This is a genomic window from Acinetobacter sp. Ac_3412, from assembly GCF_013072675.1.
GTDB lineage: Bacteria > Pseudomonadota > Gammaproteobacteria > Pseudomonadales > Moraxellaceae > Acinetobacter > Acinetobacter higginsii.
On the sequence record NZ_LXUJ01000007.1, the window covers coordinates 115,344 to 173,014 of the forward strand.

Here is a 57,671-nt window from a genome sequence, read left to right on the forward strand (position 1 = left end):
AGGGTGTTGGAAAATCAACAGTGCTTCAACAGAGAGAAGAGGATGTGTTTTTATAAATATCAATATAAAACAATTGCTTGGTATTTGGCATGCTGCTTGCAAAGATCAAAGTATATAAATCAAAGATTGATTTTATGCAGGCTGAGGAGCACAGGATGAAGATGTTGCGTTGTTGTATGGAAAGTTAATTTCTCTCTCATTTTTTAATTCATTTAGTTCGAATCTTTTTCGGTGTGATTGCTTATTCAGTCACACACAGGATTTTTTTACTCAAATTTTATGGTTTTAGTTTTAGGGGTTTTATTGGTGAAAAAACATTATCTCTCTTTATCGATTGCTTTGGGCATTGCAACACTGTTGGGAAGCGGCACAGCTCAGGCAGCAGAAGATATTGATACATCATTAGCGCAATTACAGGCGCAATTGACTGCTCTACAGCAGCAGGTCAATGCATTAAAGCAAAAGAAGCAAGCTTCAACGGAGCTGAGTGAGACAACGCAACTTGCAGCCCAAGACGATGCATTGGCAGAGGCTCAGGAGGAAAATACGGAACATAGTTTTGCGACTCAAAGTGAGCTGGCAGGTTTCCGAAGTGATTTAGAAAACTATAAATATGATCAATCCCGCCAATATGAGCGTACTTCGGTGAAATCAACCCGAGATACAACCTTGTATGGCACGGTACAAGTTCGCGCACAAACACAAAGTCGAGATACCTCTGCTGGGAACCCTGCGCCTGTTACACCACGTCGTAATACGTTTGATATCCCTACGGCTTTATTTGGCGTACGAGGAAATTTATATCGAGATTATAAGGAAGGCAAAAACTTAGATTACCAATTGTCTTTTAGTTACGGCAAGCGTACGGGTACAGCAGGCAGTGCCAGTGACCTGAATTTGGCAGATGCTTTTTTACGCTATAACTTTACTTCAACCAATGGGGGACCAGAAGTCCCACGCTTAAACGTGACGCTGGGGCAACAACTGATTCCCTTTGGCTTAGACCCACAATCTCCAGAGGATTTACGACCGACCATTAATGTTGCAACAGGGTTGGCGCAATTGGGTCTATTCAATCGCCAGACAGGCCTGATTGTGCGTGGTGATGTAAAACCATTTGTTGATTATTCATCAAACTATCGAGCACCGTTATTTGAATATGCTTTGGGTGTGGTCAATGGCAATGGCACCAATAAAGTCGATGACAATGACAAGAAAGATTATATCGGACGGGTGGCTTTTACCTTACCCGTTGATTATGCCAGTTGGTTCCGTGAGTTGAAATTTGGTGCTTCGTATCTCAAAGGCAGTAAAAACGTCATCGCAGGTAGTAATGTTCTCGATGGTAACGGTCGCAATGATCGTTTGGGTTTCGATATTTACTACAACCATGCACCGTTTGGCGTGACTTATGAATATGTCAAAGGACTTAGTGATTATGCAACTGCGACAGGTTCAACCTCAGAAGTAAAGTCTGAAGGGCATACCGCAACGCTGTTTTATACCTTTGGCGATCAATTTTATAACAGCGTGAAATCCGTCGCGAAGTTTGATGATTTCTGGCCGAAATCAATTCAGAGCTTCTATCGCTATGACAGCTATAACCCGAACAAAGGCGCAGATGTCGTTGGGATTGCAGGTCATGGCTTAGGCAAAGTCGATATTCATACCTTGGGCCTAAATTTCTTCTTCGCACAAACCACCAAATTCCAATTAGGGCTGAATCGCTGGAGCTATGACCACGAGACAGCTGCGCAGAAAGACTTCTCGGAAGTACAAGCGCAATTCCAATACACCTTTTAATTTTCCAATATGAGTAATGACACAATGAAATTTTTGACGAAACATTTATTTATTGGTGCAGCGGCAGGTTTGCTGGTTGCCACCAGTTTCTCAGTTTTTGCTGAAACCAATCCCACAGAAATCCGACTGGGAGTTCCAGGTGCAGGCGTAGGCGGAAAACCTAAAGTCGGAGGAAGTGCTTATGCAAGTGCCAATCTACGCGGCATTTTGGAAAAAGAATTTGCCAAAGATGGCATCAAGGTGAAATGGTCATTTTTTCCGGGTGCAGGACCCGCACTAAATGAAGCTTTAGCCAATAAAAAGGTCGATTTTGGTATCGGGCATGGCGATCTACCTTCGATTGTCGGACGTTCAACGGGTTTGAAATCCAAACTTTTATTTGTGACGGGACGTTTTGGACCTGTGTATTTTGCAGTGCCATCAGATTCAGGTGCGAAAAGTCTGGCGGATTTAAAAGGCAAAACCATTTCTGTGTTTAAAGGCACCAATCAACAGCTAATCCTCGGTCGTTTATTACGGAAATATGGTTTCACTGAAAAAGATTTCCGTGTGATCAGTCAGGACTTTTATTCAGCTCAAACCTCGCTTTCCACGGGTGATATTGATGGTTTGATTACCAGTCCTTGGACATTAGAAGCACGTGGTGTGGCAAAGCGTATTTTAGAAGTACGTAAAGATCCAAATCTGAATGGCCCATTGGTGGCATGGGTGAGTGAGGATTTTGAGAAGAAATACCCACAAATTGTACAGCGTGTGGTGACCACATTTATTAAAGATAACGTGTGGAGCTCCGATGAAAAGAACCGTGATACCCAATATAAGCTCTGGGCGCAAAGTGGCGTGCCTTACCTAGACTATAAAAAAGACTGGGATGATTACTCGCTCAAAGATCGTAACTCACCATATTTTGATGATTATGCAGTGAATTCTTTAAAGAAATCGGTTCAACAATCGATTGATTATAAACTGATTCGCCGTCCAGTGGATGTGGATTCTTGGATTGAACCGAAGTATCTCAATACAGCGATTCAAGAACTCAAACTAGAAAATTTCTGGCCAAAATTTGATGTAAATGGCAACCGTAAAAAGTAATTGTGATTTGGGTTAGACCAAGGGTGTGTATGCCTTTGGCTAGCCAGTTTATTTGTTCACCATTTTAGGAATGACCTATGCGTCAGGAATCGGTTGCTCAACTTGAATTGGGTCAATTGCGCTTTGTATTCGGCTTTATTGGCTTAGCCTTATGTGCAGGTTTGGGGATTGGAATTGCAAAAATTGTGACCTCTTTATATGCAGTGCAGTTAGCCGCAAATGAATTTGAAATGGGACTGATTGCCGCAGTACAGAGTTTAGGTATTTTGCTGATCGGATTGCCAATTGGCCTGTTAGTTCAACGCTATGGACCTAAGACAATGTTTGTATTAGGAAGTTTTTTTGCAGCGCTGGTGTATGTCATGGTGCCATTTTATCCAGCGGTTTGGTATCTGATTTTAGCTACTTTCTTGGTTGGGTTATGCATGCCGATGCGGTTTGTTTCACTGAATACAGTCTATATGCAGCATTTAAAAAGCATAGGTGCTGCTCGGGCGGGATGGTTTAGAGGCACGCATATGATGGGATTCTTTCTGGTTGGCCCTTTACTGGCGGTGAGCTTAGTAAGTGCGGTGGGATTCTCAGGTGCGTTTTGGTGGATTGCTGGACTTTTTCTTTTACCGATATTGTTTGCACCCTTGGCCTTTGGCGCAAGCCCAACAGGAATTAGTCAGGCAGAGCAAGATGAGGCATTTAGCCTTGCTGTAATTGCCAAACAATTGGTTTTATTGAAGCAAGATCAAGCTTTACGCCGCACCAGTTTGATTGAAATGGCGAGCAATGCGGTGATGGCGTACTACGGTTTTTTCATTATTGTTATTGCAATCAAGGATTTTGGTTTGAGTGAAACAATTGCTGCCAGTTTGGTGACGCTACAGGGAGCTGTGTTTGTCGTAGCCTTATTTACGACGGGAGCTTTGCTGACACGATGGGGAGTAAAACGCTTTTATCAAACGGGTTTTGCTTTTGTTGCGGTGGCATCTGTGATGTTGGGCATACCTAAAATTTCCGTGCTGCTTTGGGTGGGTGCTGTGATTCTGGGCTTGGGTCTCGCGATGCTGCATATCGTCAATTTCACCATGTTTGCCAATGTGGGTGAACGCTTGGGAATGGCAAAGGTTTCAGGATTAACCGCGATGGCAGGACCAGCGGGTGCGTTATTGGGAAGTATTGTGGGAGGCTGGTTGGGTCATTACTGGGGCTTACAGTCGATGTTTCTTATTTCAGCGGCTTTATTTGGCGGATTGATCGGTTTTTCTCAGCAACTTACACAAGTTTTTATAGCACCGCCGCTAGAGATTGAAATGTATTCAGAAATAGAGGGTCAATAAAATGAGTAGTATCGAAACTCAATTAGAAAATGAACACACTTGGCAGCGAATCAATTTAGCCCCTTATTTCAAGCAAATCGGCATATGGGCAGTTCGTATTGTATTGGCTTTGGTTTTACCTGCGATTGCATTGGCGGTTTGGCATTATGCCTTTCAGAAGCAATGGTTACCTGAACAAATTTTGCCTAGCCCAGCCTTAGTTTGGCAAACCACGTTGGAGCTGATTGATACGCATGAGTTACAGGATAATTTATGGATCAGCTTAAAACGGGTTGCTTGGAGTGTCTTGGTCGGGGGCAGCGTCGGGTTGTTCTTAGGTTTCCTGATTGGATTATCACGTATCGCACACAAGTTTATTTACCCCACTTTTAATCTGATTGCGCAATTTCCAGTGATTGGCTGGATTCCATTATTGATGATTTTTCTGGGGATTGATGAAAGCCTAAAAATTGCAGCAATTTCACTGGCGGTATTTGTTCCTGTGCTCGTTGCGACCTATCGCAGTGTTTTGAATGTACCTCTGCATTTATTAGAAGTCTCGCAGGTGTATCGCTTTAGTGCGTGGCAGCGATTTCGCCGTGTCATTTTGCCTTCTGCTTTGCCAAATATTGTTAGTGGTTTACGCCAAGGGATTATGCAAGCGTGGCTGTCACTGGTTTTTGTCGAACTGTTAGCCAGTAGTGAAGGAATTGGTTACCTGATTGTTTGGGGACGGCAGTTGATCCAACCTGACATTATTTTTATGGCTGTCATTGTGATCGGGATTGTTGGTTTTGTTTTAGATCATATCTTGGGCTGGGTTGAACGCTGGTTTAGCCATTGGCAACGCAGTGCATTTTAAAGGGGGATTAAATATGTCTATTAGGTCTACATCAAAACCAAGATTTAATTTTAATTATTTAAACGTTTACGGCTTGGTGCTCCCGATTGCGTTCATTGTATTGTGGGCGATCGCATCCAAGTTGAATTGGGTCAATCCTAAACTCATTCCAGCACCATTTGAGGTGGTGCAGATTGCAAGTCATCAATTTCAGCAGCAAGAGTTTTGGACAGGTCTCGGTGCAAGCTTGTTCCGTGATCTGACGGGTTTTGTCTTGGGCAGCATTCTAGCCATTACTTTTGGCATTGTCGTGGGGGTCTCACGCTGGGCCAATTATTTATTTTTACCTAGTTTTAATGTATTACGGCAGATTTCTTTGTTTGCTTGGTTACCGTTAATCACCACTTTTTTGGATTATGGCAATAGCGCAAAAATCTTATTTATCGTACTTTCCGTCTTTTATCCTGTGGCCTTACATACCATCGATGGGGTAAGGCAAATTCCATTGCATCAATACGAAGTTGCCAAAGTCTATCAATTCAATGCTTGGCAGACCTTGAGCAAACTGATTTTACCTGCGGCAGCCAGCCAAATCTTTTTGGGCTTACAACTCGGTTTAATTTTTGCTTGGGTGGCAACTATCGGGGCAGAGTTTCTGTTGGCTAACTATGGTGTTGGACTAGGAAATATTGTGATTCGTGGGCGGGCTGCTTTAGATGTTGGTCTGATTGTATTTGGCTTAATTGTGATTGGTTTTATCGGTGTGGCGTGGAATAGCTTCGCCAATTTAGCTGAGCGTCGTATTTTGGTTTGGCGACGTTAGGAGAATAATAAAATGAAACAACAGAATTTTCGGCAGTTTTTCAAACGTCGTTTTAAATCGCTTGGGCAGCTCAGTGTTTTAAGTTTAATGGCGCTCAGTCTTATTGCATGCAGTAAACAATCTGACACTCCAGCCAATCAGGTACATGAACTCCGCTATCAATCCTTAACCAGTGTGGTGTCATTGCCTGAGTTGGCTGAAGACTTGGGTTATTTAGGTGATTTAAAGTTGAAATATGTGGGGAGTGTGCAAGGTGGGCCACAGGACTTACAAGCATTAACCACGGGCGATGTAGATGTGGCAACTGCTTTTGATGGTGCAATCATTAAGCTTGCTGCGGCAGGGATTAAGATCAAAGCAGTGGTTGCCTCTTATGGCAGTGATGACAAAAGTTGGGTTGGTTATTACGTCCCGAATAATAGTCAGATTCATTCAACGCGTGATTTGATCGGCAAAAAAGTGGCAGTAAACACTTTGGGTGCACATTACGAATTTGTCTTAAAAGACTATTTGGCACGCCAAGGTTTAAGTAATGATGAAATCAATCAGGTTGAATTCGTGGTATTGCCACCAACCAATACCGAACAAGCCTTACGTGCAGGACAGGTGGATGCTGCCGCGTTGGTTTCTATTTTCCAAGACAAGGCCTTGGAACGCGGTGGTCTAAGAAAACTGGTCTCAGATACGGATCTGTATGGCAGCTTTACCGCAGGCAGTTATGTTTTTACTGAAAAATTCATACAACAGCATCCTGAAGTGGTCAAGCAATATGTAACAGGTGTTGCTAAGGCGGTGGAATGGACCAAGGAAACGCCACGTGAGCAAGTCTTGGCCCGCTTTAAAAGCATTATTGAAAAAAGAAAACGCAATGAAAGCGATGTATTGATGCAGTACTGGCGCAGCTATGGCGTAGTGAGCCAAGGTGGATTGTTAAACGCAGCACAATATCAACGTTGGATTGACCTATTTGAGAAACGTGGTGAGTTCAAACCCAATCAGGTCAAGGCAGATGCTTTATTCACCAACCAATTTAATCCCTATGCCAGTGAAAACAAAAATGTAGCTGACGATCAGCGCAGTAAGGAGCATACCCAATGAGCACAAAATTAAAAATTGAAAATGTTTATAAGTCTTTTGCCGCCAAAAAAGTCAAAGGAGCAAAAGTCCAAGCAGAAGATTTTGTAGCGGTTGAAAATCTGTCTTTAGATGTCAAGGCGGGTGAGTTTGTTGCCATTGTTGGTCCGAGTGGATGCGGCAAATCAACTTTGCTGGATCTTCTGGCAGGCTTAACCACACCAAGTTCAGGTCAAATCACTATTGATGGGCAAGCGATTAAAAAACCGGGGTTGGATCGCGGTATCGTCTTTCAGCAATACGCTTTATTTCCGTGGTTAACGGCCCTAGAAAATATTGAGTTTGGCTTGGATGCAAAAGGTGTTGATAAACAACAGCGTTATCAAACGGCAAAGTACTTCTTAAATTTAGTGGGGCTTGCAGAGTTTGAACATCATTATCCCAATGAACTTTCAGGTGGTATGAAACAGCGAGTCGCAATTGCACGTAGTCTGGCCTATGACCCAGACATTCTATTGATGGATGAACCTTTTGCCGCACTTGATGCGCAGACCCGTGAAACCTTACAGGCTGAATTGGTCAAAATCTGGCAACAGACTCAGAAGACCATCATTTTTATCACCCATAGTATTGATGAAGCCATTTATTTGGGGCAGCGCATTGCCATCATGACCTCACGTCCAGGGCGAATCAAACAGGTGATTGAAGTTCCTGCTGAGCTACGAAGCGATCAGGAGGATGTACGTTCCAGTCCAGAGTTCAGCCAACTGCGCCATCAGATCTGGAGCTTATTACGTGAAGAAGTATTAAAAGCCCAAGAGCAGGAAAAACAGAAGCAGTTGGTTGCTTAAGCACAATGTATTTTAAAGATTAACAAGAAGTAGAGGTGATTATGTCGAGTACAAAAGAGACATTAACGTTTCCAAAAACAATTCAGTCTAGTTCAATTTCTTCTCCGCCCAAGGTGAGTTCCTTTAGGTCCGATCTCAATCTAAGCTGGTTTTCCACAAGTTTTAAACGATCAGCTGCGATTTTACTCTTTTTAGCCATCTGGGAAATCGTACCGCGTATTGGTTTGGTCGATTCCGCTTTCTTGCCAGCATTTTCTACCGTGTTGCTCAGTGGTTGGGGCTTGATTCAAAATGGCCAACTTTTGACGCATTTGCAAGCCAGTTTAATCCGTTCTCTCAGCGGTTTTATTTTTGCGATCATTGTCGCGATTCCTTTGGGACTGGCAATTGGTTGGTACACACGCTTTTCCGAATTTCTGAGTCCTTTATTGGAAGTGTTCCGCAACACGGCTGCATTAGCTTTATTGCCCGTGTTTATTCTTTTTCTTGGGATTGGTGAAAGTTCGAAAATTGCATTGGTGACCTATGCCTGCACATGGCCAATTTTGCTGAACACGATTAGTGGTGTTCGTAATGTTGATCCATTGTTGATCAAGTCTGCACGAACCATGGGGCTGAGTTCGATTCAGTTATTCCGTAAAGTGATTTTACCCGCAGCGATTCCAACGATTTTTGTGGGGGTACGCTTGGCTGGTTCATTCTCGGTGCTGATGTTGATTGCGGCTGAGATGGTTGGGGCAAAGGCCGGTCTTGGTTATTTGATTAACTATGCACAATATAACTTCCAGATTCCTGAAATGTTCTTTGGCATCATTAGTATTACCACCATTGGCTTGCTGTTTAACTACAGTCTGCTTGCGATCGAAAAGCGTTTAACCGCTTGGAAAATTGAACGTTAGTCAGGAGAAGATGATGCATCAGCCAGACTGGAAAAAATATTTAGGCAGAATAAGTTCGGTGATTGCGATGTCTTTGCTCCTGTGGGGATGTAGTAAATCAGAGCCGAAAGTATCACGAAGTGATGGTCTTGAATCTTTAGAATTTAAATATCTCGGTTCGCCAGGCATCGTTACTCCCTTAGAGCTGGCTGAAGATTTGGGTTATCTTGCACCAATTAAATTAAGCTATCAGGGTGTTTCTACAGGCGGGCCACAAGGTATTCAATCTGCATTATCAGGAGATAGTGATATTAGCAGTCCAAGTTTTGCAGGCTCCTCCGTGAAAATGGTGGCCAGTGGCGTACCCGGCACTGTGGTGATCGCCGCCTATGGTACTTTCGATGATCCTTTTGCTGGCTATTATGTCCTTGAAAATAGCCCAATTCATTCAGCCAGAGACCTAATTGGTAAAAAGGTCGGCACCAATATTTTGGGTGCACAAGTGGAATATATGCTCAAGACATATTTAAAAAAAGGAGGACTTAGCTCTGAGGAAATCAATCAGGTTACGCTTGTGGTCTTGCCACCAGGTTCTTCGGAGCAAGCACTAAGAAATGGTCATGTGGATTTAGCACCATTGACAGGCCCATCAATCGAACGGGGTGGTGTCCGTCGTCTTTATCGTGATTATGATCTCGTTGGCGATCTGACAACTGGAACTTATGTTATGGCAAATCGCTATATAGCTGAGCATCCGAATACTACCCGTAAAGTGGTCACAGGCATTGCCAAATCGATTGAGTGGTCTAGGCAACAACCGAGGGATCAGGTGATTGCACGCTTCGAGCAGATTTTAGCAAAGCGTAAACGTCCTGAAAATAATGCCATGTTAAAATATTGGACACAGTGGGGAATTCCAAGTACTGCTGGAAAATTTAAAAATGATGATTTTAAAATATGGGTGGATAATTTAATTGAAGAAGGTCAGTTAAAACAAAATCAGATTGATTATAAAAAAATATATAGCAATCAATATAATGAATATAGCCAAAATTAAATCCTCTTTGTAGTTTGATTAATTGGCGTTTATTTCTATTTTAATAAATGGAAATAACAAAGGTGAATTACTGATTTCTATTTAAGCAAATAGTCATGCAAGATAACTTCTCTTTTAGAACAATAGGGAAGTAAATGCATGTCATTCATTACTTATCCACAAAACCAGACTTTAACGCGAACTGAGCGTGCCACAGCAATGGTTTTTGAAGATCAAAAATCAAGAGATTTGCTGGATCGTATCGAACAGATTGCGCCAAGTGAGGCCAGCGTCCTGATTATTGGCAATACTGGGACAGGGAAAGAATTGGTTGCCCGTCAGGTACATATGATGAGCCAGCGTAGTCGTGGTCCTTTTGTGGCAGTAAATTGTGGTGCATTTACAGAATCATTGGCGGAAAGTGAACTTTTCGGACATGAAAAAGGTGCATTTACTGGTGCAATCAATAGTAAGGCGGGTTGGTTTGAAGCGGCCAATCACGGTACTTTATTTTTGGATGAAGTCGGTGATTTATCTCCTGCGATGCAGGTGAAATTGTTACGGGTCTTGCAAGAGCGTGAAATTGTTCGCGTCGGTTCACTCAAGCCAATTAAGCTGAATGTTCGTGTCATTGCCGCAACCAATGTCCATCTGGATGAGGCAGTTCAAGCTGGTAAGTTTCGTGAAGATTTATTCTATCGTCTGAATGTGGCATTGCTGAAAGTGTCACCCTTGGCAGAACGTCCAGGGGACATTCTGCCGTTGGCTAATTTTTTTGTTGCCCAATATTGTAAGCGTTTGGGTTATCCCATTGCGACACTGAGTCCAAGCGCAGTTCAGAAACTATTGACCTATGGCTATCCCGGTAATATTCGAGAATTGGAAAATGCCATTCATCATGCCTTACTGGTCTGCAAGAACCATCAAATCCAACCTACAGATTTTTGCTTTGCATCCTTATCCAGTAGCCTAAATTTACGACAAATTTCTGACTTGGAAAAAAGTACGCAAACCATTCCACGAACAGATTTATTGCCTAAACAAATGTTGCAGCATGCACTTCTGAATTTATTTGAGTCCTCCCATGCCTTGAAAAATGAAAATCTTGATCGCTTGATTGAGGAAGCCACGATTCGTATTGCTTATGAATATTGCCATCGTAATCAGGTGCAAACGGCAAAGCTTTTGGGGATTAGTCGCAATATCGTACGTGCACGATTGGTCAAATATGGCTTAGTGGGAAACGATAAAGTAGTCAATATTATGTTGGAGGAATTATTGGGTTAGTTATATTAAATAATCAGGTGACAGATGTTCACCTTTTTATTGATCGGAAATTACTTTGCTAAAAAAATAATAATCAATGATTGAAAATAAATATAATTTTTTAATCAAAAAATATTCAAAAATAATAGTTCTAAATATTTATGCTTCGCCTAATATGGTAGTACATAATTTAATAAACAGATGCAAAGTGGTGAAAGATGAGTATTCCTCAAATTAATGTGCGTAATCAATTTCGTGGTGTGGTTAAAGAGATTATTGAAGGAAGTGTAGTTTCTGAGGTGGATGTAGAAACACCTGCGGGAGTTTTTACTTCAGTGATTACGACACGATCAGTGAAAAATCTAAATTTAGAATTAGGTAGTGAAGTCATTGTTTTAATTAAGTCTACAGAAGTTGCTTTGGCAAAACTATAGAAAGTCATATCGAAAATATAATAAAGATTGATCTTATTATATTTTTGATTTCTATTTTAGGGGGCTAAAATGACATCATTAAATGTTGGTTCAGTAAAAATTAATCATCTCAATAAATCATATGGACAGTACCAAGAACATGCCTTAACCGTATTGGATGATATTTCTTTAGAGATTAAAGCGGGGGAATTTGTCAGTATCGTTGGCAGTAGTGGTTGTGGAAAATCAACTTTATTACGGTTACTCGTCGGCTTGGATGATCAATTTGAAGGTAAGATTTTAGTCGATGGACAACCGATTCAAGGCACCAGTCTAGAGCGAGGTATCGTCTTTCAAGATCATCGATTATTTCCTTGGTTGAATGTACAAGATAACATTCGGGTTGCATTGTTAAATCGTAAATTAACGGTTGCTGAACAGAATCAGTTGATTGATGAGCATATTGAATTGGTTGGTTTGACTAAGTTTAAAGATGCTTATCCAGCACAGCTTTCAGGGGGCATGAGTCAACGTGTTGCGATTGCGAGAAGCCTGATTAATCGACCTAAAATATTGTTGTTAGACGAACCCTTTGGCGCACTAGATGCACTGACACGCGCCAATCTACAAAAGGAATTACAACGGATCTGGCAAACCGAAAAAATTACCATGATTATCGTGACGCATGATGTGGAAGAGGCGGTTTTCCTCGGTGATCGTGTTGTGGTGATGCAACCGAATCCAGGTCGAATCAAACGAATTGTTCCTGTTCATTTACCACACCCACGTGTTCGTGAAGATGTCCGACTTGCTGCGATTAGAAATGATATTTTGACTGATTTTAGTCATGCAGTCGAAGATCATTTAGTTATTCCTGTTGTTAATGATTTTAATCAGTTTCAGTTTGCTTGGTAATCCCAGGTAAGCTGAATTTTATAATCATAAAAATAAATAAATTAATATAAAAATATTGGTTCTTATATTTCACGGTTTGCATATATTTAACTGAATCACTATTTTTTGTGATTGGGGAATCATGAATAAAGCTCGATGCTTTGAAAAATATAATGAATGATCTATAGGAAAGAAAATGACCGTACTCACACAGCTTTCAGCCGCGATCGAAAATGCACCGCGTTGGCATGAATACAAGAAACATAGTTTAGATACCGTGCAAATCACACCAATCGAAGGCGCATTGGGAGCGATTGTAACTGGATTAGATGCCAGCAAACCACAAAGCGGGGAAGTGATTCTCAAGCTGAAAAAGGCATTACATGAACATTTAATTCTGGTTTTCAAGGCGCAAGACTTGCAAGACAATGACTTACTTGCTTTTGCCAGTTACTTTGGCGGAATTTTCCGTCCACCAACAGATGTACCTGTATTGGCAACGCGCAACGATACCAATGCACCACCTGATATAGTGCCTGTATCCAATGCGGTTGGAGAAGGTGATTATACCGGTCATGGCGAACTCACCCCGCATAGTGACCATCACTGGACACCGCAGCCTTCTAGTGGATCCTTGCTTTACGCAATTGAACTTCCAAAAGATGGCGGCGCGACCAGTTGGTATAATACTGTTCAGGCCTATGAAGACCTAGATCAGGAAACCAAAGATGAAATCGAAGGGCTGCAACTGATTACGTATAATCCATTTTTACGCTTAAAGGATAAAAGCCCAATTCCAAAATATCGCTTTTCTGATCAACCGATATTAGGTGCTGCATTCCCGCATCCATTGGTTCGTACCCATTCTGAAAGTGGTCGTCGTGGTATCTATCTGGATGCGCAAACCGAAGTTGAAGTTGTAGGCTATGACGATCAAAAGGGTGCTGCATTGATCGAACGCTTAAGAGCCCATATTGTGCAACCTCAATATCGTTATGAACATCAGTGGGAAATTGGGGATATTGTCTATTGGGATAACCAACTGACCTTACATTCGCGCACAGCCTTTCCAGCCGAGCAACGTCGTTTATTGAAACGTGTTAGCTTGGCGGGTGCCAGACCATTCTAAAGTTATGCTGAGCCAGCGAAAGCTGGCTTTTAATTTCCTGCTTTTGCCAATTCTGCTTCGATATAACTAATAATCATGGTACTTAAACCTTTAACCATTTCATCAAAGCTAATCTGTGGATTGGGTAAGATTAAATGACGAGCCACATTGAAAATACTACTATTAATACTGATATATGCTGTCACGCTAAGATTATTGACCTTTAGGTAACGAGGATGGCGAATCATATACTTCATCAAGACTTCCATCAGTGCCATCTCAATTTGACCTATATATTTTTCATATTTGAGTTCTGTCGCATAGCGTAGGCAGATCAGATAGCGATCATCATCGCGTGTCAGCAGATCACGGAAGGTATAGAAGATCATTTCAAATAAAGGTTCGAGTTCCTGCTCAATCATGATCGGTGTGAGTTCTTTCACCATATCCAAAACTTCTTTGACAAAAGTTCTGGCCATCGCATCATAAATTTCTTCTTTATTCTTAAAATATTCGTACAACGAGCCAACGCTGACTCCTGCAATATCAGCAATATGCCGCGTGGTGGTGCCGCTGGTACCATTGGTTGCTACCGCAATAAAGCCTGCTTCAATAATGGTGTCTACGGTGACTTTAGAACGTGACTGACGTGGTTTACGAGTTGCCATAAAATCTTATTATTAAAATCCGAACATAACTTCAGATTAACATGCGGTTGAAAGCAGGGGAAGTCAGAGTAAATTAATCCGAACAAATAAAATTACATGCTTTTTAATATTTATGTTTTATCTGTAATAAAATCTGGTTTCTGAAAGACAGATACAGATTTACATCAATAATCTTTGTTTTTAATTTTAATTATCTATTTGATAATAAATGTAAAAATTAAAATTAAGTTTTGCTTATTTCTATTTTTAAAAATGAAGAATGAACAACTTTTATGAAAAATCTATCTGTTAAAACCTCGATAATTACCCGAATTGAATCCGAACATAAGATCGGTTTAAAGTAATTTCATATCAGGATCAGGTTCAAAAAAATCTCCCGAATATTTTTTCAGACTTCTCAAATGAAAAGAAGGATGAAAAGAGATGAACCCGATGCAACGCATGTCAAAGGGCAAATGACGCTCAAGTGAAGTAGGTAGGTGTAGCCATGATTAGCAGCACATTAAAGAAAGGTTTAAATTTATTTAAATCTAACCCAATAACTGAGCAAATTGATTTTGCGAGTAAAAAAAGTATTCCAATTCGTCACTTGGCCATCGGATTTGAAGGGAAACAAGTTGATCTCTCATTCTATATGAATAATCAATTCGCTACGATTTTCTTCGCGACGCTTTCAGTATTTTTGACTTATGGCGAAGACTTGGTAATTGAAACAGCACGTCATCACCGTGATCAACTAAAAGATCCAATCTTAAGACAGCGTGTGACCTCATTGATTGGTCAGGAAGCAATCCACTCCAAACTTCATAATGAGTTTAATGATGCAATTGTTGAACTCGATTATCCAGTAAGACTCTATCGTTTCTTGGGCGAACAATTTTTTGATCATATTTTCTTGAAATTCCCACAGCCTTTGAAGCTGTCATTGATGGCTGGGATTGAGCATTTTACTGCTGTATTGGCAGAGTACATGATGGCACATGAGCAGAACTTCTATTTCTCTGAGGATGCGAAAACCCGTGCACTATGGATGTGGCATATGCTTGAAGAATCAGAGCATAAAGATGTTGCCTATGATGTCTATCAAACACTGAATGGTAACTATGCCTTACGGATCTCAGGTTTCTTGCTTGCTTATTTCACCATTCTTGGATTGATCCCATTTTCGGCAACCATGGTACCTATCTTACGTAAGCCACAAGAAATGTTGACTTCGAAATTCTGGAAAGATGCACGACGTGGTGTCAAGCTGATCTTTAGTCCGAAGGATGGCGTTTTTGGAAGTACTCAGGGTCGTATTTTTGATTATTTACGCACTGATTTTCATCCAAATGATCATGATGCGACAGCTTATTTTGAATACTACGAAAAGAAACTTTTATCCGAGGGCGGTGCATTGCATCCATTCTTTGTGAAAGAGTTTACGCCTAAGGTACAAGCGGCTTAATTGTTGAATCATAGGTAAGCAATATGTTGTGAAATAAAGGTAATAAGTTGGCAAAAAAGCTCAATGTCTTATGAGCAGTTTGGTTCTTGTTGCCGTTATTTTGCTCATGCACTATGCAAATAACCATTCTCAGCTGACCCGTGTATGGGGGCATCCCAACTTAAAGTTGAAGAATTGAAGTTGTTAAAGTTGCAGAAATAATCTTATAGACAACTTTACGATTTTTGATGGATGCATTGCTGTCTGATTTTATTTTTACTCTCTCTATGGGAATTAAGACATGGTCGCTCAAGTTCTTCGAAATGTCTTCTCAGACAAACTCAGTACCAAATATCAGGGCATTATTCAAAATTTTGCGAATAAGTCACCGATTCCAATTCGCCATTTTGATTTCAAATTCAACCCAGCAGAATTGGATGAAAGATTCTTTTTAAATAAAGAGCTTGCCACCTCTTATTTTCATGCTTTATCTATCTTTCTCACTTTTGGTGAAGATGTAGTAATTGATACTGCACGTCATCATCGTGACTTTATTGAAGATCCGATTTTAAAACAACGACTCACATCTCTGATTGGACAAGAAGCGATTCATTCAAAAATCCACAATCAGTTTAATGATGAAGTCTTGAAAGAAAATGGTTATCCAGTTGAGCTACTTCGCGCAATTGCAGGAAAAGTTTTCGAATATGGCATCTATAAACTTCCACAATCGTTACAACTTTCATTGATGGCAGGCATTGAACATTATACCGCTGTACTTGCCGAATTCATGATGCAGCACGAAGAATACCTGTTAGGTTCTCAAGACGAAAGACAGCGTGCCATGTGGATGTGGCACATGTTGGAAGAGTCTGAGCATAAAGATATTGCGTACGATGTCTTTCTTGAGTTATCTGGTAATTATTGGCTCAGAATTACAGGTTTCTTGTTGGCAAGCTTAACTATTTTAGGGGGCGTGTCATTGGGTGGTTATCTAATGCCTTTTGTACGTAAGCCAAGCAACCTGATTAATCCTCGTTATATGAAAGATATTGTGGAAAGCACAGCTTTACTGTTCGGTAGCGAGCGTGGGGTATTTGGAAGTAGCTTTATGCATATTCTTGAATATTTACGTCCAAGTTTTCATCCCAACGACCATGATACCACTGCGTATATGGCGTATTACAAAGAACGTTTATTAAACCCTGAAACAGGTTTATTAAGTCCTTATTTCCTTAAAGAGTTTGTACCACCTGTACGTGCAGCAACTGCATAACTTGGTCCATATCCATACGAAAAGATTGGAAAACAAAGATGAAATTATTCGGGAAAAAATCCAAGCCAAGCCAAAAAGCATTTGCTGTGGTGACTGGTGCAGGAAGCGGGATTGGTCGTAGTTTTGCACTTGAACTGGCAAAACGTGGCGGCACAGTGGTGTGTTCGGATATTAACCTTGATGCAGCAAAAGAAACGGTCAGTTTAGTTGAGGCCCTTGGAGCCAAAGCCTTTGCTGTGCAATGTGATGTGGCCAAAGAAGAGCAAGTCAATCAGTTGGCAGAACAGGCTCAACAATTGATGCAGAATCCAGTCACATTGGTGATTAATAATGCAGGGATTGGGCTAGGAGGCAAGTTTGATGAAATGTCTTCTGAAGATTGGCATTGGTGCATGAATATTAATTTATGGGGTGTGATCCACGGCTGCCGTGCTTTTGTACCGAAGTTTAAACAACTTGGACATGGTGCAATTATTAATGTGGCTTCCGCTGCATCTTATACTGCAGCACCAGAAATGACCGTCTATAACGTCTCTAAAGCAGGTGTTCGTGCCTTGTCAGAAACACTTTCGGCTGAACTGCGAAAATCGAATATCAAGGTCAATGTGCTTTGTCCAACCTTAGTACCGACCAATATCATTAAAAATGGCAAAGTCCCGCATAAAGGGCTTTTAGATTATGCCTTAACCAATTTGGCTTTTACCACCAGTGACAAGGTGGCCAAACTGACCTTGGATCGTTTGGATAAAGGTGAGCTTTATACCATTCCACAAATCGATGCCAAGTTGTTTTGGCTAATGAAACGTACTGCACCAAATTTATATGCAAAATTCTTAGGCACATCCTACCGATTTATGAAGTAATTGCCTCGGATAAAAGATTTTAAATACTAAGATAAGACGAGACTCGATTAGCGACAGGCTTATTTCAGTTGTATGAATAAAGGATATTTTTAAATGACAGCTCAAGCAAAAAAATTAAACTCAGCTGAAGGAAGGGCTTTACCACAACACATCTATGATAGTTTTATCGTAGGCGCGGGAATTTCTGGTATTGCAACTGCAATTCGTCTTGATCAAGTGGGTTATAGCAACTACAAGATCATTGAAAAAGCGACACGCGTAGGGGGAACTTGGCGCGAAAATACCTATCCAGGTTGTGGCTGTGATGTACCATCGGCGTTGTATTCATATTCATTTGCTCCAAGTGCAAAATGGAGTCATTTGTTCGCTCGTCAGCCAGAGATTCTGAGCTATTTAGAAGAAGTGAGCGAAAACTTTAATGTCAGCTCAAAAATTGAATTTGGTACAGAGCTATTGAATGCAGCATGGGATAAAGAGCGCAATTTATGGGTGATTGATACCAATAAAGGTCAAAACTTATCAAGAACTGTGGTTTTTGCAACGGGTCCAATTACCGAGGCGCAAATTCCAAAACTTGAAGGCTTGGAAACCTTTAAAGGTGAAATGTTCCATTCTGCGAAATGGAATCATGATTACGATCTAACTGGCAAGCGTATTGCTGTGATTGGAACTGGTGCTTCTGCGATTCAGTTTGTTCCTCAGATTCAGCCTTTGGCGAAAGAGCTGTATGTCTATCAACGTACAGCTCCTTGGGTGGTACCAAAGCCAGACACTGATTTAGGTGATGTCAGCAAAGCCCTGATTGAAAAATTCCCATTGATTCAAAAGACATGGCGTCAAACGGTTGCTCAGTCTTTAAATGCGATCAATTTTGGTTTACGTAACCCAGCAGTGCTCAAGCCTGTAGGCGAATTGGCGAAATTGATTTTACGTTTCCAAATTGAAGATCCTGAATTACGTAAAAACGTAACCCCGAACTTTACTATCGGCTGTAAACGTCTGTTGTTCGCCAACAATTACTATCCGGCATTACAACAACCGAATACCAAACTGATTCCACATGGATTGGTAAAAGTAGAAGGTAATACTGTGGTGTCTGCGAATGGTGAGCGTCATGAAGTGGATGTGATTATTTGGGGAACAGGCTTCGAAGTATCACATCCTCCTATTGGTAAACGTGTGTCAAATGAGAAAGGTGAATGCCTGAATGATCTATGGAAGAGTACTTCACCAGAAGCTTATTTGGGCACCAGTATTGAGAATGTCCCGAATGCTTTCTTGGTTTTAGGACCAAATGTCTTGGTGTATGACTCATTCATTGGTTTGGCTGAAGCACAACTTGATTATATCGTTGATGGTTTACTGAAAATCAAAGAAAAAGGTATCGCTAAGCTAAACATCAAGCCTGAAGTGATCAAGCATCATAATGAGCTCGTGCAAAAACATCTTAAAACTACCGTGTTTAATGCGGGTGGATGTAAGAGTTACTACTTGGATGCCAATGGCCGAAATTTTGCTGCATGGCCGTGGTCATTGAAAAAGTTAAAGCAACGTTTGAAACGTATGGACTTAAATGATTATCAAGTGACCTATCAAACTGAAAAAACTAAATAATTTTTAATTTAGTCATTAATAAGCAGTAAATTTTGTCTAGCGATGGAATTTGCTGCTTATTTTTTGCAAGATAGAAAGAAATAATGGGGAATCAAAATGAAAGAAGGACAATCGAGTCGCACAGCAGAAGCAGCCGCAGCATTACGTGCCAATCATTTTCAAAATGCTGAAAATCCAGTCTTTTCTGACCCTTTTGCATTTGAATTAACCAGTAAGGGCTGGAAGAAATTGTTAACCACTTCGGTAACTGTGAAAGTAATGAATTCCGTTGTGTTTAACCGTACTTTTGGTTTATTGACTGGACAAGTGGTTGGGCGTTCAAGATATGCGGAAGATTTACTTGAGCAAGCAATGGCGCAGGGGATTCAACAATATGTGCTCGTAGGAGCAGGCCTAGATTCTTTTACCCTGCGACAGGCCCAGAAATACCCACAGTTAAAAATATTTGAAGTAGATCATCCAGATACCCAAGCAGCAAAACAAAGCAAACTACGCCAATATGGTGCACTTCCAGAGAATGTTGAATTTGTTGCGATTGATTTTGAAAAAGAATCGATTGCAGATGCTTTAGCACGAAGTTCTTTTCAGCAAGATCAGGTGGCTTTTTTTTCATGGTTGGGGACAACCCATTATCTAGAACCAGCAACGACCTTAAATACTTTGGCAAGTATTGCACAGATTGCCACACAGGGGAGCGAGGTGGTCTTGGACTACTCGGTTGACTATCGTGAGTTGGAGGGCATAGAGCGTTTAGGCACCTTGTTTGTGTCGCAATTTACTCGGTTTTTAAAAGAACCCTTAAAAGGGCAATTTAGACCAAAGACACTGCATCAGGCAGTAGAACAAATGGGGTATATCGTTACTGAGGATTTATCAGGTGATGGTTTAAGTGAGCGTTATTTTCATGCTCGACCTGATCATATCCGTCATACCATCGCAACGCATATGTTGCACTTGCAATTAATGTGAGCTTGATTCAGTAATAAATGAGTTGATACGAAAAACCCCTTAAATCCGAACTTAAGAATTTAAGGGGCTGTTGATTAACGGCGTTGGTTATAAACAGCCAAAGCAGCTGGTAAGTTTTTACGCATATCACCAATACGTTGAGTATTTGATGGGTGAGTTGATAAGAATGAACCGCCACCAGCGCCATCTAAACGATTCATTTTTTCCCATAGACTGATTGCTGCATTTGGGTTATAGCCTGCTTTCGCCATGAGCATTAAACCACCATAATCGGCACGGCTCTCTAAATTACGTGAGTATGGTAAGCCGATCCCCACTTGACTGCCTAAATCGATTGCTGCGCTGCCTAGATCACCTATGCTGCTACCTGCATACGATTTACCAATGCCAATCGCAAGATTTGTTAAAGCTTGAGCACCAATTTTACTTTTGGCATGTTCTTCGAGCGCATGGGTCATTTCATGGCCCATTACCGCAGCAATTTCATCATTGGTTAAATTAAGCTTGTTCACAATCCCTGTATAGAAAACAACTTTACCACCTGGTGCTACATAGGCATTAACAGTATCCGATTTGAGTACTGCAAGTTGCCATTGAAAACGTTGACCAGTCTGGTTCATTTGATCTGCATACGGTTTTAAGCGATTAAATACAGTATTGATACGCTGATAAGTACTTGAACTACTATCCAGTTGGTTCTTAGCACGTGCTTCTTGCGTCATTTTTGCGAAGCTCTGTGCAGATTGAGCATTTAAAGTTGCGCTATCTGCGCCAGCCATGTCTGCGAAAGATGCGCAGCCAGAAATTGTCATTACGGTCATGGCACAAAGGCTTAAAGCTAATTTCTTCATACTTATTCTCTCCAAATCAGTATCTTATGAATATAGTCTTGATTAGGGTGGATTATAGAAAATGTTGGCAGCAGTTAATATTCTGAATATCTCTATAATCATTGTAATTATGTAATCAGTAAGGCTTATTCTTTGTTAAAAAATGAAAGCCAGTGACGAGCACTGGCTTTGTTTAAGAGTTAATTCGATCTTAGATCAAATTAGTCTTCGTCATCGTATTCTTCTTCTGTAAAATTATTTTCTTCTAAAGAAGCATCAAAAATTAAGATTGCTTTACCATCAGTTTGAATCATACCTTGATCTTCAAGTGTCTTGAGGACACGTCCAACCATTTCGCGAGAGCAACCCACGATACGACCAATCTCTTGGCGGGTGATACGAATCTGACGACCATTTGGCAAAATCATAGCTTCAGGTTGAGCCGATAAGTCAATTAAACAACGCGCAATACGACCTGATACATCAATGAAGGCTAGATCAGTGACTTTACGTGTTGTATTTTTAAGACGACGGACCAGTTGAGCAAACACAGCGTAACTTAGATCTGGGTATTGTTTACTTAACTCGTGGAAATTGTCGTAAGAGATTTCTGCAATTTCACAGACATCTCGTGTACGTACTTCTGCAGTACGTTGAGGGTTCTTTTCAAAAAGCCCCATTTCACCAAAAAAATCGCCTGGGTTTAGGTAGGCAACTACAATTTCACGTTCGTCATCTTCACGTAAGATAATTGACACTGAACCTTTTAATATTAAATACAGTGATTTTGATTCCGTTCCAGCGTCAACAATCGTGGTGCGTTTAGGGTATCTATTAATATGAGCACGTTTTAGCAAAGCTTTAACTGATTCAGGTAGTTGACCTGGAGATAAAGCATCAGTGCTAAGTTGTGAAAAATTTGAAGTCATGCTTAAAATTTCCGAATTTGGATAAAACCGATCGCACAGGCCCTTGGTAGAGCCTTTTCTACACAGAAGAGATGAAATTCCTTATCAACTCATTTTATGTTAGTGTACAAGAACAGAGTAAATTTATAACGTTTTTCGGGTAGTTGCAATGCAAACAAGTGTACATTGGTTAGAGAATGTTGCTTTTGAGGCAAAATCAGAAAGTGGCCACACTTTGGTGATGGATGGTTCTGCTGAATATGGGGGTGAAAACCGTGGTCCACGTCCTATGGAATTGATTTTAATGGGACTTGGTGGGTGTGCTTCGTTTGATATTGTGACCATTTTAAAGAAATCTCGCCAAGATGTGACGGATGTTGTATGTCAGCTCAAAGCTGAAAGAGCAGACTCCATTCCTGCAGTGTTCACTAAAATCCATTTGCATTTCGTAGTGACAGGTAAAGCAGTGAAAACCAAGCAAGTTGAAAAAGCTGTTGAACTCTCTGCAGAAAAATATTGTTCAGCCAGTAAAATGCTTTCAGATGGCGGTGTTGAAATTACTCATGATTTTGAAATTATTGAAGCTGCTTAAACAATAAATTATTAAGTTTTTCTAAAAAGTGATCTATTTTTATAGATCACTTTTCTTTATAAGCTTTTCTTTTTATTTTAGAAATAATTGTGGGTCTACTCGCGCATTATTCAGGCTCATTCCCCAGTGTAAATGTGGTCCAGTGACTCGACCGGTTTTACCAACCAATCCCAGTGTTTCACCCTGATGAATCTGCTGTCCCTTTACGACATGAATTTTACTCAAATGACAGAACATACTGATTAAGCCTTGGCCATGATCAATCAGTACAGTATTGCCATTAAAGAAATAGTCTCCTGTTTGTACGACGATCCCATCAGCAGGTGCTACTACTTTTTGTCCAACAGGCGCAGGAATGTCTAAACCAGAGTGGGGAGCTCGTTCTTCGCCATTGAAAAAGCGTTTTCTGCCAAATGAATTACTAAATTTACCTGCCGTAGGTCGAATAAAGTTAGGAAACTGGGTCCAGTGACTTTGGGAAAAAGAGCTATAAATATCATTTTGCTCTTTCGCTTCTTGAGCATAACGGTCGAGTTGATCTTGACTGGGATTGACATAGTCTTGGTTTTTAACCTTTAAACGCTGTTCGGCATATTGATAAGGCTTTACTTCGATTTGAATTGGTGTGGTATTGCTTGTTAAGGTCAAGCCACCTAAGGGAGCCGAAAGTGGAATGCCAAACACGGCATAGCGTTGAGTCCCTTGTTGTGTAATCAAGACAGGTTTTTGTTCATAAAAAACTTGTGTGGTGCTTGTTGGAAGCGGGATCACAGCAACACCACCAGCACGTCTTGAGTCCTGTGGCAGTTGTGCAAAAGCAGCATGAAGTGGAAGCAGGGAAGCAACACTGAGCAAAATTGTTTTTAGAGACATGATGAGCATTTTTAATTGAAGCAAAGGGTTAAACTAAAAGGTTCACCTTAAAATCACAATAAGGATTTTGTGCAAAACCGAATAGACAGAAAAATTATACAAAATATACTTGAAATGGATCGTTTATACACCCATATTAATACTGAGTTTTATTTCTTTAAATTTTTATAAAATATTGAAAAATATATAAATTTTATTTGAAATTTTAAAAAGCGTTCCCATCTAAGTGATAAGTTAAGAATTTGTTGTGAGGAATAACAAGAATGCGATTTGAAAAATTTACAAACCGTTTACAGCAAGCACTCTCAGACGCACAATCATTGGCAATGGGTCAGGATCATACTGCGATTGCAGGGATTCATATTCTGTCGACTCTTTTGAAAGAACCTGCCAATCTGAGTTTATTGCAACAAGCGGGCGCACGTTTACCAGAGTTAAAGCAAAAACTTGAACAAGCGTTAGAGAATGCACCAACGTTGGCGAATCCTACGGGTGATATCAATTTGAATCCTGAAGCGGTAAAGGCACTGAATTTAGCTGACCGCTATGCACAAAAAGCAGGTGATGAATTTTTATCAACCGATTGGGTGTTGTTGGGGCTGACAGAAACAGGTGAAACCAAAAGCATTTTAAATAGTGTTGGTGTAACACCAGAAAGCTTACGCAAAGTAATTGAAAATATTCGAGGAAATGACAAAGTTATGAGCAATAATCACGAAGATCAACGTGACTCACTCAATAAATATACCATTGACCTAACTGAGCGTGCTTTAGCGGGCAAGCTCGATCCTGTGATTGGTCGTGATGATGAAATTCGTCGTACCATTCAGGTTTTATCTCGTCGAACCAAAAATAACCCGGTATTGATTGGTGAACCAGGGGTGGGTAAAACAGCAATTGTAGAAGGTTTAGCACAACGTATCGTCAATGGTGAAGTGCCTGAAGGCTTGAAGAATAAGCGTGTACTGTCATTAGACTTAGGCTCATTGCTTGCAGGTGCAAAATATCGTGGTGAGTTTGAAGAGCGTTTAAAAGCGGTTCTCAAAGACTTGGCTAAACATGAAGGTGAGATCATCCTGTTTATTGATGAGTTACATACTCTCGTCGGTGCTGGTAAGGGTGATGGCGCAATGGATGCAGGTAATATGTTGAAACCTGCTTTAGCGCGTGGTGAATTGCGCTGTGTGGGTGCAACAACATTGGATGAATATCGTCAATACATCGAGAAAGATGCTGCACTTGAACGCCGTTTCCAAAAAGTGCTCGTTGATGAGCCGAGTGTAGAAGATACTATTGCGATCTTACGTGGTCTAAAAGAAAAATATGCAACCCATCATGGGGTGCAAATTTTAGACTCAGCCATTATTGCTGCGGCGAAAATGTCACATCGTTATATCACGGATCGTCAATTACCTGATAAGGCTATTGATCTGATTGATGAAGCGGCATCGCGGATCAAAATGGAAATCGACTCGAAGCCTGAAGCTTTGGATAAACTTGATCGTCGATTAATCCAATTGAAAATGCAATTGGAAGCGGTGAAAAAAGATGAAGATGCTGGCAGTAAAGCCGAGGTCAATCATCTTGAACATCAAATTGCTGAAAAGCAAAAAGAGTACAACGATCTAGAAGAGATCTGGAAAGCTGAAAAAACGCTGGTTGAAGGTGATAAAAAAGCACAAGTTGAACTGGATCAAGCACGTGTTGCTTTAGAAAAAGCAAAACGAGAAGGTGATTTGGCGGAAGCTGCACGTTTGCAATATGGCGTGATTCCAGAGTTACAGAAACGCTTGGAACAAGCCGAGGTTGCTGAGGAAAATGAAGAGCCGAAACTGATTCGTACCAAAGTGACTGAGAATGAAATTGCTGAAGTGGTCAGTGCGGCAACAGGTATCCCAGTGGCGAAAATGTTGCAGGGTGAACGTGAAAAACTGCTGAATATGGAAGAGTTCTTGCATAACCGTGTGGTTGGACAAGATGAAGCCGTGGTTGCTGTTTCCAATGCAGTCCGTCGTTCACGTGCGGGCTTATCTGACCCGAATCGTCCAAGTGGCTCATTCTTGTTCCTTGGACCAACAGGTGTGGGTAAAACTGAGTTGACCAAAGCATTGGCGAACTTCTTGTTTGACAGTGATGATGCCATGATCCGTATTGATATGTCTGAGTTCATGGAAAAACACTCAGTCAGTCGTTTGGTCGGTGCGCCTCCGGGCTATGTTGGTTATGAAGAAGGTGGTGTGCTCACTGAAGCTGTACGCCGTAAACCTTACAGTGTGGTGTTATTTGATGAGGTGGAAAAAGCGCATCCAGATGTATTTAACATCCTGCTACAGGTGTTAGATGATGGGCGCTTAACCGATTCGCAAGGTCGTGTGATCGACTTTAAAAATACGGTGATTGTGATGACCTCGAACCTTGGTTCACAAGATGTGCGTGAACTAGGTGAAGGCGCGACCGATGACGAGGTTCGTGCTGTGGTCATGAATGCTGTTACACAGCATTTCCGTCCAGAGTTTATTAACCGTATTGATGAGTTGGTGGTATTCCATTCACTGCAAAAGGCACAGATTCGTGGTATTGCGGATATTCAGTTAGATCGTTTACGTTCACGCTTGAGCGATCGTGATATGGGCTTAACTGTGGATGATAGCGCTTTTGATCTATTGATCGATGCTGGTTTCGACCCTGTATACGGTGCACGTCCATTAAAACGTGCGATTCAGCAACAAGTGGAGAATAACTTGGCTCAGAAAATCTTGTCTGGGGAATTCCAGCCGGGGGATAACATTTTAATCAAAGGTGAAAGTGGTCATCTGGTCTTTGATAAAATGAAACTGAGTTAAGCGAAATTTGAACGTTTGGCTAAAAAGATGGTGATGAAAATCACCATCTTTTTTTGTATCAGTGCAACTGGTCAGATTTTTGCAGGAATATTACCAATAACATTGCGACTTTGTGAAAAACTTGATAGTTTCGGAACAAATAAGAAAAAAATTCAGGATGAATTGCAATGGAAAAGAACAGACATCATTGCACAAATGCTTGTGTAATTTTGTTGATGACTGCCTTATCTTCAATGGTGCATGCCGCACAACCATTGAGTGAAGGCACGCTCGCCTTACAAACTGCTATGCTGAATAATGCACTTCCCAGTATTCTCATTAAAGCGCAACAAGATGCCTTAAAGCCTGAAGAAGAACGTTGGCGTTCACAACGGATCTTGAGTGATAAATACTTGGGTGATATTCGTGTCAGTACGATCTTAGGAGGCGTTTTGTCACCTCATGAAGAGCAGAAGAAAGTGTTGGCTGTTGATAATCGAGATAAGCGGGCTGCGACCATCAAACCACATGAACAGCCACCTGATCGCTACATGATTTATGAGTTCGAGTCAGGCAATGTTCATGTGACTTATAACGATGACGTAAAAGCCGAGCTAGTGATTAAATAGCAGGGTGTTGAATTTTCCAAGCACGATGAATTTTTTGATTCCGTTTAAAATCTGGACCAATCGTTTCAGAGGTGATTTCTTCAACCTGATACATCGCCTCAATTTCTTCATCTAACTCAAAACCACGATAGTTATTTGAGAAGTACAGGGTTCCATCACTGGTTAAGCGATTCATAGCACGTTTAAGAAGTGAAACGTGGTCACGCTGTACGTCAAAAGTTCCATAGAACTTCTTTGAGTTTGAGAAGGTTGGTGGGTCAATGAAAATCAAGTCATATTGCTCATGACCTTCTTTTAGCCATTCAAAGCAATCACTTGCAAAGAACATGTGCTGTTCATCTGCATGATCGACAGTCAAACCATTGAGTACAAAGTTTTCTTTCGACCAATTTAAGTAAGTATTGGATAAATCGACACTAGTCGTACTAGCAGCACCACCTAAAGCGGCATGTAGGCTTGCAGTTGAAGTATAGCTATAAAGATTTAAGAAGTGTTTGCCTCGCGCTTCTTTGGCAATTCTTAAACGCATCTGACGATGGTCCAAGAATAACCCCGTATCCAAATAATCAGTCAAATTTACCAAGATACGTGCTTTGCCTTCCTGAACGATAAAACGTTTAGAGGCAGTACTCTGTTTAGTGTATTGGTTTGCACCCGCTTGTTTTGCACGTGTTTTAATAAAGATAGCATCACGACCTAAACCAGTCACAGCCCGGATGGCAGCAAGAGCAAGGTTAAAACGTTTTTTTGCTTTTTCTGGATCAATAGTTTTTGGTGGCGCGTATTCTTGAACATGCAAACGATCGCCATATAAGTCGACTGCGACGTTAAAGTCAGGCAAATCGGCATCATATAAACGTAAACAGAAAACATTTTCTTTGACTGCCCATTTTTTCAATGTTTGCATATTTTTTTGCAAGCGATTGGTAAAGTCTTCGGCACCTTCAATTTTTTCAAACTGTTGTGGCTGCCAAGTGGCAAGGAAAGGTTGTGTCACTGTTGCAGGTTTAACGGTACCAAAACGGATATAAATTGGTAATTTACCATTCATTAAACGTAAGGTTTGAGGATCGTTAATAGCAAGTACATCTGCTTGTTCAATTTGTGCTGCAATAACAGCCACAGACTGATTTGGGAAATTCTTTTGTAACAGTCCAGATAAACCTAGATAAAATGCACGACTAGAGGCTTTATCACCTAAACGTTCGCCATAGGGAGGATTTGTAACGATAAATGCTTTTTTACCTTCGGCATGGAAGTCATCCCAATCGGCCAAGGTACGTTCTTCAATCTGAATTTGATCGAGTAATTTTTCGAAACCAGCCGCAATTATGTTTTGGCGCGTTGCTTTTACAGCCTCCCAATCAGCATCATAAGCATAGAATTTAGGTAGTGGCTGTTCTAAAGCCTTTTCATGACGTTCAGCAGCTTCAGCTTTTAATCCTAACCAAAGTTCATGGTCATGACCATGCCAACCATTAAAGCCAAAACGACGCACTAAGCCTGGTGCACGGTCTGTTAAAATGAGTAGAGATTCGATAATAAATGTGCCTGAACCACACATTGGGTCAAGAATAATATCTGGTTGGTATTTTGATAATTGGGCTTTTTGTAGAATCGCTGCTGCCAAGTTTTCTTTAATGGGTGCATCGGTCATATAGCGTCGGTAGCCGCGCTTATGTAAAGAATCACCAGATAAGTCTAAGCAATAAGTATGTTCAGTTTTACCTGCTAGAGCGTATAGGGTAATTTCAGGCTGCTTGATATCAATACTCGGACGCTTACCAACGGCTTCCATAAAAGAATCCACTACACCATCTTTAACTCGTAGGGTCGCGAACTGTGTATTGACCTTGATTTCACGTTCAACATGTAAGCGAACTGCAAAGGTACTTTGTGGTGCAAAAATCAGTGACCAGTCAAAGCTAATCGCGCCTTCATAGAGTTCTTCGGCTACATCACGTGCATCATGGGTATGTTCAAGTTCGTGGGTATGAATGGGTAAAAGCACGCGAGAGGCAAGGCGTGACCACATACAAACGCGATATGCATTTTCAAGTGTGCCTTTAAACACTAAACGCCCAGCAAAACGTTGGATATTTTGAATGCCTAAATCTTCAAGCTCTTGTTGTAATAAGGTTTCAAGCCCGTCCGCACAGGTCACCCAATAGTCTGTTAGACGTTGTTTAGCATTCATTCAAATTTCCAAAAACATTTTTAGCAATCGGCTATTTTAACTGATTTTTGCTTGCTCTGTCGGTGCATATTTGTGTGATTGTCAGCTTTATTCTGCATTAATCGATATTTTTTGAATAATTTTATCTGTGTTTGGGGGATTCAAAAATGTGATCAAGTGCATTTTTATTTTTTATTTTAATAGTTGGTACAGCTTTTGCATTTCTCTTGATGAATTATCAGTAAATATTTCTCCCAATGATGTGAGGACTTTATGAAAGAAAGCATGAATAACGAAGTATTGGTCAATGCTGAAGCTTTTACGATTGCAACTCAAATGTATGTCCGTTTAAGACGTGTCTGTGGTCGTGTGATCGATGTAATGTATCTCGTTAACAATAAAGATTATGCCAAGCATGTGCTGGATATCGCCTTAACAACTCAGGACCCAGAGTTGGAACGTTTTGTACATCGTTTAAGCCCATTGATTGATTTATATCCTGAGCCAAATCCATTGGTGGTGGAGACAAAAACTGCAACTGAGAAACAACCGGCTGAGATTTTGGAAACTTATTCCATGGAAGTTACCGATGAAGAAATTTATCAAGCACAGGTACATCATCACTATATTGGTGCATTAAGGTAAATTATAAGTCATTAAAAAATAGAATATTAAAAGGATGTAGAGATGATATTTACATCCTTATCTTTATTTTGGAGTATTTGTATATGGATCAATATTCAGAACCTATGTTCTGATATCTTATAAAAATAAGATCATGGAAAAGATCTAAAAGATTTTTACTTAAGTGCTGAAAAGTTCAACTGCGAATGAAATCCAAAGTCTGTATAATGCGTTAACTTAACGTGTTAGGAATCTCTTATGCACTTGGCGGCATTGCATACTTTGAGTCAGATCCAGCTCAATCAACAAGGAAATCTCAAGCACTTTTTAACAATTGAAGGTCTTTCCAAAGAAACCTTAACCAAGATTCTAGATACAGCGCAAAGCTTTTTAGATGAAAATAATAACTTAATCAATCGTCCGTTGCTTGAAGGACTGACGGTGATGAATCTTTTCTTTGAAAACTCCACTCGTACCCGTACTACGTTTGAGGCTGCAGCAAAGCGTTTGTCTGCCAATGTCTTAAATATTGATATTGCACGTTCAAGTACCTCTAAAGGTGAAACGCTACGTGATACGCTTTGGAATTTGGAAGCGATGGCAGCGGATATCTTCGTGGTGCGTCATTCATCTTCTGGTGCAGCACATTTTATTGCCAAAGATGTGTGTCCTAAGGTTGCGATAATCAATGCAGGTGATGGTCGTCATGCGCATCCGACCCAAGCCATGCTGGATATGTTGACCATTCGTCGTGAGACCAAAAAGCCTTTTGAAGAATTAACGGTTGCGATTATTGGTGATATCAAGCATTCACGCGTCGCACGCTCAAATGTAGCGGCATTGCAAACATTGGGTTGTAAAGACATTCGTGTGATTGCACCAAATACCTTATTGCCAGTGGCCTTTGATGAATATGGCGAACATGTACGTCTGTTTAACAAAATGGATGAAGGCGTAAAAGACTGCGATGTGATTATTGCCTTGCGTATTCAAAATGAACGTATTGATTCACCTGCATTATCTTCACAAGCTGAATTCTATAAAATGTATGGCTTAAACAAAGAGCGTTTGGCATTGGCTAAGCCTGATTGCATCGTGATGCATCCGGGGCCAATGAACCGTGGAGTTGAAATTGATTCAAGCGTTGCCGATGGTGATCAATCTGTTATTTTGAAGCAAGTCACCAATGGGATTGCAGTTCGTATGGCAGTGTTGGCACTTTCGATGCAAGGGCAGTTACAAGAACAAGGTTTAATTGAAGCGATTGCGCTGTAAAGGATAGATCACATGAGTATAGTAAAAATTGAAAATGTCCGTGTGCTCGATCCAATTCAAAAAACTGATCAAGTCAAAACGGTATATATCGAAAACGGTAAGTTGGTTGATGCAGTAGATCAAGTCGATGAAACGATTGATGGCCAAGGCAAATGGTTAATGCCAACCATGGTTGATCTTTGTGCACGTCTACGTGAACCAGGGCAACAACAGCATGGAACCTTAAAGTCAGAAGGTAAGGCGGCGCGTGCCAATGGTATTTTGCATGTGATAACACCACCTGATTCAAAACCAATTGTTCAAGATAATGGCGCTTTAATTCATGGCTTGATTGAAAAAGCACAATTGGATGGCGGCATTTATCTACAAATTATTGGTGCGCAGACTCAAGGTCTGAATGGTAAACAACCTGCCAATATGGCGGGATTGAAGAAGGGTGGATGTACTGCGGTTTCAAATGCCAATGCAAGCTTTGAAAATGATGATGTGGTCATTCGTACTCTGGAATATGCAGCAGGTTTGGGCTTGACGGTCGTGTTCTATGCAGAAGAACCACAAATTGCCAAAGATGGCTGTGCGCACGAAGGTTTTATTGCTTCTCGTCAAGGTTTACCCATGATTCCTGCGATTGCTGAAACCGTTGCGATTGCCAAATACTTGATCATGATTGAAGCAACAGGCGTGAAAGCACACTTTGGTCTGTTGTCATGTGGTGCTTCGGTTGATTTGATCCGCGCAGCAAAAGCCAAAGGTTTACCTGTCACTGCCGATGTTGCTATGCATCAGTTACATCTGACTGAGCAACTGACCGATGGTTTTAACTCACTTGCCCATGTACGCCCACCGTTACGTTCTGAGCAAGATAAGGCATTATTGCGCCAAGGTGTGAAAGAAGGCGTGATTGATGCAATCTGTACCCATCATGAACCACTTAGTAGCTCAGCGAAAATGGCTCCGTTTGCAGAAACACAGCCAGGGATTACTGCTTTTGATACCTATGTCGGTTTAGGTGTGCAGTTGATTCAAGAAGGTGTGTTTGAACCTTTGGAATGGGTGGAGAAAGTCACCTCTATTCCAGCACAAGTGGCCAATATGACGGATCGTTGGTTGCAAGAAGCCGGTTGGGTGTTGATTGATCCAGAACTACAGTGGACGGTGTCTAAAGACAGCATCCTGTCTCAAGGTAAAAATACGCCATTACTTGGTCAACAGCTGACAGGTAAGGTGATGACGACCTTCGCATAAATGATATGCAAACGGCAGAATAGGGCGATCAAGTCCTATTCTGCTTTGTAAAGTGTGATGTAGATATTGTATTTAAATTTTACAAAGCTGATAAAAATAAAAAAATTAGATTAAAGTAAGAAAATAAATGAGATGTGCTTTACATAAAATTATAAAAAATGAGAATTAAACAATTGAAATAATTGGAGCTAAATCATATGGCTATTCACCCAATGGAGCTGCTTAAGCAAAAAGTATCCTCTATTATTGTCAATGATCAAACATGTCTAGTAAATGAAAAAAATGATGTTTTATCAAGATTTTATCCTATTTTTTTGCATCGTTTTTTACAGAAACCAGAACTTGTTGATCAGTTAAAAGAGAAGCTGACACCTTCTGTTTTTGACCTGATGGAAGAAAATGAAAAAGTAAAAAATGCATTACTGTTAAGGTTGGCAGCAGGTAAAGTTTCGGTTGCAGAGGTAGAAATCACATTAAATCGAGCGATCCCGAAGAGTCTAGCAGTACTTTCAAATGAAATCGGAAATGATGCAATCAGCATTATTCATTACCTTCGTGAACATCAAGAATCGATAAATGGACTGTTGCCAAATTGGTCGGAGGAGGTGCTTGCTCTATTAGATGAAGTTCCAAGCGTAGCAGTGTCATTAGAAGAAATTACTGAGCCGGTTGAGATAGCGCCTGAAAAGAAATCTTATCGTTTATTTCCGTTTCTTACACTCATTTTTGCGAGTTTTTCCTTGCTGTTTCTATATCAATTAAGCAAGTAAAATGCCTTATTATGAAGATGAAATTATTCCTTATCGCACAATTTATAACTCAACTGAATGATGATCTAAAGCGATTTGGCTTTTACTCGGTTTTGTAAAGTGTGATGTAAGTATTGTATTTAAATGATATAAAAAACGAATAAAAAACACACAAATGATTAGAATGAAAAAGCTTCAGTTTGCTTGTACTTCGCATTTTTCTTAAGCGATCTGAATATTATAAATTTAATGTGTTGGAGAGAATAACAATGTCAATAAACCCAATAGAATTGTTAAAGCAGAAAGTGACCTCTGTGCTTGTGAGTGGTCAAGATGGATTGGCGAACGAAAAAAGTGCGCTGTTATCTAAGTTTTACCCGATTTTTCTTTCGATTTTAGCTGCAAAACCTGAATTAATTCAGAAACTAAAAGAGTCAATTTCACCTTCATTATTCGATTTATTTGGTCATAATGATCAAGTTAAAAATGCATTATTATCCAACCTCGCAGGTGGTCAGCTTCCCATAGCTGAAGCAGAGCAAACATTAAACCAAGCGCTTCCAGTCAGCCTTGCTGCTTTAACAAGTGAAGCGGGTAATGATACCCAAAGTATTGTTAATTATTTAAAACAGCATGCGGATTCAATTCGTGCGCTGTTACCTGCATGGGCGGTAGGTTTGCTTGCACCTTTAGGTCTCGTTTCGAGTGCTACAGCCTCCACAACGAGCTTAGCCAGTGCGACCGCGACAACAGGAAGTAAGTCACGTGCTTGGCTCCCGATTGTAGCACTGATTATTTTGGCACTGTTGGTCGCATGGTTGTGGAAGTCATGTCAACATAAGCAAATGGAAGTACCTGTAAGTAATGAGGATTCACCGGCATCACAAGTCGGTACGATGATTGCGCCCGCGAGCTTGGCATTAACCACCGATGCTAGTGGTCATGTTGCACAGTGTCAGGTCATGGTTGGTGATCAAGGGTTCCTTGCCAGTATTCAGGCCAAGGTCAAAGAAGTTTTTTCTTCTAATCAGGACTGTACGGTAGATACAGCAGGTACGGCTGCAACACATGCAGGCTCGTTTACTGATCAAGCAGGACTAGCAGGTGTTTTGGGATTGCTTAAAGGGGTTCCAAATGTTTCCTTGGAATGGGTAGGTGATAAGATCACCTTAAAAGGTGCAGATGCAGCTAAACTCAATGAGTTGCTTAGCAAGATTAAAGGATTAGTACCAAATACCGAGGTGGTTGTCGAAGCGCCTGTTAGTGCTGCTGATTCGGTAAGTAATAGTCTAAATGCAGCACAGGATGCATTGGCAAGCATTGATGCTAATCAGGTTGATATCAACGCCGTGATTAAAGCACTTAATCTACAGATTATTAATTTCTCAACGGGATCTAATCAGATTCCAGATGAAAACAAAGCGATCTTGGATAAAGCCGCTGGCTTAATGAAAAATAGCAAAGATGCAAAACTGACCGTTGCAGGCTATACCGATTCAACAGGTAATGCCAATAGCAATAAAACGCTATCCCAAAAACGTGCACAGGCTGTGGTGGATTATTTAGTTAGTCAAGGCGTGGATGTGGCACAACTCACAGCAGTGGGACATGGTGCAGATAACCCTGTTGCAGATAATACAACTGAGGAAGGGCGTTTTAAAAATCGTCGTATTGAGTTTTCAATTACTCCTTAATTGAGGGTTTGTTGAAGTTTTAAAGGAGTTATTGAGAAAATAACTCCTTTTATTTTAATTGTTTATTTGAGTGAATATGATTTTAAATGCGAACGCCTAAATAAAATCAAATAAAAGACTCGAAAGTATAGATTTAAATTGAGTAGAATACGCGCGAAAAACAAGATAATAGAGCACTAATATGAATAAGTTTTTTATATTCACAACATTAACAGCAGCAGTGTTATTAACAGGTTGTGACAAGTTCAAGCCGAAAGATAAAGTTGAAAATACGGATGCGGCTGTCGCTGAGTGGAGTTGTACCAATCAAGACAACTTAAATAATATTCAAGCGGCATTGAAAAAAGACTATTTAAAACAAATCGAGCGTAGCCTAAGGGAAAGTGGGTATCAGGCAGATTATGATGTTTTGGATAAAATCAATAAAGGTCTGAAATTCGAAATTAAAAATGTGCGTACCTTGGATACAGCAGAAGGTGAGCAAGCGTCAAAAACACAATTGAGCTGTGAAAGTCAGTTAATCGTCCAATTCCCGAAAGGCTTACAAAAGCGTGCAGAAAATGCCTATGCTGAGCAGCAGAAAAATTGTGAAGAGTGTGAAGGCGATTATAGTGCCAGTACTTTAGCTGATTATTTTGCAGATAATGAATATTCACTGACCTTAGAAGATGACAAGCTCAAAGGTAGCTTTTTATATGACATTACCAAGACGGATAAAGATGGTTTAGTGTTTAATATTCCTGATCAAAATGCAGTGATTGATGGTGTGGTCTTTATGGCGACCAAAGCCGTGCAATATGTGGCCTATTTAAAAGAAAACCGCTTGATTGAACAAAGCAATGAGCAAGCTCAGCAGCAATATGATGCAGAAGAGTCGGCACAAATGGGCTTGGCTCAAAAAGCAATGGATATTCGCAAGAAAGAGTTAGATGCTGAAAAAGCACAGCAGGTTGAACGTTTAAATCAAACTTGGGACAAGTTTAGTGCAGAGCAAAAAGCACAGTTGCAGCAAGACCAGTCTGATTGGTTTGAAAAACGTGATGTTGATTGTAAGGTGCTTGCTCAAAAGCATGTATCTGATATTCCTGAAAAAGATTTAGAAACCTATCAAAAGCAATCACGCTATTGGAATGATGCGATGCGTCAACAAGATCAAGATATGCAGTACACCAAGTGCTTCACCCAACGTACCATAGAGCGCATTGTCTATCTCAATAATGTCAATTAAGTAAGCAACAACAAGAAGGACGAATTGATTCGTCCTTTTTTTATTGGCATGCTTAGCACAGCGATGGTTTTAAGATAAATATTATGCGAATTACATTGATTGGGGCAGGTCGTGTTGCAACCCATTTGGCTAAAGTATTGCAGTTGCAGCATCAGATTGTGCAAATCTATAGTCGGAAGTTACAACATGCTCAGACCCTTGCAGAACAAGTCAATGCCCAAGCAATTGATGATGTGCAACAGCTGGATGCACAAACCGATTTAGTGATTATTGCAGTCAGCGATCAGGCGATTCGTAGCGTGATTGATTCGATTGCGCCATATCTCCCTGAAAATCTGATTGTACATACTTCGGGAAGTACTGCTTTATCGATACTGGAACAAAGACATCCACGCGCGGGTGTGTTCTATCCTTTGCAAACCTTTAGTATGGAAAGGGATGTGAATTGGACAGATACGCCTTTGTTTGTTGAGGCAGTACAGCAACAGGACTTAACCTTATTAACCGAATTAGCCAACAGTTTAAGCCAACGTGTCTATCAATATAGCTCTACACAACGTTTGACTTTGCATTTGGCGGCGGTATTTGCTTGCAATTTTAGTAATTATTGTTATGACATGGCGAAACAAATCGTCGACGCTGAGCAGGTTGATTTTAGTTTACTTTATCCACTGATTTTAGAGACCGCAAATAAAGCTACAGCCAATCATCCCAAGGATATGCAGACAGGCCCTGCGATGCGCGGTGACCAAAATATATTGAGTATGCATAGTCAATTATTAGCAGATTCTAATCGCCCAGACTTGCAGAATATCTATGGTCTTATCAGTGAATCTATTTTAAAACGCCATGATTAAATCGATTTAACAATAATTATACAAAATAGACAAATCAGTCTGTTTTGTATACCATGGCTAAAATTTGATTTAATTTTATATAAAAAGATGTTGGTTAATATATTTCAAGCTTTAGACAATTTAGGTTTGACTGCACAAAAACGTGCAATCCATATTCAGTTTTCCAATCAAAATTTAAATACTCAAGTCTTCCTACAACGTATTGATGGTCAGCATCAACTGAATGATGGATTTAAGGCAGAACTGATTTGCCTGTCGACCAATGCGACCATTCCACTCAAACAATTTATTGGTAGCCAAGCAGCAATTGATACGGTGACTGATCAAGGTCAATTGACTCGTGTTACAGGGATTATTACTCAAGCCTTACAAGGGCAGTCGGACGGTAGCTTAACGGCCTATAAACTGACTTTAGAAGATCCAACCGCACTGTGGAAACAACGCCGTAACAGTCGCGTGTTTATGAACAAGAGTGTGCGTGATGTGGTGGAAATCATCTTCAAAGAGTGGCAACAAAAAAGCCCCTTATTTGCATCCAGCTTAACGCTTGATTTAAGCGGACTGAGCCAAGATTACGATGTTCGTCCCTTTATCATGCAACATTCGGAAGTTGATTACGACTTCCTGACGCGTTTGCTACGTAGCGAATCGATTAACTGGCTCATTGATGAAGCTGAACGAACCGTCGCGCAAAGCAGTGCTGCGATTCAGCCGCAAAAACTACGCCTGATTGACGACAATAGCCAGTACCAAGCCTTAGAGCGTCGTCAGATTCGTTACCACCGTAGTAGTGCCACTGAACAATATGACAGCATGACCAGTCTGGTCGGGCAACGCTCTCTACAGCCGAGCAGTGTGCATGTACAACGCTGGCAAGCGGATGCACTGGAACAAGAAGATGGTGCAGGCAGTGTGCAAAGCACGCATAAACATAGTGAGCAATATGACAATGCCAGTTTAGGTCTGGAACAGGCATGGCATTTTTCACCCGCATGGATGCAAGACCTGAATGGGGAGGATGGTGCAACCCCATCGGGCAATGCTCAAATTGAAAAGCTGAATCGGGACTTGGGTCAATACTACGACTTACAATCCAAACAATTTACCGCCCATACCACAGTCCGCGATACCCATGTCGGTTACTGGTTTGAACTGGCTGAACATCCTGAAATAGATCAGCATGATGGCAGCGATAAAGAATTCCTGATTACGGGCAAAAACTTCTATAACCAAAATAATTTGCCTAAAGATTTAAGCCAACAGATCAACCAATTATTAGTACAAAGTAACTGGCAACCGACTCAACAAAGCACAGAAGAACGGCAGGCCAATCAACTAACGTTGCAACGCCGCAGTATTAAAACCGTTCCCGAATATCACCCATTACAGCACCGCCCAGCAGCGTCACCACAACGTGCCAAAGTGGTTGGACCAAGTGGTGAAGAAATCCATGTCGATGAATGGGGACGGATTAAAGTCCGTTTCCTGTTTACCCGTAATGACGATCATAGCCATGATGGTGGTGCGGGTGCCAATAACAATGACACCGATTCAGCGTGGGTCGATGTACTCACGCCTTGGGCAGGTGAAGGCTATGGCGCACGCTTCCTGCCGCGTATTGATGAAATCGTAGTGATCGACTTCTTTGATGGCAATATCGACCGTCCGTTTGTGGTTGGACGAATTCATGAAGGCTATCGTAGCCCAACCAAATTCGACCATGCAGGCAAGCTACCTGACACCAAGAAACTGGCAGGGATCAAGTCTAAAGAATATCAGGGCGAAGGTTTTAACCAACTACGCTTTGATGACACCACAGGGCAGATTAGCGCACAACTACAAAGCAGCCATGCCGCCAGTCAACTCAATCTCGGTAAACTGAGTCATCCGAAAGACAAAGCTGAAAGTGAAGATCGTGGCGAAGGTTTTGAACTGCGCACCGACCAGTGGGGTGCAGTGCGTGCAGGCGAGGGTTTACTGCTTTCCACACATAAACAGGATCTAGCCCAAGGCGAACATCTGGATGCCCAAGTTGCTAAACAGCAGCTTGAGGGCAATCAAAACAATGCCAAGGCACTGAGTGAAATAGCTAAGAACCAGCAGACCGATGAGATTGAATCACTGGATCAACTCAAAGAGTTTGCGGAAGAAATCGAATCTGATATTGCCAAGTTTAATAAAGCGATGCTGTTGCTCAGTTCGCCTGAGGGGATTGGTTTAAGTACTAATGAAGATATTCATTTATCTGCTGATGGGCAGATCAACCAGTTTGCGGGCGACAGTATCAATCTAAGTACGCAAAAGAATTTGATCGCACATGCCAGTGCTAAGGTAAGCCTGTTCGCCGCACAAGGTGGTATTAAACAAGTCGCAGCCAAAGGTAAGTTTGAAGTTCATGCACAAGCTGACACAATGGATTTACTTGCCAAGCAAGGCATCCAGATTATTTCGACTGAAGATCGTATTGAGATCAGCAGTCCGAAAGAGATTGTGATTACTGCGGGTGGTTCTCAAATCAAGCTGGATGGTTCAGGTATTTTCCCTATCACAAGTGGCAAATTTGAGGTGAAGGCGGGACAGCATTTGTTTATGGGCGCTGCATCGGTGAGTGTACCTGCGATTGATTTACCAGACTGTTCTGCGAAACAGCACTCAGCTGCCACCAATGGTGCTGCATTAGTTGAGATATAAAATGTCAGATTTATTTAAATTAGATACACCGATTGAAGCAGTTGATGAAGATTTACTGCTATCTAGATTTGAACATATTTATAAAGAGAATCGAGTTATTGATTTCATTATAGATCGGACTGTTGAACCTGATTTGTTTAGTGAAATTATTGATGATTTTGATCCCCTTATTTCGGTAGAAAAAGTTTTTATCGCTAAGCCGATTACACGGGGGGCAAAACAGCCTCTTGCTCTGTTAAGGCTTAAAAATGATATTAAATTCTATAAATATGCACCTAAGATTGTCGAAATATTGTTAGAACAACTGACTTATACATCCACACGTCAGATTATTTGTGGTTGGGGATATAGTGAACATTCATTAGATGGTTTAAAAATCAAATTTCAAAAAAATTTAATTGCTAAGTCAGAAGGCTCTGCTCAAGCCTTTGTTCTACGTTGGTATGATCCCCGGGTTCAGTATGTTTTTCAAAATATGGCGCCAGAGGTTCTTTATCATCATTATTTGGCGGATTATAAAATTTGGGAGTACCTCCACCCTAAGGGAATTTTCACCAAAGCATCTGTAGCCTATACGTTTAAATTTAATAATATTTTTCCAAAACAGGTCATTGATTTTTTAATGATGTGTGAAGACGTGAACAGCATTAATAAATATCTAGTTAATAAAAATATTCCGTCAAATCAAATCGAGCCTATGTTGACCTATGAACACTTGATTTTGATTAAAGGTAATTCAGCCAATGTTGAGTTTAATGTGATGAGTGAGCTTGTATATTGGTTCTATCAAGTCGGTTCAACTTTGACTGAGCATGAAGACATTAAAATTTTATGGCATAGAGAAGATTATGAGCAAATGCTTGAAAAGCTCAATATAGATTCAACTTTGCAAGCCAATGTTTTAGAAAGAGATCGTGTAAATGGATAATAATTCAACTAAAAAACTTCCCCCTTATTTACAGAATGCACAAAACAATCAAGCAAATAAAACTGTTTCTTGGGGACAGAATCTTAAAAAATACGATTTAGCCAAGATTGAACAAAAGAAAGCTGAATTACCTGCCAATCAATCTAAAGGCGCACCTAAAGCAATTGCAGTAAAACAGCTTTCTTCAGAAGGGGTAAATGAGCAAAAAAAGGATTGCCCATTCTGTCATGCAGAAGATGATAGTTTTTTTCTATTTCCGACACGCTATGCTATCGCTAAGAAAGCAGATACCCAAGCGGTTTCTCTACCTGCGCACTTGAATAGTTATGTAGGTGATAAGACCATTGCTTATTCGAAGTACACATTAAAATATTTAAATACAGGTTATTTATATGCCTTTGTTGAGTATGAGAATGGAGCAACTAGATGGTTGGGGTATCGTGTCAATGAAGAAGGATTTCTAGCAAAGCTCAAGAATATTTTTGACCCGAATTGTGCACCGACGCCTTATGGTTGTACCAATGAAAAACACTTTGCAAATAGCTCAATGATTTGTCTTGCGCCTTTTCAGAAGTCAAAGGCAAAAACAGCCTATCTTCTCTTTTCAAAGGGATTTCTTACACAAGCAAGACTAAAACTCTACCAAGCAAATCGTGTTAGTTATGCCAATGAAAAGAAATGGCAGAAGATTGATTTAAATGCTTGGCGAGGAGGGCAAAAATCAAACTTTTGTTATAACCAGCAAATTTTTGATCGCCATGTCCCTACACCTAATTTTGCGAAATTTGGTAAGGCCAATCAAACCAGAAAGCAAAAAATTTCAGGTAAATTTGCCCAGTTTCCAAAAGCGGTATGTGGCGTTGCTATTTATGATGCTTTAGGAATTGCAATTGATTTAAATGAAAGAAGAAATGATCAATTTATTGAATTAACAAAATTCATGAATACCTATAAAGATGGTATTAGTAATCAGCAGCGCTTTAATAGCATTCCTTTAATTGAATCGATTGAAGAAGGCTTAAAAACAAAAGCCTTACAAAGTGCAAAAAATTGGGCAGAACACACTAAAAATGTTGATATGAAATCAATCGATGCCCAATTGAACCAACCTTATAGCGAACGTAATTTTCAAATGCATCAACAGAACCTTGAGCAGATGAAAAGAAAAAATCCTGAGCAGTACAAGTTTACCGAAAAAGCGCGTAAGGATTATTTTGCGCAATATGGTATGACCCCACCAAGCTCTGCCAAACAGGCTTATGAACAGCAGAAGGAAATCGCTCAACAGAAGGCAAAAGCACTGGAAAAGGCAAAGATTGAAAGCAATACCGCTTTTGCAATGAATCAGTGGGAGAATAAATATAAGCCTTTAGTCAAATATGACGAGATGCAGACATTTAAATCGAATGTTGCTACAAAGACTAAAAGTGGAATGGACAACGCAAATGTGGTGGGTGCTGATCATTTGATTTGGCTGAAATCGTCTCAATTAGTACAAGAGTTACACGCCTTTGATCCAGAAGATAAAATAAGTGGCTTTGTTTTTTATGAATACATGATGCAGGCCGTTGCTGGTACAGGCGTAACAAAGGCAGGCGCGACTCAGATGGATGGTTGGATTACAAAGCGTAAAGTCGAGCCTGATAATGTGTTTATGCGAGCGGTTCTTTATAACCAGAAATCTGCTATTGATTATTATAATGATGGTACGCAAAGCTTCTTTACATCGGTTGTAAATTATACCGATTGGACAACAGGCCAGAGTACTTATAAGCAGTTGATTGTTACTATTGCTGCCTTAGATGCGGCATGGGATGAATGGGCATCTAATAATGCCAACAAGCATTATATGCCCGATTTTGATAAGACTTTTGTGGGTCGTGTAGGGCGTTGGAGCGCAGAGTTTATTCGTGTAGCAGCACAAAAAGCCAAAAGTACCAGTCTCGACCGTTTGATTGCCACACAAATTTGCTGCTTTTTATATGCTCGTACGGGTGTATTTAGTAAAGGTGTAAATTTACATTCACTGATGTTATTTGCAACTCCGGGACTAGATCCGCAGCGGCGAGATCCAAAGGTCAGCAATGCAACTTTAGATTCAATTTTAAATGACAGCAAAAACAAAGGTACTGCACGGGTTGCTTCTTTTGTCATGGCACTCGAAGCAATTAATTTAATATTCCAGCTCAGCAAACCAATGACAACTTTAGATCAGAAGCTGCAAATATGGGGAGGAGCATGTGGCTTAATCACAGCCAGTCTGGAATTGGTTGGAGTTGTTACTGCAACAACTAAAAGTGCTTCACATAACTTGATTAAGTTTGCTGCCAATAGTTTTGCAATTGTTGGTAGTGCATTGTTTGCAGCATATGATTTTAAGCAAATGGTGGATAATTATTCTAAAGACAAATTTTTATCTTTGATCTATATGTCTCGTGGTATTGCTTATACAGGTTTGGCTTTAGGTTTTACCAAAATTTCGATTGATTTTTTACAAAATGTTGGAACGGCAGCCAAACGTCCTGCCTTAATACGTTTTTCAGGAATGCTGATTCGCACTCAAGTTTATCGTGTTCTTGCTTTTTTAGGCAGTGTGGTTTGGTTAGCACGATTAAATCTAGTTATTTTAGGTTTAACGGCAATTGAGATTATTTATAAAGCTTATTTTGCAGATAATGCATTAGAGAGTTGGTGTAAAAAATCTGCCTTTGGAAATGATGAAGTGAACTTTGTCAACGAGGCAAAAGAGCTAGAAGTCTTTAATCAGGCATTTGTAGAAGTTGTTGGTGTATAAGCATGAAAGTGAAATATGGAAAAGTAAGAGAGCTCCAATTTGTTGATGCAATTGTTGGACAACTACCCAAACTGAGATCACAAGCAACCGCAACAGCTTTAGTATCAATGTTTGCTGAATCTGGAGGGATGGGAGCTGCCGCAACATTGGCAGGTGTAAATGGTTTACCAGGTTATTATCTTCATTTTAATATTGATGACATTGAGTTTTATGCAGCATTTACAGGTGTCTTTTTTCAAGAAGGAGAGTATGTCTATGTGGTTTATGATGAAGAGGTTAAACAGAATTTTAATGTTTTAGCAATTATGAACAAAAACAATCACTTGTTAGGTATGGCTATTCCATTTGGACATACCATTTCAATGTCAGATAGGGCTCACAATAAAAATACTTTATTCATGGCTATAGGCAGTATTATAGGCTTTCCGATATTAGGTTCTTTATTTTTTGGGATTCAATCTTTTGATTTTTATATTTTTTATGCAGTAGTTGGCATTATTGGCGGGGGGGGGATGTTTTGGTTAATAGGTGAAAGCGTCAAAAAACAATTCAGAGGTTATGCAAAAGAGTCTGAACGAATTTATAAAATATTAGGTGTCACAGATTTAACTGACTTGGAAAAAACAGGCATGCAGCCTTATATAGATTCAAATAACCGTATGTATGACGACGTTTATAATTATACACAGTTTTTAGATTACGATCCTCAGCCATTAGTAGATGTAAGATCTGATGAAAGCCATCTACGGTAAAGCCCAAAAACTCCAATGTGTTGATGCAATTGTTGGTGAATTACCAAAGCTGAGATCCCAAGCAACTGCCACAGCGTTAGTGTCAATGTTTGCTGAATCTGGAGGAATGGGTGCAGCAGCAACTTTAGCCGGGGTAAATGGATTTCCAGGTTACTATATTCATTTCTATATTGATGATGTTGAGTTTTATGCGGCATTTACAGGCATCTTTTTCCAAGAGGGAGAAGATATCTATGTGGTTTATGACGAAGATATTAAACAGAATTTTAATGTCTTAGCAATTATGAATAAAAATAATCATTTGCTAGGTATGGTGGTTCCTTTTGGCCATACTGTTGCAATGTCGGATTGGTCTCACAATAAAACTGCTGTAATTATGGGAGCTGCTGGAGCAGTTATCTTGCCATTATTATTATATTTTTTTGGCGCAAGAGAATTATATATTTATATATATATAATAATCTGTGCGTTAGCACTTCCCCTATTGATTGGACATGGTGTTAAAAAACAATTTAGAGGATATGCAGAGGAATCAGAACGAATTTATAAAATATTAGGTATTAATGATATTGATGCTTTAAATGCAGAAATTAATAAGAATCATCTGAAGCCATACGAAGATAAAGAAACTAATCGTATCTATGATGATGTTCATAATTATACTGAATTTTTAAACTATGATCCTCAGCCATTAGTAGATGTAAGAACTGATGAAAGTCATCTACGGTAAAGTCCAAAAACTCCAATGTGTTGATGCAATTGTTGGTGAATTACCAAAGCTGAGATCACAAGCAACTGCCACAGCTTTAGTGTCAATGTTTGCTGAATCTGGAGGAATGGGTGCAGCAGCAACTTTAGCCGGGGTAAATGGATTTCCAGGTTACTATATTCATTTTTATATTGATGATATTGAATTTTACGCAGCCTTTACTGGCATCTTTTTTAACGAAGGTGAAAGCATTTATGTTGTTTATGATGAAGGAGTTAAACAAAATTTTAATGTTTTAGCGATTATGAATAAAAATAACCATTTATTAGGCATGGTCGTTCCTTTTGGTCATACAGTAGCAATGTCGAATAAAGCCCATAATAAAACTGCATTAACGATGGGAGTATTAACAGCTTTGATTGGTTCAATTGTAAGTTTTTTTCTTGAAGTTAAGGAAATATATATATATGTATATATAGTGATTTTTTCCATGGTAGTTATGTTGTTAATTGGTCGTAATATTGGAAAACAATTCAGAGGTTATGCAGAAGAGTCAGAACGAATTTATAAAATATTAGGTGTTACAGATTTAACCTCCTTGGAAAAAACAGGCATGCAGGCTTATATAGACCCAAATAACCGTATGTATGACGATGTCTATAATTATACACAGTTTTTAGATTATGATCCTCAGCCACTAGTAGATGTAAGAACTGATGAAAGTCATCTACGGTAAAGTCCAAAAACTCCAATGTGTTGATGCAATTGTTGGACAGCTACCTAAGCTGAGATCGCAAGCAACTGCAACAGCCTTAGTATCAATGTTTGCTGAATCTGGAGGAATGGGGGCAGCAGCAACTTTAGCTGGGGTAAATGGTTTACCTGGCTATTATTTTCATTTTTATATTGATGATATTGAGTTTTATGCAGCCTTTACAGGCGTCTTTTTTCAAGAGGGTGAAGATATTTATGTTGTCTATGATGAAGAGGTTAAACAGAACTTTAATGTCTTAGCGATTATGAACAGGAATAATCATTTGCTAGGTATGGCTATTCCATTTGGGCATACTGTATCAGTGTCGGATAAGACCCATAATAGAAATACAATTTTTATGGCAATTGGAAGTACATCACTTGTTTCATTAATAGCATTTTTTACTGGTGCACGAGATATATTATTTTATTTATTTTTAATTTTTTCTGGTTTAATTATGATCTCTTTAATTGGATTGAGTATCAAAAAACAATTCAGAGGTTATGCAGAAGAGTCAGAACGAATTTATAAAATATTAGGTGTTACAGATTTAACTGCCTTGGAAAAAACAGGCATGCAGGCTTATATAGACCCAAATAACCGTATGTATGACGATGTTTATAATTATAGACAGTTTTTAGATTATGATCCTCAGCCACTAGTAGATGTAAGAACTGATGAAAGTCATCTACGGTAAAGTCCAAAAACTCCAATGTGTTGACGCAATAGTTGGTGAGCTACCAAAACTGAGATCTCAGGCGACTGTCACTGCTTTAGTATCGATTTTTGCTGAATCAGGAGGAATGGGTGCAGCAGCAACTTTAGCTGGGGTAAATGGATTTCCCGGTTACTATATTCATTTCTATATTGATGATGTTGAGTTTTATGCAGCCTTTATGGGTATCTTTTTTAAAGAAGGTGGAAGCATTTATGTTGTTTATGATGAAGAAGTTAAACAAAATTTTAATGTTTTAGCGATTATGAATAAAAACACTAAACTATTAGGAATGGTAGCACCTTTTGGGCATACAGTAGAAATATCTGACAAGACTCATAATCGTAATGCATTATATCTGTTTTTAGGAATTAATATTTTTACAACTTTGGTTTTATTCTTTTTTGAATTTAAAATATTTTTATTTCTTTCTGGATTGATAGGGTCATTTATAATAGTTTTTTCTATAGGTTATAGCGTTAAGAAACAATTTAGAGGGTATGCAGAGGAATCAGAACGAATTTATAAAATATTAGGTATTAATGATATTGATGCTTTAAATGCAGAAATTAATAAGAATCATCTGAAGCCATACGAAGATAAAGAAACTAATCGTATCTATGATGATGTTCATAATTATACTGAATTTTTAAACTATGATCCTCAGCCACTAGTAGATGTAAGAACTGATGAAAGTCATCTACGGTAAAGTCCAAAACCTCCAATGTGTTGACGCAATAGTTGGTGAGCTACCAAAACTGAGATCACAAGCAACAGCAACAGCTTTAGTATCAATGTTTGCTGAATCTGGAGGAATGGGTGCAGCAGCAACTTTAGCTGGGGTAAATGGTTTACCTGGCTATTATTTTCATTTTTATATTGATGATATTGAGTTCTATGCGGCGTTTACAGGCATCTTTTTTCAAGAGGGTGAAGATATTTATGTTGTCTATGATGAAGAGGTTAAACAAAATTTTAATGTTTTAGCGATTATGAATAAAAATAACCATTTATTAGGCATGGTCGTTCCTTTTGGTCATACCATTGAAATGTCAGATAGGGCTCACAATAAAAATACTTTATTTATGGCTATAGGCAGTATTATAGGCTTTCCGATATTAGGTTCTTTATTTTTCGGGATTCAATCTTTTGATTTTTATATTTTTTATGCAGTAGTTGGCGTTATTGGCGGAGGGGGGATGTTTTGGTTAATAGGTGAAAGCGTCAAAAAACAATTCAGAGGTTATGCAGAAGAGTCAGAACGAATTTATAAAATATTAGGTGTTACAGATTTAACCGCCTTGGAAAAAACAGGCATGCAGGCTTATATAGACCCAAATAACCGTATGTATGACGACGTTTATAATTATACACAGTTTTTAAATTATGATCCTCAGCCACTAGTAGATGTAAGAACTGATGAAAGTCATCTACGGTAAAGTCCAAAAACTCCAATTTGTTGATGCAATAGTTGGTGAATTACCAAAGCTGAGATCGCAAGCAACTGCAACAGCTTTAGTGTCGATGTTTGCTGAATCTGGAGGAATGGGGGCTGCAGCAACTTTAGCTGGGGTAAATGGGTTTCCAGGTTACTATATTCATTTTTATATTGATGATGTTGAGTTTTATGCAGCCTTTACAGGTCTATTTTTCAAAGAAGGAGAAGATATCTTTGTGGTTTATGATGAAGAAATAAAACAAAACTTTAATGTTTTAGCAGTTATGAATAAAAACACTAAATTATTAGGAATGGTAGCACCTTTTGGGCATACCATTGAAATGTCAGATAAAGCTCATAATAAAAATGCATTAACGATGGGAGGGATTACAGCAATAGGAATGTCAATTGTCTTCTTTTTTCTAGGAGCAAGAGAAATCTATATATATACAATTACTATTATTATTTCTCTAGTTATGATGTTGTTAATTGGACATAGCGTTAAAAAACAATTTAGAGGGTATGCAGAGGAATCAGAACGAATTTATAAAATATTAGGTATTAGTGATATTAATGCTTTAAACGCAGAAATTAATAAGAATCATCTGAAGCCATACGAAGATAAAGAAACTAATCGTATCTATGATGATGTTCATAATTATACTGAATTTTTAAACTATGATCCTCAACCACTAGTAGATTTAAGAACTGATTGAGTCATATAAAATCTATAAATAAATGAGAAGAAGTAAAAGCCACTAAACAATTAGTGGCTTTTGAAGCTAAATCAACTTATTTAATTTTCTTAAAAATAAAGTCATTGATTTTGTGGCCAGATTCTAGACCACGACGCTCAAATTTGGTGACTGGACGCCATTCTGGACGAGGGTAACTATTGCCTTTACCTGCCAAGTTTTCCATATCTGGACGGTTATCTAGAATATCAAGCATCCACTCTGCATACGGTTCCCAGTCAGTTGCTGCGTGGAATGTACCACCAAGCTCTAACTTCTGTTCAACCAGTTGCATACGCTCGTGAATCACAAAGCGGCGTTTAAAGTGGCGTTTCTTCTGCCACGGATCTGGGAAGTAAAGCTGTACGCAGTTAATGCTGTTGTCTGGCATTTCACGTAATACTTGAATTGCATCAGCATCCAGTACAAACAGGTTCTTTAAGCCAGCCATCCCCGCTTCATAAACACACTGTGCAATACCAGGCACATGTACTTCGATACCGACAAAATTACGTTCAGGATTGGCCTTTGCCATTAACACCAAAGAACGGCCCATACCAAAACCGATTTCAACGGTTAATGGACGTTCAGGATGTTCAAAATGCTGGCGTAAATCACCAACAGGGTATTCCAAAATTAAATCACGATAATCTTCTAAAGCAGTACGTTGTGAAGTATTGAGCGGAGCTGAACGACGCATAAACGTCACAATTTCACGGTGCTCAGGCAAATTGTCGAGTTCCGTAATTTGCGTTTCTAACTGATCGTTTGACATGATTCTGGAGATATAAATATAGAAATGCCGTATTTTAAGTGTTCAGGTGGTCAAGTCAAACTTTAAGTGATTTTATTTAGCCGATCATTTCTAAAATTGCTTAAAATTTGTCAAAAAATCTTCATGTAGCTGTCACAGAAATTGCATAGCCTAATTACAATTTTAACACTAAGTAAAAAACCATGAACAATTTTAAATACCATTCGATCGCCATTTGTTTAGGCCTGTTAGGTGCATCTTCACTCTTTTCTGCTGCACATGCACAACTGATGTTTAGCCAGTATGTCGATGGCAGCAGCAATAAAAAGGGACTGGAAATTTATAACCCCGATGCCACAACAGTGAATTTAGCCGATTATGAAATTCAGCAGTTTAATAATGGTGGCACAGTTAAAACCGCTGCCTTTCCTTTACAAGGTAGCTTGGCCAGTAAACAAAAATTCCTGATTGGTCGTTCTGAATTACAGGCGCAATTGGGCGATAAGGTTAATCAAGTTGCGGGATTATCTTTTAATGGTGATGATGCGATTGTGTTGCTTTATCGTGGTACGCCAGTAGATCGTTTTGGTCGTATTGGTGAGCGTCCAACGGCAGGTTGGGGTACAACGGTATTCAGTACTGCGAATAGCTTTAAACGCATTCAAACAGACAATCCAGTAGTGAGTGTTGATCCGACCAGTCCATTCGACCTTGACCAATCTTGGCAGGTATGGACAGATCGGAATGACTTTTCGAATTTAACTGGCTCAACCACGACACCACCTGTAGATGCAGTGAGCTGTAGCAGTAGTGATACACCGATTGCTAGTCTTGCGCAATCGGCTCAAAATCAAAATTATACTATTCGTGGAGTGATCACAGCGGATTATCGTTATAGCAATGGTTTCTCAGGTTTCTATGTACAAACACCTGATAGCAAAGCTACGCCAAATGTCAGTAATGCGATTTTTGTTTATATTCCTGCAAGCAGTGCAGTCAAAGGTGGACAAATTGGTGATGAAGTCATCCTGCGTGGTCGTTTAACCAGTTATCAAAACCAACTTCAATTGGATCAGTTGCAGCAGGATATTAAGACCTGTAACCAGAACATGGCATCGCTGATCCAACCACTGGACTTGAACTTGCCATTTAGCAGTTTGACCGATACCGCAGGGAATTCACCTAAGCGTTACCAAGGGATGTTGGTGAAATTACCGCAAACGTTGACGGTAAGTGAAAACTATAATTTTGGTCGTTATGGCGAACTTTCTCTAAGCCTTGGTCGCTTATTTATTCCGACCAATCTTTATCCTGCACTTTCAAATGAAGCCAAGGCTTTAGCACAACAAAATTTACTTTCTAAGATTATCTTTGATGATGGCTATAACAATCAAAACCGTGCACCGTGGTTGCCACAAAACTTTAGTGCGTTGAATACGCTACGTTCGGGCTACCAATTAAAAAATGCACAAGGTATTTTGGAATACCGCTTTAATGCTTGGCGTGTACAACCGATTGCAGGCGCAAACTTGCCAGAAGTGGTAACCACCACCAATCCGCGTACAACGATTGCGGCTAAACAAAGCAAACATATTCGTGCGGCGGCATTTAACGTGCTGAACTATGACAATGGCAAGAATGGTTTCCCAACGGAACGTGGTGCCAACAGTCAGGCTGAATTTGATAAGCAACATGCCAAAATCGTCAATGCATTAAAATCAATTGATGCGGATGTGTATGGTTTGATGGAAATTGCCAATAATGGTTATGGCAGTGATAGTGCAGTTGCTAACTTGACTAAGGCTTTAGGGTCAGACTGGAAATATGTGATTCCAGAAGGGCTCAATCAGCTCGGTACCGATGTGATTGCGGTTGCCATTATCTATAACAGTAAACGTGTTCAGCCAGTGAATAAGCCTGCGGTATTGGATTTAGGGGATAAAAGCCGTTCAACCATCGCACAATCCTTTAAGCCTGTACAAGGTGGACAAATCTTTACAGTGATTCCAAATCATCTTAAATCGAAGAGCTGTCGCGGTGTCGATGAAAACTCTCTGGATGCAGATCAACGTGATGGGCAAGGCTGTTGGAATCCAACCCGAGTAAAAGCGGTTGAGCAACTCACCCAATGGATTGCCAAGAATCCAACTCAAGTGAAAAATCCGAATATCTTACTGTTAGGTGATATGAACAGTTATGCCAAAGAAGATCCAATTTTAAGTTTTGAGAAAGCCAACTATAAAGTTTTGCTGAATGACAGCAAAGTCGGTGAGGGCAATAAAGCTTATAGCTATGTCTTTGGTGTGGCGAGTGATGCAGATGGTTATGGTGGTGCAGGTAACCTTGATCATGCCATTGCCGATGCCAATCTGTATAAACGTGTAATCAAGACTTTTGCATGGCATATCAATGCCGATGAGCCAACAGTATTGGACTATAACGAAGAATATAAAACCGATGAGCAAAAGGCCTTGTTCTTCTCGGCAGATGCTTATCGTTCTTCAGATCATGACCCTGTGATTGTTGATTTGGATATGAAAAGTTCGGATTCTCAACTTGAACCCAATAATCCGAAGAATATCATCGTTGAATTTTTAAACTCATTATTTGAATGGTTAGGCAAGCTTTTTGGTCGAGCGTAATCTGATTTCCGTGACATTGTTTGGTTTGTTTTTTCATAAATTAATCAATCGTCACGGAATATAACTTGCAAGGCAGAAAAAAATTCATTAATAGTAGTGGTGTAGATGTTCTTAGCATGAAAGCTATTATAAATTTTGGTTATTTCTGTTCTCGAGTTTCGTAGGAACGTTCTAGGGCATAAGTTGTTAGATAACAAGGATCAATTATGAAGTTGTATTATTCACCTGGTGCATGCTCATTGGCAGCCCATATTATTTTAAATGAAATAAATGTCGATTTTGATTTAGAACGAGTTGATCTAAAAACACATAAAACTTCAAAAGGTGCAGATTATTACGAGATTAACCCAAAAGGCTATGTACCTGCTTTGGAAATTAATCCAGGTTTAATTTTAACTGAGAATGTGGCAATTTTACCGTTTTTAGCACAGCATGATCCAAAACAGGATTTAATCCCACCATCGGGGATGGGGCGTGCCAAAGTCCTAGAGTGGTTAGGCTATTTGAACTCAGAATTGCATGATGCTTATTCAGTATTCTTTAGCGGTAAACTCACTGATGATGAGAAAACCAAAGCCTATGCAGAAGTTGATCGTTTGCTTAAGTATATCGACAACTATTTAGCTGAATCGGATTGTGATTATTTGGTCGATGATAACTTTGGTCCTGCGGATGCGTATTTATTCGTGCTCACCAACTGGTCAAATCACATTGAGCATGACTTAACGCCTTATATCAATATTATTGCATTGCGTAATAAAGTGGCTGAACGTCAGTCTGTACAAATTGCGATGCGTGATGAAGGTTTATTAAGTTAATTCAGACCAATAAAAAAGCCTCTGTAAACAGAGGCTTTTTTATTTCAACTCAATTATTGCTGAGCTTTTTCTTTCACATCAGCAGCAGTTGATTCTACAGCGCCTGCAACTTTAGCTGTTGCATCACGTGCCGCAGCCTCAGTTTTAGCAGCAGCTTCAGCCGTTGCAGTTGCAGTGTGATCAGCAGCAGCATCAATTTGATCACCAGCAGTATCTACAGCAGTTGCAACATTGCTCGCAGCTGCATCAGCCGCATTTTGAACGTCTGCACCAGCTTGATCAGCAGCATGTTCTAAATGTTCACCCGTGGTTGCACCAGTTTCAGGTGCTTTATCTTTATTACAGCCTACAAGCGCAACAGTAGCAGCAAGACCTAATGCAACAAGTAATTTATTCATTGTCTATTTCCTTTTCTTTGTGGCATCCAATCGGATATGGATACCGAAAATATAAACATAAACTTGATGAATAATAAAGTTGAAAATTTGTTGATAACTTGTAAAAACACGCACTTACGTCGGAAAATGTAAGTGCGTGCACATGTTCTGAGTAGACTTATACTCCAGAACGGATCATATAATCAAAAGCAGACAGCGATGCTTTGGCGCCTTCACCTGTGGCAATGATGATTTGCTTGTATGGCACTGTCGTACAGTCACCTGCGGCAAAGACACCTTTGACATTGGTTTCATTGCGATCATTAATCACAATCTCGCCACGGCTGCTGAGTTCAACCGCACTGTTCTTTAAGAAATCCGTGTTTGGCAATAAACCAATTTGTACGAAGATCCCTGCAAGTTCAACTGTGTGTTCAACATCAGTGGCGCGATCTTTGTATTTCAATGCCGTCACTTGAGCACCATCACCAACCACTTCAGTACTTAAGGCATTCATGATCACAGTGGTATTTGGCAAGCTATTTAATTTGTCTTGCAATACTTGGTCAGCACGAAGTTTGGTATCAAACTCAACCAAAGTCACATGCTCAACAATCCCTGCAAGGTCAATCGCTGCTTCAACACCAGAGTTACCTCCACCAATTACCGCAACACGTTTGCCTTTGAATAATGGACCATCACAGTGTGGGCAGTACGCTACACCACGAGTACGGTATTCAGCTTCACCCGGTACATTCATTTCTCTCCAACGTGCACCTGTAGACAGGATGATGGTTTTCGATTCAAGTTTGGCACCATTCTCCAGTTCAACCTCAACCAGACCATTGGCCGTTTGATCTGCACCAGTGATCTTGCTGACACGTTGCAAGTTCATGATATCGACACCGTATTCACGGACATGTGCTTCCATGTCTTGAGCGAACTGAGGACCTACGGTTTTTTGAACAGTGGTAAAGTTCTCAATGTCCATGGTATCCATCACCTGACCACCAAAGCGTTCAGCCACGATACCCGTTTTGATGCCTTTACGTGCCGCATAGATTGCTGCAGTACCACCCGCAGGTCCACCACCAATCACCAATACATCAAATGCATCTTTGGCATTGATTGCTGCTGCATCTTTCTCAGCCGAATTGCTGTCCAGTTTCGCTACAATTTCTTCCAAAGTCATACGACCTTGACCAATATGCTGATTGTCTTGGAACACCATTGGTACAGCCAAGATTTTGCGTTCTTCAACTTCGTCTTGGAAGAAAGCACCATCAATCATGGTTGCCGTGGTATTTGGATTGTTAATCGCAATCAAGTTGAGTGCTTGAACCACATCCGGACAGTTATGGCAGCTCAGCGATACAAACACATCAAAGTTGGCAGTCAAGTTTAAGCCTTTGATCTGAGTGAGTACTTCATCAGACACTTTAGGCGCATAACCTGATACTTGTAATAATGCCAAGATCAAAGAAGTAAACTCATGTCCCATCGGTAAGCCAGCAAAGAACACACGTGGTTGTTCACCAGCTTTGGCCACACCGAAACTAGGACGGCGAGCGTTTGAACCGTCAAAACGCGCCGTAACTTGGTCAGAAAGTTCAGCAATTTCAGTCACGAGTTCTTTAATTTTTTCTGCTTTGTCGGAGTCATCTAAAGCAGCAACCAACTCGATTGGACTTTCTAAACGTTCTAAGTAAGCTTTTAATTGAGTTTTAATATTTTGATCTAACATGTATTTCTCCAAACGCTAAGACTTTTAAATCAGCTAAATTCATTCAATGAGGCTATAGTACGCAAAAGTACTGAATAGGTAAAACAGTATGTTTTTATGAGTTTGATCGGTTTTTTGAATTTTTAATGAATTTACTATTTTTTGAAGATTTCTTTCACAAAAAATTTGAGTACAATCAAAGTTGTTATATAACTGCAATCATTTCGTGGCATAAATAAAGGGTAAGTAATATGACCTTACAACGTGGCATTTATCAACACTATAAAGGTCAGCTGTATCAAGTGTTTAATGTGGCTCGTCATAGTGAAACCGAAGAGGAATTGGTGGTCTATCAATGCTTATATGGTGATTACTCAATGTGGGTACGTCCATTGGCAATGTTTAGCGAAACCGTTCAGCTCGATGATGGTCAAATTCTGCCACGCTTTAAACTAATACAAACGACTTAAATTCAATACACTTTGCATAAGCGTAGTTGGGGGATCAGATATGACCAGCACTGTATTTTTAAAACGTATCTCTGATTTATATGATGAGTTTAAACAACATGATGCTCGACAGTCTGATCGTTTAAGACGCTACCGAAATATTGAAGCTGAGTCAGCTAAGCTACTTGCGATGTTGGTTCGTACTCAACGATCTAAGCGGATTTTAGAAATTGGCACCTCGACAGGTTATTCAACCCTTTGGTTGGCAGAAGCAGGTAAAAGCGTCGGTGGGGCTGTACAAACCCTAGAAATTAATGCCTTTCGCAGTGCGCAAGCAAAAAAATATGCGGAAGAATTTGGCTTAGAGCCGTTTATTGATTTTTGGGTGGGGGATGCTGCTGATTATCTGGCCCAAGCGACTGAACCTTATGATTTGATTCTACTGGATGCTGAACGTGGTAGTTATGTGAGCTACTGGCAAGACTTAAAGCGTTTATTGCAGTCTTCGGGAAGTACTTTAATTGTTGATAATGTGATTTCTCATGCAGCAGAGGTGAAGGAATTCCTCGAACTGATCAAAGATGATGAAGATTACATGAGTACCATTCTGCCGATTGGTGCAGGTTTATGTATGGTGGTGTTAAAGTGAATTGATTTTACTTTGATGGTGTAGTCGATATGCTTGAGGGCTACAGCCAATCACTTTATTAAATGCACGGGTGAAATTGGCAGGATTAGAATAACCCAGCTCATAGGCAATATGGGTAATGGTAAAGCTAGAATTTTCTAATAACTCAATCGCACGCTCAGTGCTGATCTGCTGCTTTAACGCTTGAAATTCCACACCTTGTTGCTGCAAATAGCGTTGCAAGGTTTTAGTGGAAATATTTAAGACTTTGGCACATTCCATGAGGGTTGGGACTTGATTAGCTTGTCGTAACATCATGCTGACCCATTCCACAATTTCTCCTTGATGATAGATCTTCTGGATTTGTTCCTGACAGCGTTGTTCAACTATTTTTAAACTATGTGCATCCGCCAAAGGTAAGGGGAGTGCCAATTGCTGCTGATCAATCACCACACGGATACCTGAAAGCCAAGTATAGTTAAAGTGGAAATTGGCTTTCACTAAGGATAAATAACGTTCTTGATAGCTCGGCTCTGGAACACTCAAATAGACTTGGTAGCGTTGTAGTTGCTGACCTGCCAATTCTAATAGGCTGTAGTAGAACGCTACCGCAATCGCTTCAATATGAAAGGCCAAACATTGCTTATTCATCTGCAAAATTGGTTCAAATAACAGTTCAACTTTTTGTGAGCCTGCTGGAAACTGAATGCTGAGCTTAAAACTGGGCATAATCAGTCTAAAATATTGTGCAATCAGCCTAAGTGCATGTTCCAGATTAGGGCTGGTCATGAGTGCATAGCCGACGAGACTATGTGAGCTGAGTTTGATATTTTTGCCCAGTTCAAAGGCCAAGTCTTGAGTATTGGGCAGACTTAAACCAATTTCAATGAATTGTTCAATTTGCTGAATCGATAATAATTCTGTTTTTGCCAGTTCTTGCTGCACAGCCATCAACAAATCATTATCGTATTGATGTGTACCGATTAAAATTTCAATCAGTCGTAAATAATAACGTGATGGGATAACCGGGATCTGTTGCTTTTGCACAAGAAAAACTCAGTAAAGTCTTAAAATGATAATAGCAAGTCTTAAAATGATAATATAGAGGGGCAGTGAAGGGACACAATCAATTCAAGCAAAACATTTTGTGTTTGATTGAGGAATTTCTAATGAATATGCATACTCAACTGGATGTCGAGCAAGCGACAACAACATTTAAGGATAAAAAACGTCATTTATGGCTATTGGGTTTGGCTGTACCGACCATTGCAATGGGTGGTTTGGCGGGCTATCAGTTTGGTCCTAAAAAAACGAAAAAGTTCTTTGCTTCATTTGGGCCATTATTTATTCATGGCGTTATTCCGACATTGGATAAATTGATTGGTGAAGACACCGAAAACCCGCCATTAGATGCAATTGCAGATTTAGAAGCTGATCCGTATTACGCTCGAATTGTTAAACTTTTTATTCCATTACAATATGCGACCAATATTTATGGGGCCTATTTAGCCAGTCGTAAAGACACCCCAGTTGCAGATCAAGTCTTATTAGGAACTTTGGTGGGCATGGTCAATGGAATTGCCATTAATACTGCACATGAACTGAGCCATAAGAGCGGACGTTTAGAGCATTATCTTTCGCATTTGGCTTTAGCACCATCAGGTTATAACCATTTCCGTATTGAACACCCGTATGGACACCACCGTCGCGTTGCAACACCTGAAGATCCAGCATCTTCACAATTTGGCGAAAGCTTTTGGAAGTTTTTACCGCGTACCGTGATTGGCAGCTTTAAATCGGCGATCGAAATTGAGAAAAACCGTTTAGAACGTAAGAAACTGCCTTTCCTCTGTAAGGAAAATGAGTTAATTCATGGCTGGGCGATGTCTGCTGTATATCATGCTGCCATGTTTAGCAAATTTGGTATGCGTTCAGTCCCATTCCAAGTCACGCAAGCAGCTTATGCGATTACCTTGTTTGAATCAGTAAATTATATTGAACATTATGGTTTAAAGCGTGCAAAGAAAGAAAATGGCCAATATGAACGTACTTTGCCAG

General features: G+C 40.0%; 53 protein-coding genes (1 of these 53 only partly in view). 44 read left to right on the forward strand and 9 right to left on the reverse strand.

The window, feature by feature from the left end; translation table 11 throughout:
* Window positions 1-279 precede the first annotated feature (279 nt).
* The 13 genes from A7P54_RS03955 (at window position 280) to A7P54_RS04015 (ending at window position 13,410) form a co-directional block, all read left to right on the forward strand.
* Entirely contained in the window at window positions 280-1,803 is a 1,524-nt protein-coding gene (locus A7P54_RS03955; protein WP_171548729.1) for a DUF3138 domain-containing protein, read from the forward strand.
* Between the two features lie 24 nt (window positions 1,804-1,827).
* On the forward strand, window positions 1,828-2,895 hold the full coding sequence (locus A7P54_RS03960) for an ABC transporter substrate-binding protein (RefSeq protein ID WP_005212949.1): 1,068 nt from the start codon (window positions 1,828-1,830) through the stop codon (window positions 2,893-2,895).
* A gap of 77 nt (window positions 2,896-2,972) precedes the next feature.
* The gene (locus A7P54_RS03965) at window positions 2,973-4,226 is read left to right on the forward strand and encodes an MFS transporter (RefSeq protein WP_171548730.1); all 1,254 of its coding nucleotides are present in this window, start codon (window positions 2,973-2,975) and stop codon (window positions 4,224-4,226) included.
* A 1-nt stretch (window position 4,227) separates the two neighbouring features.
* Entirely contained in the window at window positions 4,228-5,067 is an 840-nt protein-coding gene (locus A7P54_RS03970) for an ABC transporter permease (RefSeq protein WP_004806298.1), read from the forward strand.
* A 13-nt stretch (window positions 5,068-5,080) separates the two neighbouring features.
* The gene (locus A7P54_RS03975) at window positions 5,081-5,869 is read left to right on the forward strand and encodes an ABC transporter permease (RefSeq protein ID WP_171548731.1); all 789 of its coding nucleotides are present in this window, start codon (window positions 5,081-5,083) and stop codon (window positions 5,867-5,869) included.
* A 12-nt stretch (window positions 5,870-5,881) separates the two neighbouring features.
* Window positions 5,882-6,967 carry an ABC transporter substrate-binding protein gene (locus tag A7P54_RS03980; RefSeq protein ID WP_171548732.1) on the forward strand — a complete coding sequence of 362 codons (1,086 nt, stop codon included), beginning with the start codon at window positions 5,882-5,884 and terminating at the stop codon, window positions 6,965-6,967.
* A complete protein-coding gene (locus A7P54_RS03985; protein ID WP_005204473.1) occupies window positions 6,964-7,794 on the forward strand; it encodes an ABC transporter ATP-binding protein in 831 nt (276 codons plus the stop codon). The genes A7P54_RS03980 and A7P54_RS03985 overlap by 4 nt, the downstream gene beginning before the upstream one ends.
* A gap of 41 nt (window positions 7,795-7,835) precedes the next feature.
* Window positions 7,836-8,693 (forward strand): ABC transporter permease, encoded by an 858-nt coding sequence (locus A7P54_RS03990; protein WP_171548733.1) that lies wholly within the window; start codon window positions 7,836-7,838, stop codon window positions 8,691-8,693.
* Between the two features lie 13 nt (window positions 8,694-8,706).
* Window positions 8,707-9,729 carry an ABC transporter substrate-binding protein gene (locus tag A7P54_RS03995; protein WP_171548734.1) on the forward strand — a complete coding sequence of 341 codons (1,023 nt, stop codon included), beginning with the start codon at window positions 8,707-8,709 and terminating at the stop codon, window positions 9,727-9,729.
* A gap of 138 nt (window positions 9,730-9,867) precedes the next feature.
* Complete coding sequence (locus tag A7P54_RS04000) at window positions 9,868-10,995, forward strand: sigma-54 dependent transcriptional regulator (protein WP_171548735.1); 1,128 nt, start codon at window positions 9,868-9,870, stop codon at window positions 10,993-10,995.
* Between the two features lie 197 nt (window positions 10,996-11,192).
* Window positions 11,193-11,408, forward strand: coding sequence for a TOBE domain-containing protein (locus tag A7P54_RS04005; RefSeq protein WP_004654121.1), 216 nt, complete (start codon window positions 11,193-11,195; stop codon window positions 11,406-11,408).
* Between the two features lie 69 nt (window positions 11,409-11,477).
* Complete coding sequence (locus A7P54_RS04010) at window positions 11,478-12,302, forward strand: ABC transporter ATP-binding protein (protein ID WP_005204466.1); 825 nt, start codon at window positions 11,478-11,480, stop codon at window positions 12,300-12,302.
* Between the two features lie 175 nt (window positions 12,303-12,477).
* Window positions 12,478-13,410 (forward strand): TauD/TfdA family dioxygenase, encoded by a 933-nt coding sequence (locus A7P54_RS04015; protein WP_005187531.1) that lies wholly within the window; start codon window positions 12,478-12,480, stop codon window positions 13,408-13,410.
* A gap of 29 nt (window positions 13,411-13,439) precedes the next feature.
* Here the strand turns inward: A7P54_RS04015 and A7P54_RS04020 are convergent, their stop codons facing one another.
* Complete coding sequence (locus tag A7P54_RS04020; RefSeq protein ID WP_004806319.1) at window positions 13,440-14,057, reverse strand: TetR/AcrR family transcriptional regulator; 618 nt, start codon at window positions 14,055-14,057, stop codon at window positions 13,440-13,442.
* 487 nt (window positions 14,058-14,544) lie between these two features.
* On the opposite strand from A7P54_RS04020, the gene A7P54_RS04025 reads away from it, so the two are divergent.
* The 5 genes from A7P54_RS04025 (at window position 14,545) to A7P54_RS04045 (ending at window position 20,205) form a co-directional block, all read left to right on the forward strand.
* Window positions 14,545-15,504 carry a metal-dependent hydrolase gene (locus A7P54_RS04025; RefSeq protein ID WP_005212935.1) on the forward strand — a complete coding sequence of 320 codons (960 nt, stop codon included), beginning with the start codon at window positions 14,545-14,547 and terminating at the stop codon, window positions 15,502-15,504.
* A 280-nt stretch (window positions 15,505-15,784) separates the two neighbouring features.
* Window positions 15,785-16,759 carry a metal-dependent hydrolase gene (locus A7P54_RS04030; RefSeq protein ID WP_171548736.1) on the forward strand — a complete coding sequence of 325 codons (975 nt, stop codon included), beginning with the start codon at window positions 15,785-15,787 and terminating at the stop codon, window positions 16,757-16,759.
* Window positions 16,760-16,797: 38 nt separating this feature from the next.
* Window positions 16,798-17,622 carry an SDR family NAD(P)-dependent oxidoreductase gene (locus A7P54_RS04035; protein WP_005212933.1) on the forward strand — a complete coding sequence of 275 codons (825 nt, stop codon included), beginning with the start codon at window positions 16,798-16,800 and terminating at the stop codon, window positions 17,620-17,622.
* A 93-nt stretch (window positions 17,623-17,715) separates the two neighbouring features.
* Window positions 17,716-19,236, forward strand: coding sequence for an NAD(P)/FAD-dependent oxidoreductase (locus A7P54_RS04040; RefSeq protein ID WP_171548737.1), 1,521 nt, complete (start codon window positions 17,716-17,718; stop codon window positions 19,234-19,236).
* Between the two features lie 96 nt (window positions 19,237-19,332).
* Window positions 19,333-20,205: a class I SAM-dependent methyltransferase gene (locus A7P54_RS04045; protein WP_171548738.1), complete on the forward strand. Its 873-nt coding sequence runs from the start codon at window positions 19,333-19,335 to the stop codon at window positions 20,203-20,205.
* A 74-nt stretch (window positions 20,206-20,279) separates the two neighbouring features.
* Here A7P54_RS04045 and A7P54_RS04050 read toward each other — a convergent pair whose 3' ends face one another.
* Together A7P54_RS04050 and crp are read right to left on the reverse strand one after the other, a co-directional pair.
* Complete coding sequence (locus A7P54_RS04050; protein WP_004806331.1) at window positions 20,280-21,056, reverse strand: M48 family metallopeptidase; 777 nt, start codon at window positions 21,054-21,056, stop codon at window positions 20,280-20,282.
* Between the two features lie 200 nt (window positions 21,057-21,256).
* On the reverse strand, window positions 21,257-21,964 hold the full coding sequence (gene crp / locus A7P54_RS04055; RefSeq protein WP_004806333.1) for a cAMP-activated global transcriptional regulator CRP: 708 nt from the start codon (window positions 21,962-21,964) through the stop codon (window positions 21,257-21,259).
* Window positions 21,965-22,112: 148 nt separating this feature from the next.
* On the opposite strand from crp, the gene A7P54_RS04060 reads away from it, so the two are divergent.
* On the forward strand, window positions 22,113-22,535 hold the full coding sequence (locus A7P54_RS04060; protein WP_171548739.1) for an OsmC family protein: 423 nt from the start codon (window positions 22,113-22,115) through the stop codon (window positions 22,533-22,535).
* Window positions 22,536-22,607: 72 nt separating this feature from the next.
* On the opposite strand, the gene A7P54_RS04065 is transcribed toward A7P54_RS04060, so the two are convergent.
* Entirely contained in the window at window positions 22,608-23,408 is an 801-nt protein-coding gene (locus A7P54_RS04065) for a peptidoglycan DD-metalloendopeptidase family protein (RefSeq protein WP_171548740.1), read from the reverse strand.
* 263 nt (window positions 23,409-23,671) lie between these two features.
* Between A7P54_RS04065 and clpB the strand changes: the two genes are divergently transcribed.
* The 3 genes from clpB to A7P54_RS04080 are packed head-to-tail and all read left to right on the forward strand — an operon-like array spanning window position 23,672 to window position 26,859.
* Complete coding sequence (gene clpB, locus A7P54_RS04070) at window positions 23,672-26,251, forward strand: ATP-dependent chaperone ClpB (RefSeq protein WP_004806339.1); 2,580 nt, start codon at window positions 23,672-23,674, stop codon at window positions 26,249-26,251.
* Window positions 26,252-26,278: 27 nt separating this feature from the next.
* On the forward strand, window positions 26,279-26,458 hold the full coding sequence (locus A7P54_RS04075) for a hypothetical protein (protein WP_017402360.1): 180 nt from the start codon (window positions 26,279-26,281) through the stop codon (window positions 26,456-26,458).
* Window positions 26,419-26,859 (forward strand): hypothetical protein, encoded by a 441-nt coding sequence (locus A7P54_RS04080; RefSeq protein ID WP_004806342.1) that lies wholly within the window; start codon window positions 26,419-26,421, stop codon window positions 26,857-26,859. The genes A7P54_RS04075 and A7P54_RS04080 overlap by 40 nt, the downstream gene beginning before the upstream one ends.
* Here A7P54_RS04080 and rlmKL read toward each other — a convergent pair.
* Window positions 26,852-29,056, reverse strand: coding sequence for a bifunctional 23S rRNA (guanine(2069)-N(7))-methyltransferase RlmK/23S rRNA (guanine(2445)-N(2))-methyltransferase RlmL (gene rlmKL, locus A7P54_RS04085; RefSeq protein WP_171548741.1), 2,205 nt, complete (start codon window positions 29,054-29,056; stop codon window positions 26,852-26,854). The two genes, A7P54_RS04080 and rlmKL, sit on opposite strands and share 8 nt — an antisense overlap.
* A 252-nt stretch (window positions 29,057-29,308) precedes the next feature.
* Between rlmKL and A7P54_RS04090 the strand changes: the two genes are divergently transcribed.
* The 17 genes from A7P54_RS04090 to A7P54_RS04175 all read left to right on the forward strand — a co-directional run bounded on the left by A7P54_RS04090 (window position 29,309) and on the right by A7P54_RS04175 (window position 48,204).
* The gene (locus tag A7P54_RS04090; protein WP_004806346.1) at window positions 29,309-29,680 is read left to right on the forward strand and encodes a hypothetical protein; all 372 of its coding nucleotides are present in this window, start codon (window positions 29,309-29,311) and stop codon (window positions 29,678-29,680) included.
* A 237-nt stretch (window positions 29,681-29,917) separates the two neighbouring features.
* Window positions 29,918-30,934, forward strand: coding sequence for an aspartate carbamoyltransferase catalytic subunit (locus A7P54_RS04095; protein WP_171548742.1), 1,017 nt, complete (start codon window positions 29,918-29,920; stop codon window positions 30,932-30,934).
* A gap of 12 nt (window positions 30,935-30,946) precedes the next feature.
* Window positions 30,947-32,179 (forward strand): dihydroorotase, encoded by a 1,233-nt coding sequence (locus A7P54_RS04100; RefSeq protein ID WP_004806348.1) that lies wholly within the window; start codon window positions 30,947-30,949, stop codon window positions 32,177-32,179.
* A 197-nt stretch (window positions 32,180-32,376) separates the two neighbouring features.
* Window positions 32,377-32,949, forward strand: a complete 573-nt coding sequence (locus A7P54_RS04105; RefSeq protein ID WP_004806349.1) for a hypothetical protein — start codon at window positions 32,377-32,379, stop codon at window positions 32,947-32,949.
* A gap of 248 nt (window positions 32,950-33,197) precedes the next feature.
* Complete coding sequence (locus tag A7P54_RS04110; RefSeq protein ID WP_171548743.1) at window positions 33,198-34,622, forward strand: OmpA family protein; 1,425 nt, start codon at window positions 33,198-33,200, stop codon at window positions 34,620-34,622.
* A gap of 181 nt (window positions 34,623-34,803) precedes the next feature.
* Window positions 34,804-35,850 (forward strand): DUF1311 domain-containing protein, encoded by a 1,047-nt coding sequence (locus A7P54_RS04115; protein ID WP_171548744.1) that lies wholly within the window; start codon window positions 34,804-34,806, stop codon window positions 35,848-35,850.
* Between the two features lie 83 nt (window positions 35,851-35,933).
* Window positions 35,934-36,707 (forward strand): Rossmann-like and DUF2520 domain-containing protein, encoded by a 774-nt coding sequence (locus A7P54_RS04120; protein WP_171548745.1) that lies wholly within the window; start codon window positions 35,934-35,936, stop codon window positions 36,705-36,707.
* Between the two features lie 87 nt (window positions 36,708-36,794).
* Window positions 36,795-39,398: a type VI secretion system Vgr family protein gene (locus tag A7P54_RS04125; protein WP_171548746.1), complete on the forward strand. Its 2,604-nt coding sequence runs from the start codon at window positions 36,795-36,797 to the stop codon at window positions 39,396-39,398.
* 1 nt (window position 39,399) lies between these two features.
* Window positions 39,400-40,326 (forward strand): hypothetical protein, encoded by a 927-nt coding sequence (locus tag A7P54_RS04130; protein WP_171548747.1) that lies wholly within the window; start codon window positions 39,400-39,402, stop codon window positions 40,324-40,326.
* Window positions 40,319-43,120 carry a T6SS effector BTH_I2691 family protein gene (locus tag A7P54_RS04135; protein WP_171548748.1) on the forward strand — a complete coding sequence of 934 codons (2,802 nt, stop codon included), beginning with the start codon at window positions 40,319-40,321 and terminating at the stop codon, window positions 43,118-43,120. The genes A7P54_RS04130 and A7P54_RS04135 overlap by 8 nt, the downstream gene beginning before the upstream one ends.
* 2 nt (window positions 43,121-43,122) lie before the next feature.
* Window positions 43,123-43,872 carry a putative type VI secretion system effector gene (locus A7P54_RS04140; protein ID WP_171548749.1) on the forward strand — a complete coding sequence of 250 codons (750 nt, stop codon included), beginning with the start codon at window positions 43,123-43,125 and terminating at the stop codon, window positions 43,870-43,872.
* Entirely contained in the window at window positions 43,853-44,602 is a 750-nt protein-coding gene (locus A7P54_RS04145) for a putative type VI secretion system effector (RefSeq protein WP_171548750.1), read from the forward strand. The genes A7P54_RS04140 and A7P54_RS04145 overlap by 20 nt, the downstream gene beginning before the upstream one ends.
* Window positions 44,583-45,317 (forward strand): putative type VI secretion system effector, encoded by a 735-nt coding sequence (locus tag A7P54_RS04150; RefSeq protein WP_171548751.1) that lies wholly within the window; start codon window positions 44,583-44,585, stop codon window positions 45,315-45,317. The genes A7P54_RS04145 and A7P54_RS04150 overlap by 20 nt, the downstream gene beginning before the upstream one ends.
* Complete coding sequence (locus tag A7P54_RS18920; RefSeq protein WP_252728590.1) at window positions 45,298-46,032, forward strand: putative type VI secretion system effector; 735 nt, start codon at window positions 45,298-45,300, stop codon at window positions 46,030-46,032. Before A7P54_RS04150 ends, A7P54_RS18920 begins: the two co-directional genes overlap by 20 nt.
* On the forward strand, window positions 46,013-46,759 hold the full coding sequence (locus tag A7P54_RS04160) for a putative type VI secretion system effector (RefSeq protein ID WP_171548752.1): 747 nt from the start codon (window positions 46,013-46,015) through the stop codon (window positions 46,757-46,759). Before A7P54_RS18920 ends, A7P54_RS04160 begins: the two co-directional genes overlap by 20 nt.
* Entirely contained in the window at window positions 46,740-47,489 is a 750-nt protein-coding gene (locus A7P54_RS18925) for a putative type VI secretion system effector (RefSeq protein ID WP_241305875.1), read from the forward strand. Before A7P54_RS04160 ends, A7P54_RS18925 begins: the two co-directional genes overlap by 20 nt.
* The gene (locus tag A7P54_RS04175; RefSeq protein ID WP_171548753.1) at window positions 47,470-48,204 is read left to right on the forward strand and encodes a putative type VI secretion system effector; all 735 of its coding nucleotides are present in this window, start codon (window positions 47,470-47,472) and stop codon (window positions 48,202-48,204) included. The genes A7P54_RS18925 and A7P54_RS04175 overlap by 20 nt, the downstream gene beginning before the upstream one ends.
* A 76-nt stretch (window positions 48,205-48,280) precedes the next feature.
* On the opposite strand, the gene trmB is transcribed toward A7P54_RS04175, so the two are convergent.
* A complete protein-coding gene (gene trmB / locus A7P54_RS04180) occupies window positions 48,281-48,997 on the reverse strand; it encodes a tRNA (guanosine(46)-N7)-methyltransferase TrmB (protein WP_004662584.1) in 717 nt (238 codons plus the stop codon).
* A 182-nt stretch (window positions 48,998-49,179) separates the two neighbouring features.
* Between trmB and A7P54_RS04185 the strand changes: the two genes are divergently transcribed.
* Window positions 49,180-51,618 carry an ExeM/NucH family extracellular endonuclease gene (locus tag A7P54_RS04185; protein ID WP_171548754.1) on the forward strand — a complete coding sequence of 813 codons (2,439 nt, stop codon included), beginning with the start codon at window positions 49,180-49,182 and terminating at the stop codon, window positions 51,616-51,618.
* 206 nt (window positions 51,619-51,824) lie between these two features.
* Window positions 51,825-52,436, forward strand: a complete 612-nt coding sequence (locus A7P54_RS04190; RefSeq protein WP_004654065.1) for a glutathione binding-like protein — start codon at window positions 51,825-51,827, stop codon at window positions 52,434-52,436.
* A gap of 53 nt (window positions 52,437-52,489) precedes the next feature.
* Here A7P54_RS04190 and A7P54_RS04195 read toward each other — a convergent pair whose 3' ends face one another.
* Both A7P54_RS04195 and ahpF read right to left on the reverse strand, forming a co-directional pair.
* The gene (locus A7P54_RS04195; protein ID WP_004806359.1) at window positions 52,490-52,834 is read right to left on the reverse strand and encodes a hypothetical protein; all 345 of its coding nucleotides are present in this window, start codon (window positions 52,832-52,834) and stop codon (window positions 52,490-52,492) included.
* A gap of 157 nt (window positions 52,835-52,991) precedes the next feature.
* Window positions 52,992-54,557 (reverse strand): alkyl hydroperoxide reductase subunit F, encoded by a 1,566-nt coding sequence (ahpF, locus tag A7P54_RS04200; RefSeq protein ID WP_171548755.1) that lies wholly within the window; start codon window positions 54,555-54,557, stop codon window positions 52,992-52,994.
* Window positions 54,558-54,787: 230 nt separating this feature from the next.
* Here ahpF and A7P54_RS04205 point away from each other — a divergent pair, with 230 nt between their 5' ends.
* Window positions 54,788-55,006, forward strand: coding sequence for a DUF1653 domain-containing protein (locus A7P54_RS04205; RefSeq protein ID WP_005204420.1), 219 nt, complete (start codon window positions 54,788-54,790; stop codon window positions 55,004-55,006).
* Between the two features lie 40 nt (window positions 55,007-55,046).
* The gene (locus tag A7P54_RS04210) at window positions 55,047-55,634 is read left to right on the forward strand and encodes a class I SAM-dependent methyltransferase (protein WP_171548756.1); all 588 of its coding nucleotides are present in this window, start codon (window positions 55,047-55,049) and stop codon (window positions 55,632-55,634) included.
* Here the strand turns inward: A7P54_RS04210 and A7P54_RS04215 are convergent.
* Complete coding sequence (locus tag A7P54_RS04215; protein WP_171548757.1) at window positions 55,626-56,660, reverse strand: helix-turn-helix domain-containing protein; 1,035 nt, start codon at window positions 56,658-56,660, stop codon at window positions 55,626-55,628. The genes A7P54_RS04210 and A7P54_RS04215 overlap by 9 nt on opposite strands.
* A 122-nt stretch (window positions 56,661-56,782) precedes the next feature.
* On the opposite strand from A7P54_RS04215, the gene A7P54_RS04220 reads away from it, so the two are divergent.
* Window positions 56,783-57,671 carry the 5' portion of an alkane 1-monooxygenase gene (locus tag A7P54_RS04220; protein WP_004806367.1) on the forward strand. It continues 305 nt past the right edge of the window, so 889 of the gene's 1,194 nt are visible here — the first part of the coding sequence; the start codon lies at window positions 56,783-56,785; its stop codon lies off the right edge, out of view.

Excerpts from the sequence above, each read along its gene's own strand:
- A7P54_RS03955 (WP_171548729.1), top strand. The coding sequence starts at position 280 with ATGGTTTTAGTTTTAGGGGTTTTATTGGTGAAAAAACATTATCTCTCT.
- A7P54_RS03960 (WP_005212949.1), top strand. The coding sequence starts at position 1,828 with ATGAAATTTTTGACGAAACATTTATTTATTGGTGCAGCGGCAGGTTTG.
- A7P54_RS03965 (WP_171548730.1), top strand. The coding sequence starts at position 2,973 with ATGCGTCAGGAATCGGTTGCTCAACTTGAATTGGGTCAATTGCGCTTT.
- A7P54_RS03970 (WP_004806298.1), top strand. The coding sequence starts at position 4,228 with ATGAGTAGTATCGAAACTCAATTAGAAAATGAACACACTTGGCAGCGA.
- A7P54_RS03975 (WP_171548731.1), top strand. The coding sequence starts at position 5,081 with ATGTCTATTAGGTCTACATCAAAACCAAGATTTAATTTTAATTATTTA.
- A7P54_RS03980 (WP_171548732.1), top strand. The coding sequence starts at position 5,882 with ATGAAACAACAGAATTTTCGGCAGTTTTTCAAACGTCGTTTTAAATCG.
- A7P54_RS03985 (WP_005204473.1), top strand. The coding sequence starts at position 6,964 with ATGAGCACAAAATTAAAAATTGAAAATGTTTATAAGTCTTTTGCCGCC.
- A7P54_RS03990 (WP_171548733.1), top strand. The coding sequence starts at position 7,836 with ATGTCGAGTACAAAAGAGACATTAACGTTTCCAAAAACAATTCAGTCT.
- A7P54_RS03995 (WP_171548734.1), top strand. The coding sequence starts at position 8,707 with ATGCATCAGCCAGACTGGAAAAAATATTTAGGCAGAATAAGTTCGGTG.
- A7P54_RS04000 (WP_171548735.1), top strand. The coding sequence starts at position 9,868 with ATGTCATTCATTACTTATCCACAAAACCAGACTTTAACGCGAACTGAG.
- A7P54_RS04005 (WP_004654121.1), top strand. The coding sequence starts at position 11,193 with ATGAGTATTCCTCAAATTAATGTGCGTAATCAATTTCGTGGTGTGGTT.
- A7P54_RS04010 (WP_005204466.1), top strand. The coding sequence starts at position 11,478 with ATGACATCATTAAATGTTGGTTCAGTAAAAATTAATCATCTCAATAAA.
- A7P54_RS04015 (WP_005187531.1), top strand. The coding sequence starts at position 12,478 with ATGACCGTACTCACACAGCTTTCAGCCGCGATCGAAAATGCACCGCGT.
- A7P54_RS04020 (WP_004806319.1), bottom strand. The coding sequence starts at position 14,057 with ATGGCAACTCGTAAACCACGTCAGTCACGTTCTAAAGTCACCGTAGAC.
- A7P54_RS04025 (WP_005212935.1), top strand. The coding sequence starts at position 14,545 with ATGATTAGCAGCACATTAAAGAAAGGTTTAAATTTATTTAAATCTAAC.
- A7P54_RS04030 (WP_171548736.1), top strand. The coding sequence starts at position 15,785 with ATGGTCGCTCAAGTTCTTCGAAATGTCTTCTCAGACAAACTCAGTACC.
- A7P54_RS04035 (WP_005212933.1), top strand. The coding sequence starts at position 16,798 with ATGAAATTATTCGGGAAAAAATCCAAGCCAAGCCAAAAAGCATTTGCT.
- A7P54_RS04040 (WP_171548737.1), top strand. The coding sequence starts at position 17,716 with ATGACAGCTCAAGCAAAAAAATTAAACTCAGCTGAAGGAAGGGCTTTA.
- A7P54_RS04045 (WP_171548738.1), top strand. The coding sequence starts at position 19,333 with ATGAAAGAAGGACAATCGAGTCGCACAGCAGAAGCAGCCGCAGCATTA.
- A7P54_RS04050 (WP_004806331.1), bottom strand. The coding sequence starts at position 21,056 with ATGAAGAAATTAGCTTTAAGCCTTTGTGCCATGACCGTAATGACAATT.
- crp (WP_004806333.1), bottom strand. The coding sequence starts at position 21,964 with ATGACTTCAAATTTTTCACAACTTAGCACTGATGCTTTATCTCCAGGT.
- A7P54_RS04060 (WP_171548739.1), top strand. The coding sequence starts at position 22,113 with ATGCAAACAAGTGTACATTGGTTAGAGAATGTTGCTTTTGAGGCAAAA.
- A7P54_RS04065 (WP_171548740.1), bottom strand. The coding sequence starts at position 23,408 with ATGTCTCTAAAAACAATTTTGCTCAGTGTTGCTTCCCTGCTTCCACTT.
- clpB (WP_004806339.1), top strand. The coding sequence starts at position 23,672 with ATGCGATTTGAAAAATTTACAAACCGTTTACAGCAAGCACTCTCAGAC.
- A7P54_RS04075 (WP_017402360.1), top strand. The coding sequence starts at position 26,279 with ATGGTGATGAAAATCACCATCTTTTTTTGTATCAGTGCAACTGGTCAG.
- A7P54_RS04080 (WP_004806342.1), top strand. The coding sequence starts at position 26,419 with ATGGAAAAGAACAGACATCATTGCACAAATGCTTGTGTAATTTTGTTG.
- rlmKL (WP_171548741.1), bottom strand. The coding sequence starts at position 29,056 with ATGAATGCTAAACAACGTCTAACAGACTATTGGGTGACCTGTGCGGAC.
- A7P54_RS04090 (WP_004806346.1), top strand. The coding sequence starts at position 29,309 with ATGAAAGAAAGCATGAATAACGAAGTATTGGTCAATGCTGAAGCTTTT.
- A7P54_RS04095 (WP_171548742.1), top strand. The coding sequence starts at position 29,918 with ATGCACTTGGCGGCATTGCATACTTTGAGTCAGATCCAGCTCAATCAA.
- A7P54_RS04100 (WP_004806348.1), top strand. The coding sequence starts at position 30,947 with ATGAGTATAGTAAAAATTGAAAATGTCCGTGTGCTCGATCCAATTCAA.
- A7P54_RS04105 (WP_004806349.1), top strand. The coding sequence starts at position 32,377 with ATGGCTATTCACCCAATGGAGCTGCTTAAGCAAAAAGTATCCTCTATT.
- A7P54_RS04110 (WP_171548743.1), top strand. The coding sequence starts at position 33,198 with ATGTCAATAAACCCAATAGAATTGTTAAAGCAGAAAGTGACCTCTGTG.
- A7P54_RS04115 (WP_171548744.1), top strand. The coding sequence starts at position 34,804 with ATGAATAAGTTTTTTATATTCACAACATTAACAGCAGCAGTGTTATTA.
- A7P54_RS04120 (WP_171548745.1), top strand. The coding sequence starts at position 35,934 with ATGCGAATTACATTGATTGGGGCAGGTCGTGTTGCAACCCATTTGGCT.
- A7P54_RS04125 (WP_171548746.1), top strand. The coding sequence starts at position 36,795 with ATGTTGGTTAATATATTTCAAGCTTTAGACAATTTAGGTTTGACTGCA.
- A7P54_RS04130 (WP_171548747.1), top strand. The coding sequence starts at position 39,400 with ATGTCAGATTTATTTAAATTAGATACACCGATTGAAGCAGTTGATGAA.
- A7P54_RS04135 (WP_171548748.1), top strand. The coding sequence starts at position 40,319 with ATGGATAATAATTCAACTAAAAAACTTCCCCCTTATTTACAGAATGCA.
- A7P54_RS04140 (WP_171548749.1), top strand. The coding sequence starts at position 43,123 with ATGAAAGTGAAATATGGAAAAGTAAGAGAGCTCCAATTTGTTGATGCA.
- A7P54_RS04145 (WP_171548750.1), top strand. The coding sequence starts at position 43,853 with ATGAAAGCCATCTACGGTAAAGCCCAAAAACTCCAATGTGTTGATGCA.
- A7P54_RS04150 (WP_171548751.1), top strand. The coding sequence starts at position 44,583 with ATGAAAGTCATCTACGGTAAAGTCCAAAAACTCCAATGTGTTGATGCA.
- A7P54_RS18920 (WP_252728590.1), top strand. The coding sequence starts at position 45,298 with ATGAAAGTCATCTACGGTAAAGTCCAAAAACTCCAATGTGTTGATGCA.
- A7P54_RS04160 (WP_171548752.1), top strand. The coding sequence starts at position 46,013 with ATGAAAGTCATCTACGGTAAAGTCCAAAAACTCCAATGTGTTGACGCA.
- A7P54_RS18925 (WP_241305875.1), top strand. The coding sequence starts at position 46,740 with ATGAAAGTCATCTACGGTAAAGTCCAAAACCTCCAATGTGTTGACGCA.
- A7P54_RS04175 (WP_171548753.1), top strand. The coding sequence starts at position 47,470 with ATGAAAGTCATCTACGGTAAAGTCCAAAAACTCCAATTTGTTGATGCA.
- trmB (WP_004662584.1), bottom strand. The coding sequence starts at position 48,997 with ATGTCAAACGATCAGTTAGAAACGCAAATTACGGAACTCGACAATTTG.
- A7P54_RS04185 (WP_171548754.1), top strand. The coding sequence starts at position 49,180 with ATGAACAATTTTAAATACCATTCGATCGCCATTTGTTTAGGCCTGTTA.
- A7P54_RS04190 (WP_004654065.1), top strand. The coding sequence starts at position 51,825 with ATGAAGTTGTATTATTCACCTGGTGCATGCTCATTGGCAGCCCATATT.
- A7P54_RS04195 (WP_004806359.1), bottom strand. The coding sequence starts at position 52,834 with ATGAATAAATTACTTGTTGCATTAGGTCTTGCTGCTACTGTTGCGCTT.
- ahpF (WP_171548755.1), bottom strand. The coding sequence starts at position 54,557 with ATGTTAGATCAAAATATTAAAACTCAATTAAAAGCTTACTTAGAACGT.
- A7P54_RS04205 (WP_005204420.1), top strand. The coding sequence starts at position 54,788 with ATGACCTTACAACGTGGCATTTATCAACACTATAAAGGTCAGCTGTAT.
- A7P54_RS04210 (WP_171548756.1), top strand. The coding sequence starts at position 55,047 with ATGACCAGCACTGTATTTTTAAAACGTATCTCTGATTTATATGATGAG.